General features: G+C 71.5%; 56 protein-coding genes and 3 tRNA genes (2 of these 59 running past the window's edge). 23 read left to right on the top strand and 36 right to left on the bottom strand.

The annotated features are described in order from the left end of the window. The 5 genes from pdhA to FM112_RS04120 all read right to left on the bottom strand — a co-directional run. A protein-coding gene (gene pdhA, locus FM112_RS04140; RefSeq protein ID WP_087003879.1) for a pyruvate dehydrogenase (acetyl-transferring) E1 component subunit alpha crosses the window boundary here: on the bottom strand, positions 1–145 show its 5' portion. Its footprint begins 1,103 nt before the window's first position; 145 of the gene's 1,248 nt are visible here — the first part of the coding sequence; it begins with the start codon at positions 143–145; its stop codon lies beyond the left edge, outside the window. A 197-nt stretch (positions 146–342) separates the two neighbouring features. After that, positions 343–693, bottom strand: a complete 351-nt coding sequence (locus tag FM112_RS04135) for a DUF6176 family protein (RefSeq protein WP_087003876.1) — start codon at positions 691–693, stop codon at positions 343–345. A 33-nt stretch (positions 694–726) separates the two neighbouring features. Further along, on the bottom strand, positions 727–1,758 hold the full coding sequence (locus FM112_RS04130) for a GTP-binding protein (RefSeq protein ID WP_087003873.1): 1,032 nt from the start codon (positions 1,756–1,758) through the stop codon (positions 727–729). After that, positions 1,755–2,228 (bottom strand): Lrp/AsnC family transcriptional regulator, encoded by a 474-nt coding sequence (locus FM112_RS04125; protein ID WP_087003870.1) that lies wholly within the window; start codon positions 2,226–2,228, stop codon positions 1,755–1,757. The genes FM112_RS04130 and FM112_RS04125 overlap by 4 nt, the downstream gene beginning before the upstream one ends. A 231-nt stretch (positions 2,229–2,459) precedes the next feature. Further along, a complete protein-coding gene (locus FM112_RS04120) occupies positions 2,460–3,728 on the bottom strand; it encodes a hypothetical protein (protein WP_176386657.1) in 1,269 nt (422 codons plus the stop codon). Between the two features lie 382 nt (positions 3,729–4,110). Between FM112_RS04120 and FM112_RS04115 the strand changes: the two genes are divergently transcribed. The 3 genes from FM112_RS04115 (at position 4,111) to FM112_RS17500 (ending at position 7,285) form a co-directional block, all read left to right on the top strand. Further along, a complete protein-coding gene (locus FM112_RS04115) occupies positions 4,111–4,344 on the top strand; it encodes a type II toxin-antitoxin system ParD family antitoxin (protein ID WP_087003864.1) in 234 nt (77 codons plus the stop codon). After that, a complete protein-coding gene (locus tag FM112_RS04110; protein WP_087003861.1) occupies positions 4,341–4,631 on the top strand; it encodes a type II toxin-antitoxin system RelE/ParE family toxin in 291 nt (96 codons plus the stop codon). Before FM112_RS04115 ends, FM112_RS04110 begins: the two co-directional genes overlap by 4 nt. Positions 4,632–5,071: 440 nt before the next feature. Continuing rightward, positions 5,072–7,285: an HNH endonuclease gene (locus FM112_RS17500; RefSeq protein WP_254910367.1), complete on the top strand. Its 2,214-nt coding sequence runs from the start codon at positions 5,072–5,074 to the stop codon at positions 7,283–7,285. A 285-nt stretch (positions 7,286–7,570) separates the two neighbouring features. Here the strand turns inward: FM112_RS17500 and FM112_RS04100 are convergent, their stop codons facing one another. The 4 genes from FM112_RS04100 to FM112_RS04085 form a co-directional block, all read right to left on the bottom strand. Beyond that, positions 7,571–7,840, bottom strand: coding sequence for a glutaredoxin family protein (locus FM112_RS04100; RefSeq protein ID WP_087003856.1), 270 nt, complete (start codon positions 7,838–7,840; stop codon positions 7,571–7,573). Then, entirely contained in the window at positions 7,837–9,078 is a 1,242-nt protein-coding gene (gene nhaA, locus FM112_RS04095) for a Na+/H+ antiporter NhaA (RefSeq protein WP_087003853.1), read from the bottom strand. Before nhaA ends, FM112_RS04100 begins: the two co-directional genes overlap by 4 nt. Before the next feature lie 192 nt (positions 9,079–9,270). Continuing rightward, positions 9,271–9,369, bottom strand: a complete 99-nt coding sequence (locus FM112_RS04090) for an AURKAIP1/COX24 domain-containing protein (RefSeq protein WP_019174583.1) — start codon at positions 9,367–9,369, stop codon at positions 9,271–9,273. Positions 9,370–9,517: 148 nt separating this feature from the next. After that, positions 9,518–9,721 (bottom strand): helix-turn-helix domain-containing protein, encoded by a 204-nt coding sequence (locus tag FM112_RS04085; protein ID WP_087003850.1) that lies wholly within the window; start codon positions 9,719–9,721, stop codon positions 9,518–9,520. Positions 9,722–9,956: 235 nt separating this feature from the next. On the opposite strand from FM112_RS04085, the gene FM112_RS04080 reads away from it, so the two are divergent. The 4 genes from FM112_RS04080 to FM112_RS04065 all read left to right on the top strand — a co-directional run bounded on the left by FM112_RS04080 (position 9,957) and on the right by FM112_RS04065 (position 13,541). Next, a complete protein-coding gene (locus FM112_RS04080; protein WP_087003847.1) occupies positions 9,957–11,396 on the top strand; it encodes a TrkH family potassium uptake protein in 1,440 nt (479 codons plus the stop codon). Further along, positions 11,389–12,057 carry a TrkA family potassium uptake protein gene (locus tag FM112_RS04075; RefSeq protein ID WP_087003844.1) on the top strand — a complete coding sequence of 223 codons (669 nt, stop codon included), beginning with the start codon at positions 11,389–11,391 and terminating at the stop codon, positions 12,055–12,057. Before FM112_RS04080 ends, FM112_RS04075 begins: the two co-directional genes overlap by 8 nt. A 93-nt stretch (positions 12,058–12,150) precedes the next feature. Then, complete coding sequence (locus tag FM112_RS04070; RefSeq protein ID WP_254910366.1) at positions 12,151–12,618, top strand: S-ribosylhomocysteine lyase; 468 nt, start codon at positions 12,151–12,153, stop codon at positions 12,616–12,618. After that, positions 12,615–13,541 carry a 5'-methylthioadenosine/S-adenosylhomocysteine nucleosidase gene (locus FM112_RS04065; RefSeq protein WP_217874415.1) on the top strand — a complete coding sequence of 309 codons (927 nt, stop codon included), beginning with the start codon at positions 12,615–12,617 and terminating at the stop codon, positions 13,539–13,541. The genes FM112_RS04070 and FM112_RS04065 overlap by 4 nt, the downstream gene beginning before the upstream one ends. Positions 13,542–13,684: 143 nt before the next feature. Here FM112_RS04065 and FM112_RS04060 read toward each other — a convergent pair whose 3' ends face one another. The 3 genes from FM112_RS04060 to FM112_RS04050 all read right to left on the bottom strand — a co-directional run bounded on the left by FM112_RS04060 (position 13,685) and on the right by FM112_RS04050 (position 17,063). Further along, positions 13,685–14,737 (bottom strand): alcohol dehydrogenase catalytic domain-containing protein, encoded by a 1,053-nt coding sequence (locus FM112_RS04060; RefSeq protein WP_087003838.1) that lies wholly within the window; start codon positions 14,735–14,737, stop codon positions 13,685–13,687. Between the two features lie 126 nt (positions 14,738–14,863). Beyond that, positions 14,864–16,192 (bottom strand): MFS transporter, encoded by a 1,329-nt coding sequence (locus tag FM112_RS04055; protein WP_087003835.1) that lies wholly within the window; start codon positions 16,190–16,192, stop codon positions 14,864–14,866. A 73-nt stretch (positions 16,193–16,265) separates the two neighbouring features. Next, positions 16,266–17,063 (bottom strand): SDR family oxidoreductase, encoded by a 798-nt coding sequence (locus tag FM112_RS04050; RefSeq protein WP_087003832.1) that lies wholly within the window; start codon positions 17,061–17,063, stop codon positions 16,266–16,268. A gap of 163 nt (positions 17,064–17,226) precedes the next feature. Between FM112_RS04050 and FM112_RS04045 the strand changes: the two genes are divergently transcribed. Both FM112_RS04045 and FM112_RS04040 read left to right on the top strand, forming a co-directional pair. Next, positions 17,227–18,360, top strand: coding sequence for a mandelate racemase/muconate lactonizing enzyme family protein (locus tag FM112_RS04045; protein WP_087003829.1), 1,134 nt, complete (start codon positions 17,227–17,229; stop codon positions 18,358–18,360). Beyond that, entirely contained in the window at positions 18,357–18,671 is a 315-nt protein-coding gene (locus FM112_RS04040) for a putative quinol monooxygenase (protein WP_087003826.1), read from the top strand. Before FM112_RS04045 ends, FM112_RS04040 begins: the two co-directional genes overlap by 4 nt. On the opposite strand, the gene FM112_RS04035 is transcribed toward FM112_RS04040, so the two are convergent. Further along, positions 18,668–19,450 (bottom strand): SDR family NAD(P)-dependent oxidoreductase, encoded by a 783-nt coding sequence (locus FM112_RS04035; RefSeq protein WP_254910365.1) that lies wholly within the window; start codon positions 19,448–19,450, stop codon positions 18,668–18,670. The two genes, FM112_RS04040 and FM112_RS04035, sit on opposite strands and share 4 nt — an antisense overlap. Before the next feature lie 144 nt (positions 19,451–19,594). Between FM112_RS04035 and FM112_RS04030 the strand changes: the two genes are divergently transcribed. Continuing rightward, a complete protein-coding gene (locus tag FM112_RS04030) occupies positions 19,595–20,392 on the top strand; it encodes an IclR family transcriptional regulator (protein WP_087003823.1) in 798 nt (265 codons plus the stop codon). After that, complete coding sequence (locus tag FM112_RS04025) at positions 20,385–21,128, top strand: IclR family transcriptional regulator (protein WP_087003820.1); 744 nt, start codon at positions 20,385–20,387, stop codon at positions 21,126–21,128. Before FM112_RS04030 ends, FM112_RS04025 begins: the two co-directional genes overlap by 8 nt. A 16-nt stretch (positions 21,129–21,144) precedes the next feature. Here FM112_RS04025 and FM112_RS04020 read toward each other — a convergent pair whose 3' ends face one another. Together FM112_RS04020 and proC are read right to left on the bottom strand one after the other, a co-directional pair. Continuing rightward, on the bottom strand, positions 21,145–22,656 hold the full coding sequence (locus tag FM112_RS04020) for a DnaJ domain-containing protein (protein ID WP_087003817.1): 1,512 nt from the start codon (positions 22,654–22,656) through the stop codon (positions 21,145–21,147). Next, complete coding sequence (gene proC / locus FM112_RS04015; RefSeq protein WP_254910364.1) at positions 22,653–23,531, bottom strand: pyrroline-5-carboxylate reductase; 879 nt, start codon at positions 23,529–23,531, stop codon at positions 22,653–22,655. Before proC ends, FM112_RS04020 begins: the two co-directional genes overlap by 4 nt. 156 nt (positions 23,532–23,687) lie before the next feature. Between proC and FM112_RS04010 the strand changes: the two genes are divergently transcribed. Then, positions 23,688–24,002, top strand: a complete 315-nt coding sequence (locus tag FM112_RS04010) for a hypothetical protein (protein ID WP_087003814.1) — start codon at positions 23,688–23,690, stop codon at positions 24,000–24,002. An 18-nt stretch (positions 24,003–24,020) separates the two neighbouring features. Here FM112_RS04010 and FM112_RS04005 read toward each other — a convergent pair whose 3' ends face one another. Then, positions 24,021–24,482 carry a nucleoside deaminase gene (locus FM112_RS04005; protein WP_087004117.1) on the bottom strand — a complete coding sequence of 154 codons (462 nt, stop codon included), beginning with the start codon at positions 24,480–24,482 and terminating at the stop codon, positions 24,021–24,023. 81 nt (positions 24,483–24,563) lie between these two features. Here FM112_RS04005 and upp point away from each other — a divergent pair, with 81 nt between their 5' ends. From upp to FM112_RS03975, 6 genes are all read left to right on the top strand, one after another. Beyond that, a complete protein-coding gene (gene upp, locus FM112_RS04000) occupies positions 24,564–25,199 on the top strand; it encodes a uracil phosphoribosyltransferase (protein ID WP_087003811.1) in 636 nt (211 codons plus the stop codon). Positions 25,200–25,566: 367 nt separating this feature from the next. Continuing rightward, positions 25,567–26,364, top strand: a complete 798-nt coding sequence (locus tag FM112_RS03995) for a winged helix-turn-helix domain-containing protein (protein ID WP_087003808.1) — start codon at positions 25,567–25,569, stop codon at positions 26,362–26,364. A 66-nt stretch (positions 26,365–26,430) separates the two neighbouring features. Continuing rightward, positions 26,431–26,934: a MarR family winged helix-turn-helix transcriptional regulator gene (locus FM112_RS03990; protein ID WP_087004114.1), complete on the top strand. Its 504-nt coding sequence runs from the start codon at positions 26,431–26,433 to the stop codon at positions 26,932–26,934. Further along, a complete protein-coding gene (locus FM112_RS03985; RefSeq protein ID WP_087003805.1) occupies positions 26,931–27,326 on the top strand; it encodes a helix-turn-helix transcriptional regulator in 396 nt (131 codons plus the stop codon). The genes FM112_RS03990 and FM112_RS03985 overlap by 4 nt, the downstream gene beginning before the upstream one ends. Positions 27,327–27,500: 174 nt before the next feature. Beyond that, a complete protein-coding gene (locus tag FM112_RS03980; protein WP_087003803.1) occupies positions 27,501–28,262 on the top strand; it encodes a GntR family transcriptional regulator in 762 nt (253 codons plus the stop codon). A 190-nt stretch (positions 28,263–28,452) separates the two neighbouring features. Beyond that, positions 28,453–29,457: a sugar phosphate isomerase/epimerase gene (locus FM112_RS03975; protein WP_087003800.1), complete on the top strand. Its 1,005-nt coding sequence runs from the start codon at positions 28,453–28,455 to the stop codon at positions 29,455–29,457. Between the two features lie 92 nt (positions 29,458–29,549). On the opposite strand, the gene FM112_RS03970 is transcribed toward FM112_RS03975, so the two are convergent. From FM112_RS03970 to FM112_RS03930, 9 genes are all read right to left on the bottom strand, one after another. Then, positions 29,550–30,431 carry a sugar phosphate isomerase/epimerase gene (locus tag FM112_RS03970; protein WP_087003797.1) on the bottom strand — a complete coding sequence of 294 codons (882 nt, stop codon included), beginning with the start codon at positions 30,429–30,431 and terminating at the stop codon, positions 29,550–29,552. Positions 30,432–30,466: 35 nt separating this feature from the next. Next, positions 30,467–31,486 carry a Gfo/Idh/MocA family protein gene (locus FM112_RS03965; protein WP_087004111.1) on the bottom strand — a complete coding sequence of 340 codons (1,020 nt, stop codon included), beginning with the start codon at positions 31,484–31,486 and terminating at the stop codon, positions 30,467–30,469. Positions 31,487–31,659: 173 nt separating this feature from the next. Continuing rightward, positions 31,660–32,574, bottom strand: coding sequence for a sugar phosphate isomerase/epimerase (locus FM112_RS03960; RefSeq protein WP_087003794.1), 915 nt, complete (start codon positions 32,572–32,574; stop codon positions 31,660–31,662). A 174-nt stretch (positions 32,575–32,748) separates the two neighbouring features. Then, positions 32,749–33,657, bottom strand: a complete 909-nt coding sequence (gene iolB, locus FM112_RS03955; RefSeq protein WP_087003791.1) for a 5-deoxy-glucuronate isomerase — start codon at positions 33,655–33,657, stop codon at positions 32,749–32,751. A gap of 112 nt (positions 33,658–33,769) precedes the next feature. Beyond that, positions 33,770–34,678 (bottom strand): class I fructose-bisphosphate aldolase, encoded by a 909-nt coding sequence (locus FM112_RS03950; protein WP_087003788.1) that lies wholly within the window; start codon positions 34,676–34,678, stop codon positions 33,770–33,772. Continuing rightward, positions 34,678–35,628, bottom strand: coding sequence for a 5-dehydro-2-deoxygluconokinase (gene iolC, locus FM112_RS03945; RefSeq protein ID WP_254910363.1), 951 nt, complete (start codon positions 35,626–35,628; stop codon positions 34,678–34,680). Before iolC ends, FM112_RS03950 begins: the two co-directional genes overlap by 1 nt. A 210-nt stretch (positions 35,629–35,838) precedes the next feature. Continuing rightward, entirely contained in the window at positions 35,839–36,843 is a 1,005-nt protein-coding gene (gene gap, locus FM112_RS03940; protein ID WP_087003783.1) for a type I glyceraldehyde-3-phosphate dehydrogenase, read from the bottom strand. Between the two features lie 65 nt (positions 36,844–36,908). Continuing rightward, entirely contained in the window at positions 36,909–37,943 is a 1,035-nt protein-coding gene (locus FM112_RS03935; protein WP_087003781.1) for a Gfo/Idh/MocA family oxidoreductase, read from the bottom strand. A 171-nt stretch (positions 37,944–38,114) separates the two neighbouring features. Next, positions 38,115–39,464 (bottom strand): aspartate aminotransferase family protein, encoded by a 1,350-nt coding sequence (locus FM112_RS03930; protein WP_254910362.1) that lies wholly within the window; start codon positions 39,462–39,464, stop codon positions 38,115–38,117. Between the two features lie 149 nt (positions 39,465–39,613). Between FM112_RS03930 and FM112_RS03925 the strand changes: the two genes are divergently transcribed. After that, entirely contained in the window at positions 39,614–40,627 is a 1,014-nt protein-coding gene (locus FM112_RS03925) for a phosphotransferase (RefSeq protein ID WP_087003778.1), read from the top strand. A 27-nt stretch (positions 40,628–40,654) separates the two neighbouring features. Here FM112_RS03925 and FM112_RS03920 read toward each other — a convergent pair whose 3' ends face one another. Further along, a complete protein-coding gene (locus tag FM112_RS03920; protein ID WP_087003775.1) occupies positions 40,655–41,074 on the bottom strand; it encodes a hypothetical protein in 420 nt (139 codons plus the stop codon). A gap of 116 nt (positions 41,075–41,190) precedes the next feature. Here FM112_RS03920 and FM112_RS03915 point away from each other — a divergent pair, with 116 nt between their 5' ends. After that, on the top strand, positions 41,191–42,261 hold the full coding sequence (locus FM112_RS03915) for a hypothetical protein (RefSeq protein ID WP_087003771.1): 1,071 nt from the start codon (positions 41,191–41,193) through the stop codon (positions 42,259–42,261). A gap of 58 nt (positions 42,262–42,319) precedes the next feature. Here FM112_RS03915 and FM112_RS03910 read toward each other — a convergent pair whose 3' ends face one another. Together FM112_RS03910 and FM112_RS03905 are read right to left on the bottom strand one after the other, a co-directional pair. Then, positions 42,320–42,979 carry a uridine kinase gene (locus FM112_RS03910; RefSeq protein WP_217874412.1) on the bottom strand — a complete coding sequence of 220 codons (660 nt, stop codon included), beginning with the start codon at positions 42,977–42,979 and terminating at the stop codon, positions 42,320–42,322. A gap of 97 nt (positions 42,980–43,076) precedes the next feature. Beyond that, positions 43,077–43,149, bottom strand: a tRNA-Arg gene (locus FM112_RS03905). 118 nt (positions 43,150–43,267) lie between these two features. Between FM112_RS03905 and FM112_RS03900 the strand changes: the two genes are divergently transcribed. Continuing rightward, positions 43,268–44,518: an MFS transporter gene (locus FM112_RS03900; protein ID WP_254910361.1), complete on the top strand. Its 1,251-nt coding sequence runs from the start codon at positions 43,268–43,270 to the stop codon at positions 44,516–44,518. 82 nt (positions 44,519–44,600) lie between these two features. Here the strand turns inward: FM112_RS03900 and FM112_RS03895 are convergent. The 5 genes from FM112_RS03895 to serS all read right to left on the bottom strand — a co-directional run bounded on the left by FM112_RS03895 (position 44,601) and on the right by serS (position 48,454). Beyond that, positions 44,601–44,694 (bottom strand) — tRNA-Ser (locus FM112_RS03895). A gap of 75 nt (positions 44,695–44,769) precedes the next feature. Next, positions 44,770–46,080: an LCP family protein gene (locus FM112_RS03890; RefSeq protein ID WP_140400566.1), complete on the bottom strand. Its 1,311-nt coding sequence runs from the start codon at positions 46,078–46,080 to the stop codon at positions 44,770–44,772. A gap of 46 nt (positions 46,081–46,126) precedes the next feature. After that, positions 46,127–46,214: transfer RNA gene (locus tag FM112_RS03885), tRNA-Ser, on the bottom strand. Positions 46,215–46,362: 148 nt separating this feature from the next. Beyond that, positions 46,363–47,163, bottom strand: coding sequence for an HAD family hydrolase (locus FM112_RS03880; RefSeq protein ID WP_087003762.1), 801 nt, complete (start codon positions 47,161–47,163; stop codon positions 46,363–46,365). 28 nt (positions 47,164–47,191) lie between these two features. Further along, positions 47,192–48,454 (bottom strand): serine--tRNA ligase, encoded by a 1,263-nt coding sequence (serS, locus tag FM112_RS03875; RefSeq protein WP_087003759.1) that lies wholly within the window; start codon positions 48,452–48,454, stop codon positions 47,192–47,194. Positions 48,455–48,508: 54 nt separating this feature from the next. Between serS and FM112_RS03870 the strand changes: the two genes are divergently transcribed. After that, complete coding sequence (locus tag FM112_RS03870) at positions 48,509–49,477, top strand: diacylglycerol kinase family protein (protein WP_087003756.1); 969 nt, start codon at positions 48,509–48,511, stop codon at positions 49,475–49,477. A gap of 100 nt (positions 49,478–49,577) precedes the next feature. Here the strand turns inward: FM112_RS03870 and FM112_RS03865 are convergent, their stop codons facing one another. Both FM112_RS03865 and pheA read right to left on the bottom strand, forming a co-directional pair. Further along, positions 49,578–50,489, bottom strand: a complete 912-nt coding sequence (locus tag FM112_RS03865; protein ID WP_140400565.1) for a hypothetical protein — start codon at positions 50,487–50,489, stop codon at positions 49,578–49,580. A 612-nt stretch (positions 50,490–51,101) separates the two neighbouring features. Beyond that, on the bottom strand, positions 51,102–52,067 hold the full coding sequence (pheA, locus tag FM112_RS03860) for a prephenate dehydratase (RefSeq protein WP_087003749.1): 966 nt from the start codon (positions 52,065–52,067) through the stop codon (positions 51,102–51,104). 97 nt (positions 52,068–52,164) lie between these two features. On the opposite strand from pheA, the gene pgm reads away from it, so the two are divergent. Then, positions 52,165–53,796: a phosphoglucomutase (alpha-D-glucose-1,6-bisphosphate-dependent) gene (pgm, locus tag FM112_RS03855; protein WP_087003746.1), complete on the top strand. Its 1,632-nt coding sequence runs from the start codon at positions 52,165–52,167 to the stop codon at positions 53,794–53,796. A 112-nt stretch (positions 53,797–53,908) separates the two neighbouring features. Here the strand turns inward: pgm and FM112_RS03850 are convergent, their stop codons facing one another. Then, positions 53,909–54,672, bottom strand: the end of a protein-coding gene (locus FM112_RS03850) for a zinc ribbon domain-containing protein (protein ID WP_176386656.1). The gene runs 1,996 nt beyond the window's last position; only the last 764 of its 2,760 coding nucleotides appear in the window; the start codon falls outside the window, past its right edge; its stop codon occupies positions 53,909–53,911.

Here is a 54,672-nt window from a genome sequence, read left to right as displayed (position 1 = left end):
CGTGCTCGACCGCCTCGCCCTCCCGGTCGATCAGTCGCACGGGGGTCGGCCCGGGCAGCTGGTCGAGCAGGGCGGCGTGCCGGGATTCTGGGTCGTGGAGCGCCGGTCCACGTAGCTCGTTCGGCGCGACATCGTCGTCTCGCATGACCCCAGGATGCGCCGCGGCGGGCCCGAAGAACAGGGCTGCGGGGCAAGTTCGGTCAACCGGTCAGAGTGTCGGGCCGAAGCGGCCGTACGTCCCGTCTTCTCGCGGATATCGGACTGTTCGTCCGGCACTTCTGGACGCCTCTTCAGGCGGCCGGGGAGTCTCGCTACTGTTCGCGCCCGCCTGTGGGGCGGCGCTCATTCGGGCCGCATCGAGTCCTCGACCCGTCGGGGCGCGACGTGCATGCGGGGCGCGAGGTCCTCGCCCGGGTACTCGTCGTCGATGCACTCGCGCCAGAAGTCGATGTGCGCCCGGTCGAGCCAGTGCTCGGAGGCCTCGACCGGCGCGCCGTCCTCGCCCTGCACGCTGTACCAGTACAGGTAGTCCACGCCGTCGACCGTCTCCGAGAAGATCGTCTCGACGTACATCCGCTCGGGCTCCAGCGTCTCGCGCACGGCGTCCCGGTTCGCCGCGAGGAAGGCCATCCACTCGTCGACGCGCGCCCGCGCCCCTGCCCTGACCCGGAACCGGGTGAGTTCGATCCGCATGCCCCGATTCTCGCAGAGCCGAGGCGCGGCCCGTCAGCCGCTGAGCCCCTCGAGGCGCTGCAGGCGCAGGAGCCCCTGCGGGTCCGGCGCGGCCGGCGCCGAATCCGCGAGCTCGCGCAGGCGCCGCTCGGCATCCCCGACGTCCAGGTCCATGCCGATGGCCACCAGCTCGCCGGGCTCGGGCGACTGCCGGAGCCGGGCGACGTGCACCATCGAGCCGACCACGTGCACGACGTACGCCTGCTCGGAGCGCGGGCCGCGCACCCGGACGCGGCCCTTCATCCGGTAGGCGCCGGCGGGAGGGTCCTTGAGCAGCGCCGCGAGCGCGCCCGGCGCGACGGCGTCGGGGAGCTCGACGGCGGCGGATGCGGCGTGGCGGTGCTCGTGCGCGCCCGCGGCCTCGCGCAGCAGCTCGGCGATGGGCAGCTCGTCGACGGGATCCTCCTCGGCGCTCGCGTCGAAGGCCAGCCGCGGGTCGATCCCGCCCCGGTCCGCGACGACGATCTGCGCGCGCGGATTGCGCATCCGCACCCGCTCGCGGATGCGCGCCGTGACCTCCTCGCGCTCGCCCTCGGGCAGGAGGTCGGTCTTGCCGATGACGACGAGCGTCGCGGCCGCGTAGCGCGAGGGCGGCTCCTCCTCGACGTCGACGGTGCTGAAGTGCTCGACCGCATCCACGACCTCGATCAGGCCGCCGTGGCGGACGCCCGGCACGTCGCAGAACCGGATGATGCGGGTCAGCGCGATGGGGTCCGCGGCCCCGCTCGCCTCGACGAGGATCGCATCCATCCGCAGCCTCGGCTGCGAGAGCTGCTCGAGCGCGTCGTCGAGGCCGCCGGAGTCGGGCAGGCAGCAGAGGCATCCGCCCGAGATCGTCGCGGCCTCGTCCACCTGCCCCGTGACGAGGCCGGCGTCGACGTTGATCGCGCCGAAGTCGTTGATCACCACGCCGAGCCGGGCGCCCGGCTCGCGGAGGAGGTGGTTGAGGAGGCTGGTCTTGCCCGCGCCGAGATGGCCGCTGATGACGATGACCGGGACCGTGCCCGCCTGCGCTCGGGTGCTCATGCGGCGGGATCCTCCGGGTCGCGTGCGGGCGGCTGCAGCGGGTCGCCGACGGATTCGCCGATGATGAGGTGCGTGCGGACGGAGACGACGCCCGGGAGTCGGAGCACCCGGCGCAGCACGATGGCGCTCAGCGCGTCGTGGTTCGGCGCGGCGATCTCGACGACGAAGTCGACATCGCCCGCGATGGTCTGCACGCGCACGACGTAGGGCACCTCGCCGAGGCGCTCGACGAGATCCGCGCCCTCGGGCGTCGCGCCCGTGTCGACCACGAGCAGCGCGCGCACGGGCAGCCCGGCCGCGGCGAGATCCACGCGGGCCGAGTACCCCGTGATGACGCCGCGCTCGGTCAGGTGCCGCACCCGCTCGTGCGCCGTCGACCGCGAGACGTGCACCTCCTCGGCGAGCGCCCGGATCGACAGCCGGGCGTCGCGCCGCAGCGCGCGGACGATGGCTCGGTCGATCTCGTCCATCGGGCTCCTCTCCGGCTCGTGCCACCATCTTCGCAGCCCCGGCTCCGTCTTCGCCCGGTCTTCGCCCCCGTCTCCGCTCGGCCATCGCCCGCCGCCGATCCGTCCCGATCCATCCGTGCCGGGGATGCACCGGGGCCGCGAGGCGGCGGCGCGGATCGGTTCGGTCCCGGTGCGAGCCCCTCCGGGCGCGAGCGCGGGCCCGCCGCGCTATGCCGTGCGGTTTCTCGCGCGCTATCCCATGCCCGGCGGCAGGTGGATCGTCGCGCCATCCGAATCGATGCTGACGATCATGCCGCCCATGGTCCGCCACTCGAGCAGCCCGCCTTCGTGCCGCACCGAGCCGATCTGGCTCCCATCCGCCGTGACCAGGGTCCCGTTGCCCCCGGCGTCGTCGCTCTCGGTCTGGAAGAGCAGGACCCCGCCGTCGGCCGAGGAGGCGACGAAGAGGCCGAGCGGCAGGTCGGTCTCCTCGTAGCTCTCGCCGGACTCCGCGAACCGGAGGGCGCTCTCGTCGTCCCAGTAGAGGAGCACCTCGCCCTCCGCGTCGGAGGCGAGGATGTCGGTGCGCAGCAGGTCCTCGACCGGGTAGAGCACGAGCTGGGTCTGGAGCGGCGCGGTGCCGATGCGCTCGCCCTCGACCTCGCCCACGAGCGCCCCGTCGAGCCCGTATCCGCGGGTCACCTCGTCTTCGAGGAAGTCGGGGCGCCCTGCCACGACATACCCGTCGACGGCCCACTCGATCTTCGGGAACTTGATGCCGCCCCCGTCGACCGGCACCTGCGACGCCTCTCCCGATGCGGCGTCGACGAGGGTCGCGTCCGTCGAATCGCGATTCGTGCAGGCGACCAGCGCCGCCGCGGTCTCGCAGTCGACGTGGAAGTCGAGGTCGACCTGCCAGGCGAGCGCGCCGTCGCGATACCCCAGGAGCTCGTGGCGCCAGCGGTCCTCGCCGGTCTGATCGGCGCCGTCCTCCTTCTCCACCGAGGCGAGGTAGACGAGCGTGTCGCCCGCGAAGCCGACGACCTCGCCGCTGTAGCCGAGGTCGTCCAGGGTGTAGTCGGTCTCCCCCGTCGCGATGTCGACGCTGTGCACGAGGTTCCCGCCGCCCTCGGCAGGGCGCTCGAACAGCGCGACCGCTCCGTCCTTCGCGTGATCCCGACCGCAGTCGACGTCCTGCACGGACCACAGCTCGGACTCGTCCTCGAGGCGGATCGCGGTCACCCGGTCCTCGCCGTCGGGCGCGTCCTCCCAGGAGATCGAGACCACCGCGACGCCGTCGTCGATGGCGCAGAGCTCGCCCTGCAGCTCGCGCGTTTCGAGCGTGCCGCCGTCGGCGTCCGCGTAGTCGGGGGCGAGCCACACGCCGGGGTCCGCGGGGACGGGGCTGGTCGGCTCGGGAACGGCGTGCGAGGCGCAGCCCGTCAGCAGCAGCAGTGAGATTGCCGACCCCGAGACGGGCCCGAGCATCGACCGTCCGCGTCGTGTCCTCGATGTTCGCATGCCTGCCGCCCTCCGATCGCCGTATCCGCCTGCAAGAAGAGTATGACGCGGAGGTTGCCCGCAGGTTGCCGACGGCAGGCCGCGGTGCGCACCGCGTCGAGCGGCCCCGCCCCGCCCGTATCGGCTTCGCCCCGCAGAAGCCTCGTCGGGGAATACGTGATTCCGCGCGCTTCCCGGGTCGTCTGCGGTGTGTGCGATCGACGGCTGGCGCCGCCGCATCCCGCGATTCGACCCGCTCCCCGGGGCTTCTGCGTCGAGGCGCTCGTGCGGGTTTCGCGGATGCGCTCCTCGTTCGCAGTTCCGATGGGCTCGTCCGGTCCTCGCCGGTACGCGGGAACCGGATGGGCATGAGCGGCTTACCAACTTTTGGTATCGTCTGAACATGGCGCAGAACACCTCGATCAGTCTCGACGATCACTTCGCGGACTTCCTCGCCCGGGAGGTTTCCTCCGGACGCTATCGATCGGCCAGCGAGGTCGTCCGCGCCGGGCTCCGCCTGCTCGAGGATCAGGAGACGCGCCTGGCCGCCCTCCGCGCCGCTCTCGTCGAGGGGGAGGAGAGCGGCCGCCCCGAGCCCTTCGACTTCGACGCGTTCATCGCCGCGAAGAAGGCATGAGCCGCTATCGGCTCACTCCGGCCGCGCAACGCGACCTCTCCTCGATCTGGGATTTCACCGAAGAGCGCTGGAGCGCCCGCCAGGCCGAGATGTACATCGGCGAGATCAGGGCGGCCATCGAGCGGATCGCCGACGACCCCCGTCGGGGCCGCTCCTGCGATGAGATCCGCGAAGGGTACCGGCGGTACGGCATCGGCAGGCATCTGCTCTTCTACACCGCCGATGCCGAGAACGTCGACGTGATTCGAATTCTGCATCAGCGCATGGATCCGGCTCGCCATCTCTAGGCCGGAGCACCGCCTCGGGCAGCCCCGCCGACCGCTCGGCCTTCTCGATGCACCCGCTACATCGGGCCGGGGCAGGCACGGCCGTCTCCCCGACGCAGGCATGGCACTCTCCATCACGGCCACGATGCGGGCGCGCGTTGACCGGCGCCGTCCGCACTATCCGCGAACCGGGACCGTCCGCACCATCTACTGCTCCTGCCTGCGGGCGGACGGCGTTCCCCGCGAACCTGCGGCCGGGACCGTGCCTCCACGCCGCACCCGAAGGCCCGGACCGCGCACTGAGCACGATCACCGCTCGCGTTGTCTGATCGCATGGTCGTTCTTCGAACAGGTGACGCATCTCTGTTCGAACATGATCGATGAATAGTTATCCACAGATCTAGATATTCCATTCGATATCTGCTTGAATCGTAGGCGAAGGGCGAGGGAGGTGTTCGACGATGACGGCGACCGCACGCGAGGAGTCGACGGAGATGCACGGCGACCTCGCACGCCTCCGCTCCTCGTTCGACAGCCTCCTCGACTCCTGGCGATCGATGGCCCCGTTCGGCACCGGCGAATCCGCCGCGGATGAGCTCGAGGCCGCCGAGGACGCCGACGTGCTCGACCTCCTGCAGGCCATCGCCCTGCACCAGCACCGGCTCGAGGCGCTCGCCGCAGCGGCCGCGCGAGAGGTGGATCGACGCTCCGATCCGGTTCGGGGCGAGGCGGCGCTGGCGCGGCGCCACGGCTGCCGCAACGGCCGAGACCTGGTCGCCGAGGTCATGCACGTCGCGAGCGGCGAGGCCGGAGCGCTCGCCCGGGTGGGAGCCGCGATCGTGGGCGACCGCGGGCTGTCGGGCGAGCGCGTGCCGGCTTCGGACGAGCACGTCGCCGATGCGCTCCGCCGCGGCGAGATCGGGCTCGCCCACTCGAACGAGATCGTGATGATGACGAAGCGGCTCGCGCCTCGGGTCGATTCCGAGGCGCTGCGCGAGGGCGAGCGGGAACTCGTCGGCGTGGCGCGCACGGGGATGCGGCTCGCGGATTTCCGCAAGGTGTGCCGCCGACTCGAGGCGCATCTCGACCCCGACGGGCTCGAGCCCGAGCTCGACCGGCAGCGCCGCCATCGGGGACTCACCTTCCGTACGAGCGCGCAGACGGGCATGCTGCACGTCAACGGCAGGTTCGACACCGAATCGGGCGCATATATCGTGCATGCGCTGCAGTCCTACACGACCTCGCAGCTGCGCACCGCCCGCGGCAGGAACCGCCCCGGCGATCCGGACGCGCCCGAGACCGGCGAGCGGACGATGCGGGGCTCTATGCCGGACAACACCGATGCAGGCCCGCGAGCCGATGCCCGTCCCGATGCCCATTCCGATGCTCGCCCCGACGCAGACGCCCGCGCCGGCGCCCCGACCTCGAACGTGCACTTCGCCCCGACCGCGCCCGAGCGAACCGGCGAGGTCGCCGCGGACACCCGCAGCCTCGCGCAGCTGCAGGCGGATGCGCTGGTCGAGTTCTGCAAGCACGGGCTCGCCTGCGATCACTCGGAGGTGCCCGGCCCGTCCACCGCAGTCGTGGTACGCGTGGATGCGCGAGACCTCGAACGGGCCGAGGCCAGTGCCCGCGCGGACCGGCGTCTCGACGACGAGGCCGCCGAGGTCGCTGCCGCGACGGGCGTTCCCTCGGTCGTGGCCCGCATGAAGAACGGCCGGCCCGCTCGCGATGCCGTCGTCCGAGCCGTGCCCGCCGATGCGGCGCAGCCCCTCGACGCGCCGCAACCAGGCCGAGCGGCACGATCCGCCGGCGCGGCGCAGCCCCTCGACGCGCCGCAACCAGGCCGAGCGGCACGATCCGCCGGCGCAGCTCGCGTCGACAGCCCGATCGGCGCCGAGGATACGGCAGCGCCCGTCGGGGCCACCTCCGCCGTCGGCGCCGCCGACACAGCAGCAGTCGACGAGACCGCCCGTGCAGACAGCGCTGTCGGCCCCCACAACAGGGTGGGAAGCGCCGGAGCAGCAGAACTACGAGGCTTCGCCGACATCGACGGCGGCACGGTCATCGACGCCGGGGCCGCGCGGCGGCTCGCCGCGCACGCCGACCTCATCCCCGTCGTCCTCGGCACCGACAGCGAGGTACTCGACCTCGGGCGCGCGCATCGGCACTTCACCCGGGCCCAGCGGATCGCGCTCGCCGAGCGCGACGGCGGCTGCGCGTTCTGCGGACTGCCGCCCGGCATGACCGAGGCGCACCACATCGACTGGTGGTACGCGGATCACGGCAAGACCGACCTCGACAACGGCGTGCTGCTCTGCACCTCGTGCCATCACCGGATCCACGAGGGCTGGCAGGTGCGCGTCGTACATCCGCCCGAGCTGCCATCGGCCAGCGCACCGCCAGGCGGGCGATCGAAGACTGCGCGACCGGATGCTGCTCGGCCGGATGCTGCTCGGCCGGATGCTGCGCCGCCCGACGCTGTGCCACCGGACTCGCGAACGGACCGGACGCTGTCCGGCGAACCGCCCAAGCGCCGCGGCGGCGGTACCGTGTGGTTCATCCCGCCATCCGATATCGACTGGCGGCGGACGCCCCGGCTCGGCGGCCGGAAGCGCTTCGACGTCGCCTACCGCCGCGCCCATCCGCCGACGCCGATCCCCGGATTCGAATAGCGGGCCGGTCTGGGGCAAGAGCGATCTCACCGTGCGATGCGCAGCAGCCCATGCCCCGTCAGGCTCCTGGCGCAGTGACCCGCCTGCCACCGCGGTCACGTCGACACGGCCGCCGCTTCACCGCTACAACCGTTGCAGCCGTTGCAGCCGTTGCAGCCGCGCTACCCAAAACGCATCCTCCGCCTTCAGGAGCACCGAGAGCGGCCCGGCATCGCACCGGACGCGAATCGACCCCATCGACGTTGACTCGCGCAGTCCCGACTCTGTTCCGGCCCTGGTGCGGCGCTACCGCAGCGCGCGGCGGAGCCGCTCCCGCTGCACGTGCCACGTGGCGTGCTGCTCGCCGTCGATGACGACCACCGGGATCAGCTCGCCGTAGCGGCGCTGCAGCTCCCGATCCTCGAGGATGTCGTGCCGCCGCAGCTCGGCGCCCGCAGCCGCGGCCTCCTGCTCGACCACCGCGAGCGCGTCCTCGCACAGGTGGCAGCCCGGCTTCTCGTAAAAGTCGACGACGCGCGCACGCGCCCCGCCGCGCAGCCGGCCGAAGAGGCTCACGGCAGCTGCACCTTGCCCTCCGGCAGCTCGCGGTCGCGATGCGCCCGCTCCCGGAGCCGCAGCGTGAAGATCGCCACCGCGGCGGCCGCGAGCGACCCGAGGATCACCCCGAGATGCGCGTACTCGAGATACGTCTCATCCCCGCGGAAGGCCAGCTCGCCGATGAGCAGCGACACGGTGAAGCCGATGCCCGCCAGGCCCCCGAGCGCGGCGATGTCCTTGAGGTTCAGCAGACTGTCCAGCCGGAACATCGGCAGCCGGTGCAGCACCGCCACCGTCAGGAAGATCCCGAGCGGCTTGCCGATGAACAGGCCGAGGAACACGCCCAGGAACACCGGGTTCGAGAGGGCGTCCCCGAACGAGCCGTCGCCCGCCGCGAACGGCACCCCGGCCGCGAAGAACGCGAAGACCGGCAGGGCCACGCCCTGGGAGAGCGCGTTCCAGTCGTGCTCCATGTCCTCCGCCAGCGAGATCTCGTCGCCCCGGCGCGGCAGGGCCGGCACCGTGAGGCCGAGCAGCACGCCCGCGATCGTCGCGTGCACGCCCGAGCGCAGCATGAAGTACCACGCCAGCACGCCCAGGGGGATGAGCAGCCAGCGCGGGTTCCAGCCCCGGTTCACGCAGAAGGCGTACAGCGCGATCACGAGGATCGACGCGGCCAGCCACAGCAGCGACAGCGACTCCGTGTAGAAGATCGCGATCACGATGATGCCGAGCAGGTCGTCCATGACCGCGAGCGTCAGCAGGAACACACGGAACGGCGAGGGCAGGCCCTTGCCGAACACCGCGAGCAGGCCCAGCGCGAAGGCGATATCCGTCGCCACCGGCACCGCCCAGCCCTCGAGCGCATCCGAGCCCATGGCCGTCGCCACTATCGCGTAGGTCGCCGCCGGCACGATCATGCCGCCCACCGCGGCCGCGATCGGCAGCGAGGCCTTGCGCGGATCCCGCAGCGAACCCGTCACGAACTCGCGCTTGAGCTCGATGCCGACCACGAAGAAGAAGATCGCGAGCACCCCGTCGCTCGCCCAGTGCGCCACCGTCATGTGATCGATGCCGATCGCGGGGATCGACAGGTCGAAGTCCTTGACCACCGTGTACCAGGGCGCGAGCGGCGTATTCGCGATGATCATCGCGATCACCGCGGCGATGAGCAGGAGCGTGCCGCCGACCTTCCTGGAGTTCAGCCGCTCGACGAGGGTGAATGTGTCGTCGGGACGCTTCGCGTTCGCTGCCATGGATGGAGAGCCCCCTCGCTGCTTCGGAATCGCCGGGACGGCGCGGGCCGGCGGCCCGGCACGATGCGAGTCATCCTACGCTCGCCCCGCTCGACGCCTCAAAACGGCGGCGACGGAAGTGGCTCGTCCGCTCCACGACGGCGGAAGGCGCCGACCAGAACGGTCGGCGCCTCCCGCCGAAGAGCCCGAAGACTACTTCTTGTTGCGACGCTGGTGACGAGTCTTGCGAAGCAGCTTGCGGTGCTTCTTCTTCGACATGCGCTTGCGGCGCTTCTTAACGACAGAACCCATAGTGTTTCCCTCAGATTGGTATAGACGGTGCGGTCGAAGGCGGATGTGGCGGACCCGCGGCAGCAGACCGTCAGCACCTTCGAAAATCGCGCTCGGATCAGTTTACACCGGCCGCGCGAATCCGCCGCGCGACGGCCGCCCGATACGCTCAGGCGCTGCGCTGATCGCCTTCGGTGGCGGCGCGGATGGCATCCTTGACCGCCGATTCGGGCACCCGGTAGGAACGGCCGAACTTCACCGCGGGAAGCTCCCCCGCGTGCACCATGCGATAGATCGTCATCTTGGAGACGCGCATTAGCTCGGCCACCTCCGCGACCGTCAAGAAGCGGACATCAGACAGGTCATTCGACATCGGCCTTGGTCCCCTTGCTCGATCAACGGTCGTGATGCGACTCGAGCCGCGCGAAGTGGCGAGAGTCAACTGAAGTGCTTTCACAAGAGTAGAGTGTCGCGCCTGGATTTGCCACACCTCGCGGGTACACTGCCCCGCCCGCGCGCGGATGCCCCGTTGCCGTCGCACCGAATGGGAGTAGCATCGCTCCGTACCGCGCCCCGCGCATCCCCTTCCACCCGACCAGGAGCCCGCCATGCCGAGTCGCTATCGGCCTGCGCAGCACAAGCCTTCGATATGGCGACGCATCCGCGGCTGGGGTGCCCACTTCAGCACCCGCTCCCCCAGCCGCTTCGCCGTCATGGTGTTCACCGGCATCATCGCGCTCTGGACGTTCCTGTTCATGCTCCCCGCCTCCTCCGCGAGCGGCGAGCCCACCCCCTTCGCGGACGCGCTCTTCACGGCGGTCTCGACGATCTGCGTGACGGGGCTCGCGACCGTCGACATGGCGACGCACTGGTCGCCCTTCGGCAACGTGCTCGTCTTCCTCGGCGTGCAGGTCGGCGCCGTGGGCGTGCTCACCCTCGCCTCCCTGCTCGGCCGCGTGGTCACCCGCCGTCTCGGGCTCCGCCAGAAGCTCATCGCGGCATCCGACAGCAATCCGCTGCGCACGCACGGCGGCCCCGTCGCCGAGCAGCAGGCCGTCCGGCTCGACGAGGTCGGCGGCATCCTCGCCACGGCCGCGGTCTCGCTCGTCCTCATCCAGTCGATCGCGGCGCTGTTCCTCCTGCCGGTTCTGCTCGCCACCCCGGAGATCGGCCCGTGGTGGGTGGCCTTCGGCGACGCCTACTACTACGCGGCCAGCGCCTTCACGAACACCGGCTTCACCCCCAACCCCGACGGCATCGCCCCCTTCGCGAACAACGCCTGGTTCCTCGGCTGCATCGCCGTGACGGTCTTCATCGGCTCGCTCGGCTTCCCCGTGCTGTTCGCCCTCGTCCGCCGCGTCCGCACCGGGCAGCGCATCGGGGTGCACGTGCGCCTCACCATCTGGACCACCCTCATCCTGCTCGTCGCGGGCTGGCTGCTCATCTACCTCCTCGAGTTCGACAACCCCGACACCCTCGGCAAGGAGGACGCCTGGTTCGCCCCGCTCAACGCGGGGTTCATGTCGACGATGACGCGCTCGGGAGGCTTCTCGACGGTGGACATCGCCGAGATGAGCGACTCCACCCTGCTGGTCATGAACATGCTCATGTTCGTCGGCGGCGGCTCCGCCTCCACCGCGGGAGGCATCAAGGTGACCACCCTCGCGATCCTCTTCCTCGCCGCCGTGGCCGAGGCCAAGGGCTCCGCCGACATCCAGGTGTTCGAGCGCCGCATCCCCATCGACGTGCTGCGCCTCGCCGTGGCCGTGGTCCTGTGGGGCGCGACGATCATCGCGGTGAGCTCCATCACCGTCATGCACCTCTCCGGGGCCGAGTTCAAATACGCCCTGTTCGACACGATCTCGGCCTTCGCCACCTGCGGGCTCTCGACCGGCCTCACGGCCGAGCTGCCCGAATCCGCAACCTACGTGCTCACCGCCACCATGTGGCTCGGCCGCGTCGGCACCGTCACCTTCGCGGCCGCACTCGCCTCCCGCCAGAAACGGCAGCTCTACACGCTGCCCGAGGAAAGGATCATCGTTGGCTGACCCCATCCCGCCCAACGCCCCCGCGCTCGTCATCGGACTGGGCCGCTTCGGCGCGGCCGTCGCCGGGCAGCTCGACCGCCTCGGCCGCGAGGTGCTCGCGATCGACGTCGACGCCGCGCTCGTCCAGAAGTGGTCGGAGCGCGTCACGCACAGCGCCCAGCTCGACGCGCGCAACATCGACGCACTCAAGCAGATCGGCGCGAAGGAGTTCTCCATCGCCGTGGTCGCCGTCGGCACCTCGCTCGAGGCGAGCGTGCTCATCACCGCGAACCTCTCGGACCTCAAGATCCCGCAGATCTGGGCGAAGGCGATGTCGAGCACCCATGGCCGCATCCTCAAGCGCATCGGCGCGAACCACGTCATCTACCCCGAGGCCGAGGCAGGCGAGCGCGCCGCGCACCTCCTCAACGGCCGGATGCTCGACTTCATCGCCTTCGACAACGACTTCGTGCTCGCGAAGATGTACCCGCCCAAGCCCGTGCGCAACCTGTCGCTGCGGGAGGCGGAGATCCGCTCCCGCTACAACGTCAGCGTCATGGGCGTGAAGTCGCCGGGCTCGGAGTTCAAGACCGCGACGCCGGACACGGTGATCTCGAACCTCGACCTCATCATCGTCGCGGGCAACGGCGAGCAGATCGAGCGGTTCAGCGCGCTGCGCTGACGCACGGGATGCCCGCCCTGCGCCGCCGCGGCGGGGCCTCTCGGCGACGTCACGGGGCGTCGCGATCCGCCCGCGCTTCGATAGGCTCGACGCATGCGCATGAATGTGGAGTCCTTCAACCTTGACCACCGCGAGGTCGCGGCGCCGTACGTGCGCGTCGCCGACCGCAAGGAGCTGCCCGGGGGCGACGTGCTCGTGAAGTACGACGTGCGCTTCGCCCAGCCCAACGAGGAGCACCTCGAGATGCCGGTCGTGCACTCCATCGAGCACATGACCGCCGAGCTCATGCGCAACCACACCGACAGGCTCATCGACTTCTCCCCCATGGGCTGCCAGACCGGCTTCTACGCGCTCACCCTCGGCGTCGAGCCCGAAGCCTTCCTCGAGCTGCTCGAGACCACCTTCCGCGACCTGCTCGACGCCGAGGCGGTGCCCGCGGCGAACGAGGTGCAGTGCGGATGGGCCGAGAGCCACACGCTGAGCGGCGCGAAGGACGCCGTCGCCAAGTTCCTCGTCGCCCGCGACGGCTGGTCGCAGGTGGAGCGCGAGGCCGCGCAGTGACCTCCGCGCCCGTCTCCGGGCCGGTGCTGATCGCCTGCGCGATGGACGAGGAGGCCGCGGCCTTCGCGCTCGAGGACGCGCAGGAGCTCGAGCCGCCACTGGCCGGCGTCGCCGCCCGGCGCGGGCGGCTGCAGAGTCTCGACGAGCGCGCCCCGGGGGCCGAGGTCGTCCTCCTTACGACGGGGATCGGCCTGGTCGCCGCCGCGGGCGCCGCGACGTGGGCCATCGGCGCCTTCGCGCCACGCGCCGTGATCTCGGCCGGCACGGGCGGCGGGCTGCCCGCCGACATCGCGGTGGGCGACGTCGCCGTCGCCGAGTCCTGCACCTACGGCACGGCGGATGCGACCGAGTTCGGCTACGAGCGCGGCCAGGTGCCGCGGCAGCCCGTGCGCTTCGCCGCGGCCGAGCCGCTCGTCGAGGCCGCCCTCGCCGGAGCCCCGGCCGCGCTCAAGGACCATCTCGAGCGCGCTGGCTCGGGGCAGGCGGACGCAGGGCAGAGCTGTTCCGAACAGGATGCTCCGGAGCAGGACGGTGCCGAGCGGGACGACTCGGGGCAGGACGGCTCGGGGCAGGACGACTCAGGGCGGGACAACTCGGAGCAGACCGCCGCCGCGCACCCGACGACGCCGGGGCCCGTCCCGCACGCCGCCGTCCGCCTGGGCCGCATCCTCTCGGGCGACACCTTCGTGACCGCCCGCAACGTCGCCGACATGCGCGAGGCCTTCCCCGACGCGGTGGCCGCCGACATGGAGTCCTGCGCGATCGCCCAGACCGCGGCGGCCTTCGGCGTGCCCTTCATCTCGGTCCGCGGCATCTCGGACCTGTGCGGCCCCGTCGCCGGCCAGGACTTCCACATGGCCCTCGACGAGGCCGCCGCCCGCAGCGCGGCGGCCGTCCGCGGGCTGCTCGCCGCGCTGGGCTGAGCCCGGGGACGACGGACGTCGGCCACGGAGACCGGCCACGGGCGCCGGCCCCGACGACGCCGGCCCCGGCGGTGCCAGTCCCCGCAGCTCCGGGCCGGCGGCGCCCAGCCGATCCCGCCGGACCGGCGCCCGGCGGCCCCGGGTCAGCGCTCCCCGGGATCCTCGGCGAACTGCAGCAGCACCTTCGAGGAGCGCGAGGAGTCCGCGGCCACGGCGAAGGCCTCCTCGGCGTCCGCCGCGGGGTAGACGTCGCTCACGATGGCGTCGAACCGGTCGTCCCGCGCGAGCAGGCGGATCGCCTCGTCGAGCTCCACGTCGAACCGCTGCGAGCCGCGCAGGGTCACCTCCTTGCTCACCATCGGGGCGAGCGGCAGCGTCAGCGGCCCGGCCGGCAGCAGCCCGAGCTGCACGATCGTGCCCCCGCGGCGCACCCAGTCCAGGGCCGAGGCGAGCGAGCGGATGCTGCCGGAGGACTCGATGACGAGGTCGAAGGACTCGGCCCCGGGGAGCTCGTCCTCGCCGAGCAGCACCGTCCGCGCGGCGCCGACCGCCCGCGCCGCGCCGAGCGCCCTCGGCACGAGATCGGTCGCCGTGATGTCGGTCGCACCGCGCTCCGCGAGCGCCGCGATCGCGAGGCATCCGATGGGCCCGGCCCCGGCTACGAGCACGCGGCCATCGACGCGGCCGCCGGCGAGCGCGACGCCGGCCTGGCCGATGCCGTGCAGCGCCACGGCGAGCGGCTCGGCGAGCGCCGCGCGGCGCAGCGGCAGCCCCTCGGGCAGCGGGCGCAGCTGCGCGAGTCCGACCGTCGCGTACTCCGCGAATCCGCCCTGGGTGTGGGGCGAGGTGGAGGCGCTGCCGAGGTACGTCCCCCCGTGCGCGAGGTGGAGCCCTCGGCCCTCCTCCCCGCCCGGCGGCGGGGTCGGCGTGGCGGGATGCACCGCGACGCGGTCGCCGACGGCCGCGCCCGTCGCGCCCGGCCCGAGCTCGTCGACGATGCCGACGATCTCGTGCCCCAGCACGAGGGGCTCCTCGATGGCGTAGATCCCGTTCCTGCCGGACTGCGCGTAGTGCAGGTCGCTGCCGCAGATCCCTCCGTAGACGACCCTGATCCGGACCTGCCCCGGTCCCGGCGGGAGCGCGTCGCGCTCCCGCAGCTCGAGGCCTCCGCCGGGGTTGGCGATGACGGCGTGCATGGTTCTCCTCTTCGATCTCGATGGATGCGGCCCGCGGCGGGCCGCCGGGATGGTCCCGACGCCGAAGGCGGCACCGGTGCCCGCGGCGGGGCGCCGATACCGCCTTCGACTCGGCCTGGAGGATCGCTACATGGCGTCCTCGTCGACCGTGAGGTTGCGCCCCTTGACCTCGGGGCTCAGGATCGCGGAGATCAGGCCGATCGCGGCGAGCAGCGCGATGTAGGCGCCGATGACCCACCAGTGGCCGATGGCGGCGAGCAGCGCGGCGATGACGAGCGGCGCGATGCCGGCGCCGGCCAGGCCTCCGAGCTCCTTCGATGCGGTGACGCCGGTGAGGCGGTGGCGGAGGCCGAACATCTCGACCATGTACGCCGACTCGGTGGCGTACATGCCCTGCACGCAGACGCCGGAGGCGATGAGGAAGGCCGCGATGATCGCGAAGGTGTTGCCGCTCTCGATCATCATCACGCCGGGGAAGGCGAAGATCAGCTGGATGGCGGCGAGCACGATGAACACGCGGCGGCGGCCGACCTTGTCGGTGAGGATGCCGATGAGCGGGATCGCCACGATGCCGAAGAGCGAGGAGATGAGCAGCGCGGTGGCGCCCATCGACTGGGTCTGGTTCGGCAGTGTCGCGATGTAGCCCACGAGGAAGACCTGGTAGAGCGCGCTCGTGCCGCCCTCGCCGATGCGCAGGCCGAAGCAGACGAGGAAGGAGCGCCAGCCCGACTTGAAGAAGTTCTTGTAGACCTCGGACATCTTCACGGTGCGCTGCCGCTCGGCCACGGACTCGAAGACGTGGCTCTCCTTGACGCCCTTGCGGATCCACAGGCCCAGGATGGTGAGGAAGATCGAGCCGAGGAAGGGCAGGCGCCAGCCCCAGCTCATGAGCTGCTCCTCGGGGAGCATCGAGATGAGCAGCCACACGAGGGTGGCGAGCAGGTTGCCCGAGTTGGTGCCGAAGGAGACGAAGGAGCCGACGAAGCCGCGGTGCTCGCGGGGCGCCGACTCGACCATGAGCGAGGAGGCGCTGGCGAGCTCGGCGCCGGTGGCGAAGCCCTGCGTCATGCGGCAGACGATGAGCAGCAGCGGCGCGAGCACGCCGACCTGCTCGTAGGTGGGCAGCAGGCCGATCGCGAAGGTCGCGATGCCCATGAGCACGATCGTGAGCACCATGATGACCTTGCGGCCGATCCGGTCGCCGATGGCGCCGAGGATGAGCCCGCCGATCGGGCGCACGATGAAGCCGACCGCGTAGGTCGCGAAGCCGGCGATGAAGCCGACCGCGGGAGGCAGATCGGAGTAGAAGAGCTGGTTGAAGATGAGCGCGGTCGCGAGACCGTAGATGACGTAGTCGTAGTACTCGAGCGTCGTGCCGAGCGTGCCGGCGACCGTCGCCCGCATGATCTGAGGCCGCGTCGGTGCGGCGATGTTCTCGGTGGATGTATCGACCATGGAACCTCTCCTTTGAGGTCGTAGAGAGTGCTCGGCCCCGGTCTCCCCGGGGCCGAGCGGTTGGATGGGGTGGTTACTCGAGCCCCTCGGGGAGCACGGGCGTGGCCTGCTGCGTGTTGCCGATCGACTGCAGGCGGGTGGCGGTGAGGGTGATCTCCGAGACGGTCGTGCGTCCGGGGATCGTGATCGCGGCGAGCGTCGCCTGGGCGACGTCCTCGGGCTGGATGAACCAGCGGCGCATCTCCTGCGGCGGCGGGGTCGGGCGGCGGTCGAGGATCGGGGTGTTCACGACGCCCGGCAGGATGCTCGTGATGCGCACGCCCTGGGCGTGCTCGTCGCGGGCCGCACCGCGGGCGAGGCCGATCATGCCCGCTTTCGACGCCTGGTAGGCGGCGCCGGAGTGGTCGGGCCAGAGCGCCGCGACGCTCGAGATGAGCACCGCGTCGCCCGCGTTCTCGCGCAGCTGCGGCAGCGCGCCGCGGAGGAAGTAGAAGGCGCCGTTGAGGTTGACGTCGATGAGGTCGTCCCAGGCGTCGAACTCCACGTCCCCGAAGGTGCGCGGGTTGATGTTGCGCCCGGCGGCGATCACGAGCGTGTCGATGGGGTCGTTCTCGGCGAGCTCGTCGAGCAGCGCCTGCACGGCGTCGCGGTCGGACACGTCGAGGGAGTGGGGCACGAACCGTCCCGACTCGACGTACTCGCCGCCCACCGCCCTGAGCTCCTCCTCGCGGCGCGCCACCGCGTGCACGCGGGCGCCCTTTTGCACGAGCGTCTGCGCGATCGCCGCGCCCATCCCGCTCGATGCGCCCGTGACGAGCGCCGTGCGCCCCTCGACGTTGCCGAGTTCGCGCTGATGCGAATCCAGTTTCATGTCTGCCTCCTTTGGCGTAGGCCGTATCGGTGTCGGGTTCCGGGTACCGATCCGAAATCTGCGGCCCTCGTCTGCGACATGGAGATATTGGCACAGGATGGACGATGTGCGCAATAGGTGATAATTTCAAAGTCCAGTGCAGCATCACACAAGGGAGTGCCCGATGGCGAAGATCGCCGAAATGACGACCTGGTGGAGCCGGGTCCCGCTCGACAACCCCATCCGCTTCAAGTGGAATACGATCACGCACCGCGACTGCGTCGTGGTGCGGCTCACGACCGACGAGGGCGTCATCGGCAACGCGATCGGTCTCAACCGCGGCGCGCCGCTCGACGTGGTCGCGCAGGACATGCTGTCGCAGAGCGTCCTCGGCTTCGACGCCATGGACGTCGAGGGGTTCCAGTCGCGCTCCCGCGGCGCGCACGCCTTCCTCGACCAGACCGGCATGCTCGCGCAGGCCCGCTCGCTGGTCGACCTGGCACTGTGGGACATCCGCGGCAAGATGCTCGGCGCCCCGCTCTGGCAGGTGCTCGGCGGCGGCCCCGAGGAGGCGCCCGTGCTGCTCGTCGAGGGGTACGAGATCCCCGGCGAGAGCGATCGCGAGTTCGCGGACCGCCTGCTCGCGCGCGCGGCCGAGGGCTACGGCGCCATCAAGCTCGAGGCGGCCGGCTACAAGGACCCGTCCCAGCTCTTCGAGCGCCTCCGCCTCATCCGCGAGGGCCAGCGGGGCGAGCTCGAGCTGGTCGTGGACGTGAACGGCTCGTGGCACGACCTGCGCAACGCGCAGTGGATGGCCGAGCGCCTCGCCGAGTTCGGCATCGCGTGGCTCGAGGACCCCTTCCCCCACCACCGGCTCGACCTGCTGCGCCCGCTCACCGAGTCCTCGCCGGTGCCGATCGGCTCGGGCGACGACGTCACCGACCCGCAGGCGCTCATCGAGCTCGTGCAGCAGCGCGCCGTCGACGTGCTCCGCGTGGACGCCACCACGCTCGGCGGCATCCAGCCCACGCAGGATGTGATCGGCGCCGCGCGCCAGATGGGCATCCCCGTCTCGGGCCACGCCCACCCCTACGTGCACCAGCACTTCAGCTACGCCTCCGACGCGATGCCCTACGTCGAGGCTTTCCCCGAGGACCGCCCGTTCGAGACCTCGTTCAAGCTCACGACCGGCTCGGTCTTCCGCGACGTCGAGCGGGGCGTGCTCGCGCGCCCGACCGCGCCCGGGCTCTCGTTCGACCTCGACCTCGAGCGCGTCGAGGGCTGGTCGGCGCGCACGGAGACGAGGCGCGCCGAATGACCGTGACCACCCTCGCCACCTACGAATGCGCCCCGGGCGACCGGGGCGCCGTCCTCGAGCTGCTCGAGCCCGCGCGCCTCGCGACGATCGCCGAGGAGGGCTGCGAGTACTTCATCGTGCTGCAGCCGCAGGAGCGCCCCGATCAGATCGTGCTCATCGAGGGCTGGCGGTCCCCCGAGCACCTCGCGGCGCATCGGGAGACCGCCCATTTCCGGGAGATCATCCTCGGGCGGATCGCCGAGCGGGTGGCGAGGCGCTCGGTGGCGATCTGCGACGAGGTCGCGATGACCTTCGCCCAGCCCGCGATCTAGGCCGGCTGCCGCTCGGCCTTCGGCAGCGGGAAGTGGATGGTCATGCCGCCGTCCACCGTGACCGACTGCCCCGTCACGTAGGAGGAGGCGGGCGAGAGCAGGAACGCTATCACCTGCCCGATCTCCTCCGGGTCGGCGAACCGGCCGAGCGGCGTCCGCGACTCCACCGGCTCCGGGTCGAGGAACCCGGAGTCGATGAGGCCCGCGATCGCCGGCGTCTTCACCCAGGCCGGCGCCACCGCGTTGACCCGGATGCCCGCGGGCACCCACTCGACCGCGAGCGTGCGGACCATGCCCTCGACGCCGGTCTTCGCCACGTTGTAGCCGAGCCGCTCCGCGACGCCGAGCCGGGCGCCCATCGAGGAGAGGCACACGATCGAGCCGCCGCCGGACTCGCTCAGGAGCGGGTACGCGCCCCTCGCCATGCGGATGGCGCCCATGAGGTGGATGTCGATGAGCCGCTGCAGGCTCTGGTCGGTGACCGTCGCGGAGGGCGAGGGGTCGACGATGCCCGCGGCCGCGACGATCCCGTCGAGGCGGCCGTGGCGCGCGCGGATCGCGTCGAATGCGGCGGTCACGGACTCGGTGGAGGTCACGTCCGTCGCGACGCCGAGGTGCCCCTCGCCCGGGAGCGACGCCGCGGCCGCCTCGCTCTTGCCGCCGTCGAGGTCGAGCACCGCGATGCGGTTGCCCTCCTCGGCGAGCAGCCGGGCCGTGGCCAGGCCGATCCCGCTGGCGCCGCCGGAGATCGCGATCACTGAGTCAGTTGGAGTACGCATGCATCATCCTCGATTCTCGTCGTACTGCGCCCCGCACGTCCGTCGTGCGAAGCGGCGGCCGTGAATTGCCGCTCAGTAGACACCCTGTCTATTGGGTGACAATAGAAACGTAACACCGCGCCGCACCGCGTGCAATGATTTGGTATGGCCACTCCCGACCCCCGTCAGCGTCTCGAGATCCTCGACAAGGCGAACGCGGTCGTCACCGCACTCGAGGGCGGGGAGCTGACGGCGAGCGAGATCGCCGAGCGCCTGGACGAGCCCGTGAGCTCCGTCTACCGCCTCATCCGCACCCTGCTGCAGCTCGACTGGGTCATGCACGGCAGCACCCGGGGCGCCTACCGCCTGGGGCTGCGGATGCTCGCGGCCGGCTCCGCGTTCTTCGACACCCTCGACATGCGCGCGCTGTTCTCGCCCATCCTCATGGGCATGCGGGACCGCACGATGCTCACCGTCTACCTCTGCCTCCCCTCCGGGCTCAACGCCACCTGCATCGAGCGACTAGCCGGGCACGGCGTGCGCTCGCTCGACATGACGCTCGGCAGCTCCATGCCGCTCGTCTCCGGCGGCGCCCCCGTCGCGATCCTCGCGGCCATGCCCGATCGGGAGACCTCCGAGGTCCTCCGCCGGCTGGATCCGCCGCCCGAGCACCGGCGGCTCGTGGAGTCGAAGATCGCCGCCTACCGCGAGCGCGGCTTCGTCACCACCGACGGCGACGTCACCCGCGGCGTGGGCGGCGTGGCCGTGCCCATCTTCGACCACCACGGCCGCGTGGTCGCCGGGCTCAGCGTCGGCGGGCTCCGCGACGACGTGATCGGGCGCGAGGACCTCGTCGAGATGGTGATCGGCGCGGGGCGCGAGTGCAGCGAGCTGCTGGGCTGGGCGCCCGAGCCCGACGGCGTCCCGGCGCACGAGGCGCAGAGGGGGTCCGCGCGTGGCTAAGCCCATCAAGCTGCTCGACAACGCGAACCAGATCATCGCGCTGCTCTCCGAGATCGGCACCGCCAGCTACTCGCTCATCGCCTCGGAGATCAACACCCCGAGGTCGAGCGTGTACCGGCTCATCGACGGCCTCGCCGCGATCGGCCTCGTGCGCGTCGACCGCGACACCGGCCTCGTGCGGCTCTCGGAGCGGTGGCTGCACCTGGCGGACGCCACCACCGGCTCGTTCCCGGAGTGGCAGCGCCTGATCGACCGGCTGCCGGACATCGCCGAGCGGACGGGGCACACGACCTTCCTCTCCATCCCGACCGCGACGGGCGGGGCGTGCATCGCCTGGGCGCCGGCCTCGAACCTCGTCGTCCTCTCGCTCCGGCCCGGCCGGCACTTCGCGTTCAACATCGGCGCGGCGGGCCGGCTGCTCTTCGCGCTCTCGCCGAAGGGCGCGGTCGAGGAGCGCCTCGCCGCGTGCGAGTTCGAGACGCCGACCGAGCGCACGATCGCGACGCCCGAGGCGCTGCTCGCCGACGCCGAGCGCACGCGGGAGCGCGGCTGGGTCTTCTCGGATCAGGACGTGAACCGGGGCATCTCCGCGGTCGGGGTGGCCGCGACGGCCTCGACCGGCGCCACCGGCTGCCTCTCGCTCGCGGGGCTCTCGCAGGACGTGAGCCCCCATGCCGAGGCGCTGGCCCTCCTCCTCGAGGAGGAGGCGGCCTCGGCGCCGCCCGCCGGCGCCTGATCGCCTACGGGCGGCGTCACGCCTCGACGCGCAGCTCGAGCAGGTCGCGCAGCAGCAGCCGATCCACCTCGGCGCCGTCCGCGGCGAGCCAGTCCCCCACCTCGCGCAGCAGCGACTCCACCGATGCGGGGCGCACCCGCCGCCACGTGCGGGCGAAGTCGATCGAGAACTCGCCGGAGCGCTCGGGCACGATCGCGAGCCAGCCGCGGACCTCGGCGACATCGCCGAAGTACTCGTGCATCCGCTCCACCCGGTGCGGGAACTCCTGCGCCGAGGCCGGCAGCGGCTTGCCGTCGCAGGCGATGTGGCCGCGGCCGTCGATCCCGTAGGTCCCCGTGCGCCCCAGCACGGCGTCGATGAGCGCGAGCCGGTGCCCGGCGAGCACGGCGTGCGACACCGTCGCCACGCCCCGGTCGCCCCCGGGCAGCCGCAGCCCGTGGATCACGCGCACGCCCGGCATCCGTTCGAGCAGCGCGAGCCGCTCGCCGACCAGCCGCTCCGCGCACATGCGCCGCACGGCGTTGACCCCCGGGGCCGAATGCGACATCGCGGTGGCGCCGGGCTCGCCCCAGACGCGCTGATCCGAGTGCACCGGCGGGGCCGACTCGTTCGCGAGCGAGGTGAGCATGCCCTCGAACTCCATCCGGCGGGTACGCGGGCCGAGGCCCCACCACGCGAGCGAGGCGAGGCCCACGCCCGCGAGCGAGACCACGGCGCGGATCGCGAGCATGAGCACGCCCTCGCCGGTGTCGAAGAAGCGCATCATCGCCAGGACGAAGAGCGCGGCGGCCCCCAGCGCGATGCCCGCGAGGCTCGCCCAGTAGAGCACCCGAGCGATGTTGAAGAAGCGGCCCGCGGCGCGCAGCAGGATCCAGAGCGCGGCGAGCAGGTACAGCACGACCGTGACCGGCCACCAGCTCGTGGCGAAGGGCGAGCTCGGCACGATCTGCGCGACGATGAGCACGACGCCGAGCACCAGGAAGGGCAGCACCGTCAGGCCCTCGCGGGCGGTGGGCTCGGGCGGCGTCGGCCGCTCGGCCGGCCAGACGTCGGGGTGCTCGGGCCAGCCGCGCCGATACCAGCCCATCTTCCGCGCGTCCGCGGGCGGCTTGGGGATGCGATCGAAGGCGGGCGCGTCCGAGCCGGCCGTCGTGCGCCCGGCGGCCGCGCGGGAGGCGGCCTCGCTCGAGCCCGGCGCCCCGGACGGGGAGCGCGGCGCCCGCGCCTGCCCCGGCCGCGAGCGCGCCGAGTGCTGCTGCTTGCGCAGCCGCACGCCGTCGGGTCGGGGCGGGGTGACCACGCCGCGCTCGGTCGCGAGCCACGCGTCGTGCTGCGCCCGGTGCTGCGGGTTCGAGAGCACCTCGACCGCGAGGCGCACCCGCGTGAACTCCCCCGCATCGCCCCCGAGGTCGGGGTGCGTCTCCCGCTGCCGGCGGCGCGCGGCGCGACGGATCTCCTCGTCGGTCGCCGCGGGCGGGACGCCGAGGACCTCGTAGAGGTTCTCGGGGAAGCTCTGCAGGGGGCTCATCGGTGTTCGGCGGCGAGCTCTTCGCTGCGCGCGATGTTCGCGCGCAGCGCCGCCTCGAAGCGGTCCTCGAGGCCGGACTCCACGAGCACGCGCACCGACTGCTCCGTGGTGCCGTTCGGGCTCGTCACGCGCCGGCGCAGCTCGGCCGGCTCGAGCTCGGGGTGCCGGGCGACCATCTCGACGGCGCCGCGGAAGGTCTGCACGACGAGCGCGCGGGCGTCCTCCTCCGACAGCCCGATGCGCTCGGAGGCCTCGATCATCCGCTCGATGAGGAGGTACACGTGCGCGGGGCCCGAGCCGGAGACGGCGCCGACCAGGGCGATGCCCGACTCGGGCACCTCGACCACGGCGCCCACGGACTCGAAGATGGCCCGCGCGAGCGCCATGGCCTCGGCGTCGGCGTGACGGCCCGCGGCGATGCCGGTGGCGCCCAGGCCGATGGTGGCGGGGGTGTTCGGCATCGCGCGCACAATCTTCGCGCCCTCGGGGAGGTGCGCCTCCATCGTCGCGAGCTCGACGCCGGCGGCGACCGAGATGATCACGGCGCCGGGGTCGAGCGCCGGGGCGATCTCCTCGAGCGCGTCGACGATCGCGTACGGCTTGACGCCGAGGATGACGGCGCCGGCGCCGCGCACCGCCTCGCGGTTCGCCTCGGGGTCGTCCTCGGCCGCGCGGGCCAGGACCGCGTCGTCGTCCGCGAACTGCTCGGCGCTCTTCGTCGAGCGCGTCGTGACGCGGATGGGCTCGGCCCCGTCGCCGCGCCCCGCCGTCAGGCCGGCGAGGATGGCGCCGTTCATGTTGCCGGTGCCGATCATCGCGATCACGGGGAATTCGAAGTCCGAGGCGTTGGTGGAAGCTGCTGCAGAAGAAGTCACCCTTCGAGTCTAGGGGCCGCCGTCCGCGGTCAGGGGCGCGGCGCGGCCCCGCGTCGCATCCGCCGGGGGCCGCGGCGCCGGCCCGCGCGTCGGGGCCGCTCCCGGGCTGGCGTCGTATGCTTTGCACCAGTTCGTTCGTTTTACATGGGGAGCCAAATGTCACAGTCCAGCCCTGCCGCGGAAATCCGCACCGCCCTCCTCACGAGCGCATACGTCGGCGAGGTGCTCCAGGTGCAGGTCGAGCAGCTGCGCGGCGCCCAGGACGAGATCACCATCTCCTCCGTCGGCGTTCGCGCCTCGATCGTCAACGTGTCGGACCTCAACGCCGTGCCGCCGCTGCTCGCCGAGCTGCGCAGCCTCGTGCGCGGCGTGGCGGGCGCCGACACCCCCGTCTTCGTCGAGCCCGACTTCACCGAGCCCAGCCGCGAGGACGTCCCGACCGAGTCCATCGTCATCCGCTCCTGGGACTGACCCCGCCCCGGGGCGCCGCTAGGGCGAGTCGCGGAAGAACGCCCTCAGCGGCGCGGCGCACTCCTCCTCGAGGACTCCGCCCACCACCTCCGCGGCGAGCGGGAGCCGCCGATCGCGCAGCAGGTCGTAGCGCGAGCCGGCGGCTCCCGCCTTGTCGTCCCAGGCGCCGAAGACGACGCGCCCGATGCGGGCCGTGAGCGCCGCCCCCGCGCACATCGCGCAGGGCTCGAGCGTCGTGACGAGCGTCATCCCGTCGAGCCGCGAGGAGCCGAGCGCGGCGCTCGCCTCCCGGATCGCGAGGATCTCGGCGTGCGCCGTGGGGTCCGCGTCCGCCTCGCGCCGGTTGCGGCCGCGGCCGAGGATGCGGCCACCCGCGTCGACCACGAGCGCGCCGATGGGGAGGTCCCCCGTCTCGGGGGCCAGCTCAGCCTCGCCCAGCGCCTCGCGCATGAGCGCCTCGAGCGCTTCCGGGACGCGCATGCCGCTCCTCTCCATCCCGCCGCCGCGCGACGGGTCCTCCGGCCCCGCGGGGCTCACATCGATGGTCAGTACGCTAGCGGCATGCAGCTGCACGTCGCGAACCATCCGCTGATCGATCACAAGATGACGAAGCTTCGTGATGAGCGGACGGAGTCGCCGCTCTTCCGCGAACTCGTCGCGGAGCTCGTCAACCTGCTCACCTACGAGGCGACCCGGGACCTCCGCGTCGAGCCCGTCGAGGTGACCACGCCCGTCCGCACGGCCGTCGGCTCGCACGTCGCCGAGCCCATGCCGCTGGCCGTGCCCATCATCCGCGCCGGGCTCGGCATGCTGGACGGCTTCCTCAAGCTCATGCCCTACTGCGAGGTCGGCTTCGTGGGCATCCGCCGCAACGAGCAGACCTTCGAGCCCGAGACCTACGCGAAGCGGCTCCCCGACGACCTCGCCGACCGGCAGTGCTTCGCCCTCGACCCGATGCTCGCGACCGGCGGCTCCCTCGCCGCCACCGTGCAGTTCCTGCTGGACGCGGGCGCCACCGAGGTGACCGCGATCTGCCTCGTCGCGGCGCCCGAGGGCGTGCGGCTCATGGAGGAGCGCTTCCCCGGCGGGAACGTGCGCGTGCACGTGGCCGCGCTGGACGAGGGCCTGAACGAGCACGGCTACATCGTCCCCGGCCTCGGCGACGCTGGCGACCGCCTCTACGGGATCGCCGACTGAGCGCGACGCGGGGCCGTATTTCGCCCGGCTCCGCTTCTTGACATTCTGTGACGAGTCCAGCAAGCTGATTCCCATGACTGCTGCAATCGCCCGCCCTGTGTCCGCCCTTGAGGTGGCAGGTCGCTCCGGCATGATGATGACCGGCGCGATGGCGTGCTGTCGAATGTGTCGCTGACGCGATCTCCAGCACCGGCCCAGTCCCTCCGGCCATGCGCGTGAACGCCCCCGGCGCCCGCGCATCGGCATCCCCGCCCGCTCTCCCCTGAGCCGGCCCCGCGCCCCGCTCGGCAGCCGCCCGCGTCGACCAGACGCCGCCGAACCGCCAGAGCCCGCGACGAACATCATCATCACGAGGATTCTCCGCATCATGTCGATCTCGAACATCGCCCCCCTCCCCTGCAACGCCGCCGCCGAGCCCGCCCGGGAGCCCCGGCAGGCCCGCCCCAACCTCGCCGCCGTGCCCTCCGCGGCCCCGTACCCCGCCGCCGAGCGCGGCGCATCCGCGGGCCGCATGAAGCCCGCCGTGACCACCGCCCCCGGCGACGCGACCGCGCCCGAGGCCCGCGGCTTCGCCCTCTACGTCGGCATCGACCCGGAGGCCGCCGCGGCCGACGGCATCTCGCTGACGGACCTGGTAACCGCGCTGCGCGAGGTCATCGCCGATCGCGCCCCGCACGCCCAGAGCTATGCCTCGGTGGCCTTCGCCCCGACGGACGCCCGCGGCGAGAACATCGACCTCGTGCGCCTCGCCCTCCAGGAGCCCGGCGCCGTGCGCGAGCGCCGCAGCGCCCGCCAGGAGGAGGTGCGCGCCGAGGAGGCCAAGCGCGCCGCGGCCAAGGTCACGATCGACACCTCGCGCAAGCGGGTCGAGGTCAAGGGCGAGAACGCGGAGTTCACCTACAAGGAGTTCGAGCTGCTCCAGGCGCTCGTGCTCCGCGAGGGCCGCACCGTGAGCCGCGAGGAGATCATCGACGTGCTCTGGCGCGACAGCGCCGAGGAGCGTCCGCACGAGCGGACGATCGACGTGCACGTGCGCCGCCTCCGCCAGCGCCTCGGCGAGTACGCCGACATCGTCCGCACCGTGCGCGGAGCGGGCTACCGCTTCGACCGCCACGCGGACGTGCGCATCGTCCACGCCGCGGCGCCCTCGCCCGACCGCTTCTAGCGGATCGGGCGGCCTCCGCCCGGCGAGGTCGGCCGCGGTCCGCCGCGGCTGGCCTAAGCTGTGTGGATGGATACACGACCGCTGCGCCCGAGCGACGCCTGGGAGGCGCTCTTCCGCGCCCAGGTCTCGATCATGCGCGAGCTGCGCGCGGACTTCGTGGGCGTCGGCATCTCGATGAACGAGTACGACGTGCTCTTCAACGTGTTCCGCGCCCACGGCCATTCGCTGCGCCTGCGCGACCTCAACCGCAACGTGCTCATCACGCAGTCCTCGGTCTCGCGCCTCGTGGACCGCCTCGTCGCGCGCGGGCTCATGACCAAGTGCGAGGACCCCTTCGACGCGCGCGGCGCCGTCGTCTCGCTCACGGACGAGGGCCTCGCGGAGTTCTACCGCGCCGCGCGGGTGCATACCCGCAGCATCGACGAGCGCATCGGGCGCGCACTCTCCCCGCGGGAGCAGGCGAAGCTCCACGAGCTGTGCCTGCGCCTGCTCGACGCGCAGGACGAGGACGACGCGGCGGAGGCCCCCGACCGGGACGCCGCCGGACGGGGCGAGCGGGACGCCCGATGACGAGGGCGAGGCCGTCCCGGGACCGCTCGGCCGAGCTCGCGGGCTTCGACCGCGCCTGGCTCGAGGGCGTGGGCTACGCCTGGCCGGGCTCCCCGGGCGGCGAGGCCATCTCGATCGGCGACGCGGAGCTGCTCGCCGAGCTCATCCAGGCGCTCGGGGACCCGACGCGGCTGCGCATCCTCTCGCTCATCGCGGCGAAGGACCCGATGCCGCTCACCGTGAGCCACCTCGTCGAGACCCTCGGGTTCTCGCAGTCCACCGTCTCCCATCATGTGAAGCTGCTCGCGGACGCCGGTTATCTCACGATGGAGCGGCACGGCAACTGGCGGATGTACCGGGCCCGCCCGCAGACCCTCGCGCAGCTCGGGGAGCTGCTCGCGCCCCGGAGCTGAGCCGCGGGCGCGGCCCGTCCGGATGACTCCCCGCCGGGCTCCGAGAGGATCCGCCACCCTCTCGACCCCGAATCCGGCGCGGAGGAGGCTGCGGTTCGCTACTCTTGTCATGACAAACAGGCAAAGGGACACCCTTGTAACCCCGACCTCCATCCCACCGACAGGAGCACGATCATGCCGCAACCGGAGAAGACGCTGCCGGTCGAGCTGTTCCTCGACCTCGACCGCTCGGGCCCCATCCCCCTGTACCACCAGGTATCCCAGCGGCTCGAGCAGGCCATCTTCGACGATCTGCTGCCCGCCGGCTCGCGGCTCGAGAACGAGGTCTCCCTCGGCCAGCGCCTCGGCATCTCGCGCCCGACCATCCGGCGCGCCATCCAGGAGCTCGTGGACAAGGGGCTGCTCGTGCGCCGCCGCGGCGTGGGCACGCAGGTCGTGCACGGCAAGGTGACGCGCAACGTCGAGCTCACGAGCCTCTACGAGGATCTCCAGCGCACCGGGCAGAGGCCCGAGACGGAGCTGCTCTCCGCCGCGGTCGAGAAGGCGGATGCGCGCATCGCCGAGCTCCTCGGCGTGGAGCTCGGCAGCCCCGTGCTGCATCTCACCCGCCTGCGCCGGGCCGACGGCGCCCCCATCGCGATCCTCGACAACATCCTGCCCGAGGAGTTCATCGACCTCGACACCGAGTCGCTGCGCAGCCACGCGCTCTACCAGCTGCTGCGGGCCCGCGGCGTGACGATGCGCATCGCGAAGCAGAGGATCGGCGCCCGCGAGGCCACCGCGGCGGAGGGCGAGCTGCTCGACATCCGCAAGGGCGGCGCCCTGCTGACGATGAACCGCACCGCGTTCGACAACTCCGGCCGCGCGATCGAGGTCGGCAGCCACGTGTACCGGCCCGATCTCTACACCTTCGAGATCACGCTCGTGGACCGCTAGCGCGCCCCGGGATCCCCGTTTTCCTAGCCGCCCGGACTGTCGCGGCGCGGGAGCGCGGTGATACGCTTTCCCCGGTTTGTGCTAACAACCCGACTTATTGCGCTCCGGGCGCGATTCCCCGTCGTACCACTGTCTGGAACCAATCCCTGTTCGGAACCGTCGTCTGGGTTCCCAGTCTCGAAGGAGAGCCATGCAACTCGGTGTCTACAACGCCATCCTCCACGACCGCAGCCTCCCCGAGGCCATCGAGGTCGTCGCCGACCTCGGCCTCACGGGCATCGAGCTCAACACGGGCGGCTTCCTGCCGCCCGTGCACGTGCCGAATATCGACGAGATCCTCGAGAGCGACGCCGCGCGCGACGACTTCCTCGGCCAGTTCGAGGGCACGGGCGTGCAGATCGCCGGCCTCAACTGCAACGGCAACCCGCTCAACCCCAAGCGCGAGATCGGCGAGCGGCACGCCGAGGACATCCGCCGCTCGATCCGCCTCGCCGAGCGCCTCGGCCAGCACCGCGTCGTGACGATGTCGGGCCTGCCCGGCGGCGACCCGGACTCGAAGACCATCAACTGGGCCGTGAACGCCTGGAACTCGGGCATCCTCGACATCATCGACTACCAGATGGGCGTGGCCGCCGATTTCTGGCGCGAGACCGACCGGCTCGCCCGCGACCACGACGTCAAGGTGGCCCTCGAGCTGCACCCGCACAACGTGGCCTTCAACCCCGCCAACTTCCGCGAGCTCATCGAGCGCGCGGGTGCCACCAACGTCGGCGTCGAGCTCGACGCCTCGCACCTGTTCTGGCAGCAGATGGACCCGGTGGCCGTGGTGCGCGAGCTCGGCGAGCTCGTGGTCCACGCCGCGGCCAAGGACGTGCGCGTCAACAAGGAGCACGCGGCGATCTACGGCGTGCTCGACAACCGCTTCCGCCGCCTCGGCGCGGACGAGCCGCGCACCGGCCTCGGCGGCGACGAGTACGCGAACGAGTGGCCCAAGGAGTCGGCCTGGGACTTCGTCGCGCTCGGCCGCGGCCACGACGTCGAGTACTGGACCGAGTTCCTGCGCGCCCTCCACGAGGTCGACTCGGACATGCTCGTGAACATCGAGCACGAGGACGTCTCGCTGGGCCGCATCGAGGGGCTCGAGATCGCGGCCGACGTGCTCAAGCGCGCCGACGCGAACCTCCAGGCGGGCTAGCCCCTCCCCCCGCACACAGAATTCTGGCCACGTGCGGTGGTTCTCAGGACTGGGAACGACCGCACGTGGCCAGAATTCGGTAGGGGGGTGGGTCAGCTGCGCGCGGCGGCCTCGATGAGCTGCAGGATCCGCTCGCGCTGCGAGGGCGCGACCTCGTCGGCGCTCTCGTTCTCGCCGAACACGTTCGACACGATCACGGCGTCCTCGCGGTCGAGGTAGCCGGTGCGGCCGAGCGCATCGAAGAGCTCCTGCCAGTCGACGTCGCCGTTGCCGATCGCGTTGTGCTGGTGCACGCGCGCCGGGTTCCCCGGAGGGTTGGTGATGTAGCGCAGGCCGTTCGAGCGGTGGTGGTCGTAGGTGTCGGCCACGAACACCGCGCCGAGCCGGTCGCCCACCTCGGGGATGAGCGTGGCGGCCCGGTCGCCCATGTGGAAGGTGTGCGAGCCCACGTACACGAAGCCGACCTGCTTCGAGTTGAGGCCGCGGATCACGCGCCACGCCTCGAGGCCGTCCTCGACGAAGTCGTCGGGGTGCGGGTCGATGTTGATGCGCACGCCCGCCTTCTCGGCCTTGGGGATGAGCTCCTCCATCGAGCGGTAGAAGCCCGCCTCGGAGTCCTCGCCGCGCTCGGGGCGGCCGCTGAACTCGGTGTTGATGGTGTCCACGCCGAGCCGCTCGCAGATCTCGATCACGCGCGAGAAGTTGCGGACCGCGGCCTCGCGCTGCGGCTCCTCGGGCCACGAGATGCGCTGCACGGGCTGCAGCGCCACGATCTTCACGCCGGCGTCGGCCGCGCGCTTGCGCAGGGCGTCGACGAGGTCGTCGTCGGCCTTGGGCCGGCGGTGGAAGGGGCCGAACTCGGGGTGCGGCGTGAGCTGCAGGTACTCGTAGCCCAGGCGCGCCACGATGTCGGGCAGCTCGAGCACGCCGTGGTCGAAGTGATAGGGCGTCGGGTCGTATGCGATGCGTACCATGATTGGGGGTCCTCCTGGCTTGCGGGTGCGGTGGGCTACGCGTAGAACGCGGGGCGCTCGGGGCTGGTGACCTCGACCGGGCCGGCCTGCTCGAGGGCGGTGACGCCGGCCTCGCACGCGAGGGCGACGAGGTAGCCGTCCCAGGCGTTGGGGCCGTCGATGAGCTGGCCCGAGCGGACGGCGTTCACCCAGCGCTGCACCTGCTCGTCGTAGGCGGAGGCGAAGCGGGTGACGAAGCTCGTGTGCTCGGCGCGGCTGTAGCGCGCGTCGTGCCACAGCTCGAGGCCGCTCGGCTGGCCGATGCGGGCGATGCCCTCGGCGAAGACGGCCTCGGTGGAGACCTGGTAGCCGAACTGCACGCTCACGTTCATCTCGAGGTCGACGAGCACGCCGTTCTCGAGCTCCATGATCACGAGGATGGGCTCGCGCATGTGCTCGGGCGAGACCGGGTTGCGGCGCGGGTACTTCACCTCGACGGTCTTGACGGGCGAGCCCGCGAGCCAGGGCAGCACGTCGAACTCGTGCACGACCGAGTCGGTGATGAGCATCTTCTGCGTGTACGCCGCGCCGGGGATCGAGGGATTGCGGTGCGCGGCGCGGATCATGATGAGCTCGCCCGCGTCCTCGGCGGTGACGAGCTCGCGCAGCTGCTGGTACTCGGCGTCGAAGCGGCGCATGAAGCCGAGCTGGATGTGCGGCCTGTCGAGCTGCTGCTCGGCCTCGAGCACGCGCTGCGAGGACTCGGAGTCGGGGGTGAGCGGCTTCTCGCAGAGGATCGGCAGCTTCGCCTCGAGCGCGGGCATGAGCACGGGCTCGTGGAACTGGCCGGGGGTGGCGATGAGCACGGCGTCGACGGCGCCGGCCTCGATCGCGTCCTCGACGCGGGTGAAGGCCTGCGAACCCGGCGCGTTCTCGGCGGCCGCCGCGGCGCGACCCGCGTCGGGCTCGATGATCGCGGACACGTAGGCGCCCTTGATGCGCTCGGTGATGCGCTTGACGTGGTCGGCCCCCATCATGCCGGCGCCGACGACGCCGACCCGGAGGTCCTTGGGGATTGCGTTTTCGTTGGTCATGGTGACTCCTCGTAGGTGCGCCCGTCGGCTGTGACGGGTGCTCGGCGATTGCGCACGCACCGGTCGGGTGCGGCGCGGGGATGGGGTGTGCGGCCGGATGGTTCGGGAGGGCGGGCGGCGGCGCGGCCGTGCGCCGCCGCCCGCCCGGGGGGGGGCTAGTCGGCGCGGGCGGCGCGGGTGCAGCTGAAGATGTGCTTGCGGGTGCGCTGCGCGATCGGGAAGGGGCGGTCGACCGAGCAGCCGTACATGTCGTGCTCGACGATGCCGAAGATGTTCGGGTCGATCTGCGCCACGCGCTCGATGATCGGGGCGAGCTCGGGGATGCCGTGCGGCGGCTCGACCATGATGTCGCGCGAGACGGCCTCGGCGAAGGACATGTCGTTCTTGAGCACGTCGAAGAGGAAGTCCGGGTCGACCTGCTTGAGGTGCAGGTAGCCGATGCGCTCGGGGTACTCCTCGATGAGGCGCAGGTTGTCGCCCCCGTAGTACGAGTAGTGGCCGGTGTCGAGGCACAGGTTGGTGTAGCGCCCGTCGGTCTCGGCGAGCAGGCGCTCGACCTCGCTGCGGGTGCCGACGTGACTGTCCGCGTGCGAGTGGAACTGCTGCTTGACGCCGAACTCCTCGAGCAGGGCCTTGCCGAGGCGGTCGTGGCCCGCCGCGAGCTTCTGCCACTGCTCGTCGTCGAGCGTGCGGGATTCGAGCGCCTCGCCGGTGCGGTCGCTGCGCCACATGTCGGGGATCACCACGAGGTGCTCGGCGCCGAGCTTCGCGGCGAGACCCGCCACGTCGAGGGCCTGGTCCCATGCGCGCTGCCACTGGTCGTCGCCCTTGTGGAAGCCGGTGAACACGGTGCCCGCCGAGAGCTTGAGGCCGCGCTTGCCGAGCTCGTCCTCGAGCTGGTGCGGGTCGGTGGGCAGGTAGCCGTAGGGGCCGAGCTCGATCCAGGTGTAGCCGGCCTCGACGACCTCGTCGAGGAAGCGCTCCCAGGGGACCTGGTTGGGGTCGTCGGGGAACCAGACGCCCCACGAGTCGGGTGCGGTGCCGATGCGGAGCGATGGCGTGTCGGTCATGTGGGGGTCTCCTTCTTGCCTGCCCGAGGCTGCGTTGAGGTGCTGGCTGCGTTGGGATGTTGGATGTCGGTTCGCGGAGGGGCGGAGGGATCAGCACGGCCCGAGGCGACGACGCGCGGAATCGCGCGTCGTCGCCTCGGGCCCCGCCTGCATCGTCATTCGACGGGCTGCAGACTACTCGTCTCCGTAGGGGAGGCGGGAGTCGAGCTCCTGCCCCTCCCACGTCTCGCGGATCCAGCCGTGCGCGGGGTCGTCGGTGACGATCCACTTGCGCTCCTCGGCGGGTCCGGCCATGACGTTGAGGTAGTAGAGGTCGTAGCCCGGGGCCGCGGCCGCGGGGCCGTGGTAGCCGTAGGGCACGAGCGCCACGTCGCCCGTGCGGACGATCGCGTTGATGTGGATGTCGCCCGCCTGCGAGGGGTAGGTCGCGAACAGCGCGAAGGGGTCGGCGTTCTCGGGGGCGAGCTCCTCGGCGCCCTTCGTGACGGCGGTCTCGAAGTAGTAGATCTCCTCGAGGGGCATCTCGGTGCCGGGGACGAGCTCGTCGTGCTTGTGCGCGGGGAACGAGGACCAGTTCTCGGCGGGGGTGATGACCTCGCACACGATGAACTTCGAGGCCTCGAGCGCGGCGGGGGTGCCGAAGTTGTGCACCTGGCGGCTCGCGCGGCCGGTGCCGCGGAGCTCGACCGGCACGTCCTCCTTGGCGATGTAGCAGGCGGGGAACCGCTGCGTCGTGGGCGCCTCGGCCACCGCGACGCGGCCGGTGCCGCTCAGCACGGCGGAGCCGCCGGCGCCGAGGTAGAAGACGTCGGTCGGGCCGTCGAAGACGCCGGGGCGGCCGTCGAGCCGCTGCGTCTGGCCCTGGTCGTCCGCATCCGACCATTCGACCTGGAAGGGGCCGCCGGCGAGCGGGATGATGATGCGCTCGACGTCGCCCGCGGCCAGCTCGAGGCGCTCCGCCCCCGTGAGCTCGGCCACGCGCAGACCGGTGTGCTGCCACCCGTCGCGCTCGCCGTCGACGACCGACTGCCAGTCGCCCTGCGCGAGTTCACCGCGCTTGAAGAACCATTCGTTCTGCGTCATTGCACTTCCCCAGTTTCTGTTCTCGGTGGTGTTCGTCTCGTGACGTCCGTGTGGCGACGTCCGTGTGGTGATGCGACCGGCCCGGCCGTTTTGGACCGTTCCAGTCACGCGGTCAGTCTAGACCGTGCACCATGGCCGCGGCAGTGTCCACCGCCTTGGCGACGTCGTCGTCCTGCGGGTAGATGAGCGTCCGCCCCACGACGAGGCCGCGCACGCCGGGCAGCGAGAGGGTCTTCTGCCAGCTCGCGTAGACCTCCTCGGCCGGCCCCGTGGGCTCGCCGCCCAGCAGCAGCGTGGGCAGCGTGGTCGAGGCCATCACGGCCTCCATGTCGTCCGCCACCGGGAGCTTCATCCAGGTGTAGGCCGAGCTGTTGCCGAGGCCCGAGGCGATCGCGACCGACTTGATCACGGCCTCGGTGCTGAGGTTGTTCACGACCTTGCCGTCGCGCCACTCGCTCAGGAAGGGCTCGAGCATGATCGGCACGCCGGCGGCGGCCGCGGCGTCCACGGCGCGGGCGTTGGCCTCGATGGTGGCGAGCGAGTCGGCGTCCTCGAGGTTGATCCGGATGAGGGTCTTCGCGAAGTCGAGGCGGTCGCGCACGATGCCGTCGATGTCGTAGCCCGTGAAGCGGTCGTCCATCTCGAAGGCGGCGCCGCGCAGCCCGCCGCGGTTCATCGAGCCGACGACGATCTTGTCCTCGAGCAGCCCCATGAGGGCGAGGTCGTCGATGATGTCGGGGGTGCCCAGCACGCCGTCCACGCCGGGGCGCTGCAGCGCGATCGCGAGGCGCGCGAGCAGCTCGTAGCGGTCGGCCATCGCGGAGGGGTTGTCGCGCACGCCGAGGGCGCCGCGGGCCGGGTGGTCGGCGGCCACGATGAAGAGCCTGCCGTCGCCCTGGATGAGCGGGCGGCGGCGACGGCTGTCGAGGATCTCGGCGATCGCGTCGGGGCGCTCGGCGCGCAGGCGGCGCAGCTCCTCGAACTTCGGAGCGAGCTCGGCTTTGGCTTCGGCGATCGACATCACTGTCCCCCATCCCGCGCGGCCTCGGCCGCGGCGTCAAGTACGGTCTGAATTTCCTCGGTCGACGGCATCGCGGTCGAGCACTCGCGGCGCGAGGCCGCGAGTGCCCCGGCGACGTTGGCGAAGCGGAGGACGCGCTCGAGGTCCCAGCCCTCGAGCAGGCCGTGGCAGAGCGCGCCGCCGAAGCTGTCGCCGGCGCCGAGGCCGTTGACGACATCCACCGTATAGGGCGGCACCTCGACGGTCTCCTCGCGCGTCTTCGCGAGCACGCCCTTGGGCCCCTGCTTCACGATCGCGAGCTCGACGCCGCGCTCGAGCAGGGCGTCCGCCGCCCGCATGGGCTCGGTCTCGCCCACGGCGACCTCGCACTCCTCGCGGTTGCCCACCGCGACGGTGACGTGCTCGAGGGCCTTGCCGACCTCGCCGGTCGCCTCGGACGGGTCCGCCCAGAACATCGGTCGGTAGTCGAGGTCGAGGATGGTGTGGGCGCGGCGGTCGCGGGCGGCGTAGGCCACGTGGTGGGCCGCGCGGCTGGGCTCCTCGCTGAGGCCGGTCACGGTGGTCCAGAAGATCCTGGAGCGCTTGACCGCCTCGAGGTCGACGTCCTCGGCGGCGACGGCGAGATCCGGGGCCTTGGGCTTGCGGTAGAAGTAGAGGGGGAAGTCGTCCGGCGGGAAGATCTCGCAGAAGGTGACCGGGGTCTGCAGCTCCGGGATCGTGACGACGTACTCGGAGGAGACGCCGAGCCGCTCCATCTCGCGCTTGACGTAGCGCCCGAAGGGGTCGTCGCCCGTGCCCGAGATGAGGGCGGCGCTGCGGCCGTGCCGGGCCGCCGCGACGGCGACGTTGCCGGCGCTGCCGCCGAGGTACTTGCCGAAGGTCTCGACGTCCTCGAGTCCGACGCCGTCCTGCAGCGGATAGATATCGACGCCAACGCGCCCGAAGGTCAACACGTCAAACTGGGCTGCTGTGGGAGGGGTCAAGAGTCTCTCTACAACTTTCTGTATGAGCGGTTCACTACGACAACGGCCAGCATACACTCATTGTCCTAACAACTGAACATAGTGTCCGGGAACTGGTAGGTCGCCGTCCCCGTACCGCGCGGGTACGCGGAAGGCCGCACCGGAGCGGTTCGCGCTCTCGATGCGGCCTTCGCGGGTTCAGCGGCCGAGGACCATGAGGCTCAGCTCGACGAGCCGGTTCGAGAAGCCCCACTCGTTGTCGTACCAGCCGAACACCTTCACCTGGCGGCCGGTCGCCCGGGTCAGGCCCGAGTCGAAGATCGTGGAGTGCGGGTTGCCGGTGATGTCCACCGAGACCAGCGGGTCCTCCGAGTACTCGAGGTAGCGGCCGTAGCGCTCCGAGGCGGCGGCCCGCTCGAAGGCCTCGTTCACCTCCTCCGCGGTGACCTCGCGCTCGAGGTCCGCGGTGAGGTCGGTGACCGAGCCGACGGGGACCGGCACGCGCAGCGCGAGGCCGGTGAGCTTGCCCTCGAGCTCCGGCACGACGAGGCCGATGGCCTTCGCGGCGCCCGAGCTGGTGGGGATGATCGACAGGGCGGCGGCGCGGGCGCGGCGGGCGTCGCCGTGCGGCGCGTCCTGCAGGCGCTGGTCGCCCGTGTAGGCGTGCACCGTGGTCATGAGGCCGGTCTCGACGCCGAACTCCTCGTGCAGCACCTTGCCGAGGAAGGCGAGCGAGTTGGTGGTGCAGGAGCCGTTGGAGACGATGTCGTGCTCGGCCGCGTCGTAGGTGTCGTCGTTGATGCCGAGCACGATGGTCTTCACGTCGCCGCTGCCCGGCGCCGAGATGATGACCTTCTTCGCGCCGGCGTCGAGGTGCGCGCGCGCCGCGTCGGCGCTCGTGAAGCGGCCCGTCGACTCGATCACGACGTCGACGCCGAGCTCGCCCCACGGCAGGTCGGCGGGGTTGCGCTCGGCGAGCACCTTGATCGGGCGGCCGTCGATGACGAGCTCGCCGTCGCCGACCTCCACGGTGGCGTCGAGGCGGCCGAGCAGGGAGTCCCACTCGGTGAGGTTCGCGAGCACCTGGGCGTCCGTGAGGTCGTTCACGGCCACGATCTCGATGTCCGCGCCCTGGCTCAGGACGGCCCGCAGGTAGTTGCGGCCGATGCGTCCGAATCCGTTGATTCCGACTCGTACTGTCATGGTGAGATTTCCTTCTGTTGGAGAACGCGCCGGGGACGGCGCAAGTATGCGATGCCGCGCGGGCGCTACTGCTGCTCGGAGAGCCGGACGGTGCGGCCCTCCGCGTCGCTCAGGCGCGCGGCGTCGAGGACGGCGAGCATGTCCGCCGCCTCGATCAGCGGCACGGGCTGCGCTTCGCCGCGCTCGACGGCGGCGGCGAAGCGCTCGTAGTAGTCGGTGTAGTCGCCCTTCGCGGAGGGGACGCGGCGGGTGCCCGCCGCGGTGCTGAGGACGCCCCAGCGCTCGGGGTCCTCGTAGCCCCAGCCCTCGCGGTCGTCGGCGGGCCGTCGGCCTGCGAGCACGGCCTGGGCCTGCACGTCCTGCTGCGAAGAGCGGTACGAGCCGCCCGATCCGAGCGCCAGCAGTTCGCGCGATACGAGGTGGTTCACCTTCGTGGCGGAGACGTGCGAGTGCACGCCGCCGCGGTGCACGATGTTCAGGAAGAAGCCCGAGTCCGTGCGCCCTTCGGGCAGGTCGACCCAGTCGAGGTAGGCGGTCACCGATTCGGCGGGGCCGAAGAGGTGCAGCGCCTGGTCGACTAGGTGGCTGCCGAGGTCGCGGAGGAGGCCCCCCGTGGGGCCGGCCTCGAGCGTGTCGGGCTCGTCGAGGTTGAAGGCGGAGTCGAAGCGCCGGATCTCGCCGAGCTCGCCGCCCGCGAGCACCTCCTTGAGCGTCGCCAGGTCGGTGTCCCAGCGGCGGTTGTGGAATGCGCTGAGCAGCACGCCCGCGTCCTCCGCCGCCGCGACGAGCTCGCGCGCCGCGGCCGCGCCGGGCGCGACCGGCTTGTCGGCGATCACGTGCACGCCGCGGCCGATCGCCTCGAGCGCGAGCTCGCGGCGGGTCTCGGGCGGGGTCGTGATGGTGACGGCGTCCACGCCCGCGTCGAGGAGCGCGGTGAGCGACTCGTAGACCGGGACGCCGGGGAGCTCCTCGCGGATCTGCGCGATGCGGGCCTCCGAGCGCGCGACCACGCCCGCGAGTTCGACGCCGCGCGCCGCCTGGATGTAGGGCGCGTGGTAGTAGCGCCCTCCCGTGCCGTAGCCGACCAGTCCGAGTCTCATGTGCCTCCCTCGAAGCATCGTGTCCGCGTGAACGGCCCCCGGAACGCTCGGCGCCGGGGACCGCAATTGTCCTGACAATTTAGCACTGGCGGGAAACGCGTCGATGCGGAACCGCCGGCGGCGGATTTCGGCACCGGGTCGGTGGTGCCGGAGGCACCGCTCTCGACCGCGTCAGCGGCGCGCCTCCTCGGCGAGCACGTCGTCCAGCGTCTCGAGCAGGCGCTCGGCGTCGCCGCGCGAGAACGGCAGGGGCGGCCGGATCTTCAGGGCCGCCGCGGCCGGCCCCGAGGCGCTGATGAGGATGCCCGCCCGCCGCATCCCGTCCACGACGCGCGCGGCGAGGTCGGCGTCCGGGGTGCGCCGCGCATCCTCCGCGCCGAACTCCATGGCGAGGAAGAGCCCGGCCCCGCGCACGTGGGCGACGCGGTCGTGGCGCGCGCCGAGCTCGCGCAGGCCGTCGAGCAGGAAGGCGCCCACGGCGTCCGCGTGAGCGACCAGGCCGTCCTGCTCGATGACGTCGAGCACCGCTCCCGCCGCCGCGATGCTGACCGGGTTGCCGCCGAAGGTGTTGAAATAGCGCACCGAGGCGCCGAAGCGCTCCTGCACCGCCGCGGATCCCACGAGCGCGGAGATCGGCATGCCGTTGCCCATGGGTTTGCCGAGCACGACGAGGTCGGGCACCAGGCCGTGCCGCTCGAAGCCCCACCAGGCGCCCGTGCGGCCGAAGCCCGGCTGCACCTCGTCGGCGAGGTAGAGGCCGCCCGCGCGGCGCACCGCGTCCGCCGCCGGGGCGAGGAAGCCCGCCGGGTCCGGCTGCACCCCGTCGCTCGAGAGGATGGAGTCGAACAGCACCGCGGCCACGCCCTCGCCGCGCGCCTCGAGCTCGCGGATGGCCGCCTCGACCGAGGCGAGCAGCCGGGGGCCGATCTCCTCGGGCGGCGTGCGCGCCGCGTCCACCGAGGGGACGGTGACGACGTGCTCGCCGAGGGGGTTGTTCGGCCCGAGCGAGGGCGAGAGGCCCGCGGCCGCGACGGTGGTGCCGTGATAGGCGTGCTCGGAGATGATGACGCCCTGCCGGCCCGTGGCCGCCCGGGCGGTGCGGATCGCGAGGTCGATGGCCTCGCTGCCGGTACAGGCGTAGGTGACGCGGTCGAGCGGGTCGGGGAACTTCGCCAGCAGCCGCTCGGAGTAGTCGATGATCGGCTCGGTGAGATAGCGGGTGTGCGTGTTCAGCGTGGCGAGCTGCGCGGAGACCGCCGCCGTGACCGCCGGATGGCTGTGGCCGATCGCCGGCACGTTGTTGTACGCGTCGAGGTACTCGCGGCCGTCGGCGCCGAGGAGCCGGACGCCCTCGCCCCGCTCGATCGCCACCGGCTCGCGGTAGAAGAGCCGGTAGGACGGGCCGAGCACCCGGTCGCGGCGGCGCAGCAGCGCCGCCGCCGCGGGGTCGAGCTCGGCGCCGGCCGAGGGGTCGAAGCCGTTGGCCATGTGCACGCCGCCGCGGTGCTGGGAATCGTTCACTGCGCATCCTCCTCGCCGGGCCGCGTCGGGTACCCGAGACGCCGCATGCGCCGAGCGGGCGCGACCGCGCTCGACAATGTAGCAGCACGCCCGGCGCGCGTTGGCGCTAGCATGCGACGAGCCCGACCGCCCCGTGAGGAGGATGCGCAGTGACCGATTCCGTCGCGCCCGAGACGCTCTCGCTGCCGGAGCGCGCCGTGCGCGCGCTGCTCCTGGAGCACTACGGGCTGCGCGCGCACGCGCTGCAGCCGCTCGAGAGCGAGCTGTCGACCGTGTTCCGGGTCGCGACGGCGGAGGGCCGGGCGTTCGCGTGCAAGGCGAGCGCGTACTCCGAGCGGGCGCTGCGGATCGTGCGCTGGCAGGTCGGGGCGATGGAGCGCCTGCAGCGGCTCGGCATCCCGGCGGGCGAGACGCTGCCCGACCGCGCGGGCGCGTCGGTGCGCGTCGCCGAGTGGGACGGGCGGCCCGTCATCCTCCACGTCGGCGGCTGGCTCGAGGGGATCCCGCTCTCGGAGGCGGACCCGTCCCCGGCGCTCATGCGCGCGGTGGGGCGCACCGCGGCGGCGGTCTCGGCCGCGCTGGCGGAGTGGCCGGCGCCGCCCGCGCCCGTCTCGCATCCGTGGGAGCTCGTGCGCACGCTCCGCTCGATCGACGACTCGCTCGCGCGGATGCCCGTCTCCGGGGCCCGGGCGCTCGTCGAGGCCGCCCGGGGCCGGTTCCTCGACGTGGCGGGCCGTCTCGACGCGCTGCCGCGGCAGACGGTGCACCACGACCTGCACGACTCGAACCTGCTCGTGGACGGCGCGGAGTCCATCGGCGGGGTGCTCGACTTCGGCGACATGGTGCGCGGGCCGCGCATCGCGGAGCTCGCGGTCGCCGCGGCGTACGCCGGGCGCGCGGCCGAGTCGCCGGTGGCGGCGTTCCTGCAGGTGGTGGAGGGCTGGGGCCGCGCGGTGCCGCTGCTGCCGGAGGAGGCGGATGCGCTGCTCGACGCCGCGATCGGCCGCCTGGGCGTGAACCTCGCCGTCTGGACCGCGCGCGGCGGGGGCGACCGGGACGCCTACGCGCGCAACCGGTCGGCCCGCACCGCGCGCGTGCTCCGAGAGTTCCTCGACGCCGACCCGGAGGCGGTGCGGCGGCGGATCCGGTCGCTGGTGCGCTGAGGCGGGGCCGCGGGAGCCCGAGCCGCGCTAGGCCAGGTCCTCGAAGCCGTCCTCGCCCGGCCGCCAGCACATCCAGCTGCGGTCGGCGAAGCCGCTCAGCGTGGCGATCTCGTATCCCCACCGCTCCTCGCGGGAGGGGTGGATGACGAGCCGGCCCGACGCGAAGCGCACGACCAGCCCGGTGCCAGTCTTCTCCACCGTGCCGGTCACCTCCTCCGGGATCAGCCGCCGGAGCGCATCGGCGTATCCGGCGTCGCGCTCGCGCCGGCGGACGCCCCGGTACTCCACCTCCGGCGGGTAGTCGCAGTGGAGCGTGACGTTGCCCGAGCCGCGCTCGTCGCCGTCGAACCAGAGCATCACGACGTCCATGGAGAACACCACGGCGTTCAGGCGCCGCCCGACGAGCCGTCCGAGCAGCTCGCCCGGCACGTATCCCCGGCCGCTCATCGGCGTCTCCGGGCCGCGAGGACTGCGCCGACCGTCATGCCCCCATCGTCGCACAGTCGGGGCGGCGGCCCCCGGTTCGCGCACTAGGATGCGGGCAGAGCGAACGGGAAGGCGGCATGACGGACCAATCGAACACCCCGGAGCCGGTTCCGGCCGGGCGGCCCCTCGACGTGCTCGACCCCGCGGACCCGCCCTCCTGGTCGCTGCGCATCTCGCCGGATCGGCGCCGGTTCGACCTCGTCTTCCTCGCGGGCAGCACGACGCCCATCCGGGAGGCGGTGTGGGAGTCGGACGGCGAGCGGCTGCGCTGCCGACGGGTCGTCGACCTCTACTACCCGGACGGGGACCCGCGCGGCCGTGTGCCCGTCGAGGAGGTCGTGTCGGTGGCCCAGCGGGTGCTCGCGGACGGCGCGGTCGAAGCCCAGGTCGCGCTCCCCGGCGGGGAGGTCGCGCTCCGCGAGGTGGTGAACGCGTCGCCGGAGCACTATCGCGTCGCCGCTCCCGCGCTCGGCGACTGGGAGCCGCTGCTGCGGCTCGCGGCGCCCGACCCGGATGCGCGGTTCGGCGCCGCCGCTGCCGAGACGGCGTTCTCCTTCTGCGCGCAGCACGTCCCGCGCGTCTTCACCGGCAATACCCACGAGGCGATGATCTCGGGGCCGCGGGGCCTGTCGATCCTCAGGGCGCTCGACGATGCCGGGCCGGCGGTCGGCGATGCGCGCCGCTGGGCGGATGCGGGCGAGCCGGTGATCGACCGGGGCGCCTCCGCCGTCTTCCCGCTCTGCGTCGCCCGCGTCGACGTGCCGGGCGCGGTGGCCCGCGTGCGCGAGCTGCGCGGCGAGCTGCAGACCGCGGCGATCCATTTCTACGGCGGCGACTTCTTCCACGCGGAGACGAGTCTCGACGCCGATGAGGGCTACGGGCGGAGCATCGCCCGCGCCGGCGTCGAAGCCATCGGGTCGATGTACGCGTGGCGCATCCAGGGCAGGGCGGCGGTGCTCGTCCACGGCGTCGACCGCGACTCCGCGGTGGAGAGCCTGGCCCTGCACGTCATCCCGGCCGACTGGGTCTGGCAGCGTCCGGGCGGGGCGAGCACCAAGCGCGCGCAGTCCCGGCTGCGCCGCAGCATGCGGGAGCGGGACGCCGCCGATGCGAGCTGGACCTGGCCGGAGCGGCAGCCGGACGCCTGAGCCGCGGCGACCTGGTGCGGCCGGAGAACGGCGTGCGCGGCGAGGCTCCGGGCCGATTTCAGCGTCGACGCAGGCTCGCCGATATCGACGCGTCGCCTGCACCGCCCGTCGCCGTTCCGGAGACGATCGCCGTCGCCCGGCGCCACGGCGCATCCGCTTCGAGAAACGGCTCCTCCTCGGCGAGCCAGTGGTCCCAGAACGCCTCGACGGCGTCGCGGTCCGTGCCGTTGACCCCCAGTTCGAGGTCCCTCGCGATCCCCCGCTCGCGGGCGACCGCGGGGTCCGGCTGTACCCAGATCGTCGCGTCCAACCAGTCGGCGAGCGACTTGCGCGAGGCCCCGACCCCTTCGACGAGCAGCAGCTCGGCCGTTGCCGGGACCGTTATCGCGCCCTCCCGCCCGTGCGGGCCCCATCCAGGCGGTCGATACGAGACGGCCCGCCCCTTCCGGAACGGCAGGAGGACGCCCTCCCGCAGCTCCCCGTCCCAGTCGAGGATCGAATGGTTCCAGGCCACGTCATCGGTATGGACCACCTCGGCGCACTCGTGAGCGGCGGCGAGGGCCGCGGCCAGGCTCGTCTTGCCGTTCGCTCCCCGTCCGTCGACGGCGACGACCGCCCGGGTGCCCGCTCGAACGCCGAGCGCTCGCAGCAGGCCCTGCGGGCTCATCGGCATCCAGTCGGATACGACCGGTTCGGTCGTGTCGGGAAACACATCCATCGTCAACACCTCCGGGTGGAACGCCCGCATCGCCCGACGGCTTCGCGACGGACCGCCGGGATGCGAAAAAGCCCGGCCGGAGCCGGGCTTTGTCTCGCGCGCCTGAAGGGACTCGAACCCCTAACCTTCTGATCCGTAGTCAGATGCTCTATCCATTGAGCTACAGGCGCGGGCCGCCGTGCTGGCGACTGAGCAAGCATAGCGTGAATGGAAATCCCGTGCAAATCAGCTCTCCCGCCGGTCGGATCGTCACCAGCGGGGCGCCGCGACCGGGCCTATCGTAGAACCGTGACGATCCACGATCCCGGCTTCTCAGACACAGGCACCACCTGGATCGGGCACCGCCGCGGATCGACCCCGTACCTGCGCATCCAGATCACGATGATGCTCGCGGGGATCGCGACGTTCGCGCAGCTCTACGCGCCGCAGGCGATCCTGCCGCAGATCTCCGAGGCCTTCGGCGTGACCACCGCCGAGTCCTCGCTGATGATCTCGATGTCCACCGGCGGCCTCGCCCTCGCCGTCGTGCCCTGGTCGCTCGTCGCCGATCGCATCGGCCGCAAGCGCACGATCTCGATCGCGGTGCTGAGCGCCACCATCCTCGGCATCCTCACGACCCTCATGCCCACCTTCGAGCTGGCGCTGGCGCTGCGGTTCCTCGAGGGCATCGCGCTCGGCGGCGTGCCCGCCGTGGCGATGGCGTACATCAACGAGGAGATCCACAAGCTCGACGCCGCCGCAGCGGTCGGCACCTTCATCGCCGGCAACACGATCGGCGGGCTCACCGGCCGGCTCATCAGCGGCCCGGTCGCCGAGTTCTCGGGCTCCTGGCACTTCGGCTTCCTCGCGGTCTCCGCGCTCTCGGCCGTAGCCTCCGTGCTCTTCATCGTGCTGTCACCGAGGCCGCAGGGGTTCACGCCGATGGGCTCGGACAACTCCATCGGCGCCTCGATGCGCATGACGCTGCGCAACGCGTGGGCGCATCTGCGCAACCCGGCGCTCGTCGCGCTCTACGTCCAGCCGTTCCTGCTCATGGGCGGCTTCGTCGCCGTCTACAACTACCTCGGCTACCACCTGACGGACGCGCCGTTCCTCCTGCCGGTGTGGGTCTCCTCGCTCGTGTTCCTCGCCTATCTCGCCGGCACGGTCTCCTCCCCCGCCGCCGGACGGCTCGCGGGCCGGTACGGCCGCAAGCGGGTCAAGCTCGTGTTCGATGCGATCACGGCCGTGGGGCTGCTCATCATGGCGGTGCCGAACCTCATCGCGATCGTGGCGGGCCTGATCGTGTTCACCGCGGCCTTCTTCGGCTCGCACTCGGTGGCCTCGGGATGGGCCGCGGCGCTCCCCGAGTTCGGCCGCGCGCAGTCCACCGCGCTCTACAACCTCTGGTACTACATCGGCTCGAGCGTCATCGGCTTCGTCGGCGGGCTCTTCTACCAGCAGGCCGGCTGGCTCGCGCTGCTGGGGCTCGTCGGCGGCCTCTACGCCGTGGCCTACCTCGTCGCGATCATCGCGCTGCCGGGGCGGCGCAAGGCATGAGCCGCCGCCTCTCCTCCGACGCCGCGCCACCATCACGACCGGGAAAACCAAGAAGCCCCGAGGCGTTCCTCGGGGCTTCGTCTGGCGGACACGGAGGGATTTGAACCCTCGGTCCCCCTAACGAGGGACTCCACCTTAGCAGGGTGGTGCACTCGGCCTGACTATGCGACGTGTCCAGACCTGACGAGTGTACACGGTCGGGCGACTCGCTGTCAGCCCAGCGGGGGCGGCCGAGCCGGCAGGCCTGCCGATCAGAAGAAGCCGGTGCCGGCCGAGCAGGATTCCTCGTCCGCGCGCTGCCCGTCGAGGTTCGGGGCGGGCGTCGGTGTCTCCGTCGGCTGCGCCTCCTCGGCGCCCGCGGAGTCATCGGGAACACCCGTATCGGTCCCGGTATCCCCCTCCACGCCGGTCTCGCCCTCGACGCCGGTATCGCCGGACTCGTCGGGGGCCTCGGTCGCCTCGCCCTCGGACTCCTCGGCGGTGCCGTCCTCCCCGACGTTGAGCGGCTGGTCGCTGTCGATCAGCTGCCACATCTCATCGGCGGCAGGATAGGCGGGCTCGACCCGACCCGGCTGCCACTGCGAGTCCACCACCGGCAGGCGCACGAACGAGAACTGGTCGAGCGGCACCTTCGCGAGGGCATTCGCCAGGCTCACGAGCGTGTCCACGCTGTTGAGGTTGCTCGACAGCACCATGTTCTGCGTCGCCGCCCGGGCGAGGCCGTAGACCTTGGTCGGGTTCGTGAGGGTGTCGTTCTCCTTCACCTTCCGCAGGAGCGCCGAGAGGAAGATCTGCTGGTTGTTGATGCGCGCGAGGTCGGAGCCGTCGCCGACGCCGTGGCGGGTGCGGAGGAACTTGAGCGCCTCCTCGCCCTGGAGCGAGTGCATGCCCGCGTCGAGGTAGAGGTCGGAGTACGAGTCCTCGATGGGGTTCTCGACGCAGACGTCCACGCCGCCCACGGCGTTCGACATCTCGATCACGCCGTTGAAGCCGATCATCGCGGCGTACTGGATGTCGATGCCGCTCATGCCCTCGACGGTGCTGACGATGCAGTTCACGCCGCCGTTGTCGAGGATCGAGTTGATCTGGACGCTGTCCTGCGCGCCCATCTCCTCGCCCTCGTCAGAGGTGCACTGCGGGCGGTTCACGATGGTGTCTCGCGGGATCGAGACCACGGTGGCGCTCGAGTGGTCCTCCGCCAGATGGAAGATCATGTTCACGTCGTTGAGCGTGCCCTCGGACTGCCCCGGCTTGATGTTGCCCTCCTCGTCGGCGCGCGAGTCGCTGCCCACGAGCAGGATGTTCACGCCGCCCTCGAAGATGTCGCCCGTCTCGGTCTCGGGGGAGTTGTCGGCGAGGTCGAAGGTCTCGACGCCGCTCTGGAGGTTGCTCCACACGATGCCGCCGAACGCCACCACCGACACGAGCAGCACGCCGAGCGACATGGCGATGCCCTTGCCGATCGAGCGCGCGGCGCTCGTCGTCCGCAGCCGGCCGTGCCGCGCGACGGTCCCACCGGGCCGCGCTCGGCCGTTCAGTTGCTGTGCGGAGCGACGGGGCACGTAGGGTCCTCAAGGTCGGTGAATAGGGCCATTGCTCTGGGCAACGTGGCGGAGGGCGTGGGATTCGAACCCACGGGACATTGCTGCCCACTGGTTTTCAAGACCAGCTCCATCGGCCGCTCGGACAGCCCTCCCCGCCGAGCAACGATTCGATAACGAACCTACCCGGCTGCGGACAATCGTAGCGGACGACCCCCTGCACGTCGAACAAGCAACATTCCCGAATTGTGCCCGAGGATGCAGGGAAGTTGCAGGGAGATCCCTGAGCCGACCGGGCCGGAATCAGCCCCGGATCTGCGCGAGCGCCCCGGCCAGGCCGTCGTGGTAGAAGTCGTCCGCGAGCTCGGTCCCCGCGTCGATGACCTCCTGCGGCGCATTGCCCATCACGACCCCTCGGCCGCCGCCCGCGCCGGCCCATTCGAGCATCTCGATGTCGTTCCGTCCGTCGCCCGCCACCACCACGCGCTCCCGGGGGATGTCGAGGGCCGCGCGCACGCGTTCGAGCGCGGTGCCCTTGTTGACGCCCTGGGGCGCGATGTCGAGCCAGTTCGTCCATCCCACCGAGTAGCTCACCTGGTGGAGGCCCGACTTCTCGACGTTGAGGAGGAACTCCTCGGTGCTCTGGTCGGGCGACACCACGACCAGTCGTGTGACGGGCGTCGCGGCGAGCTCGTCGAAGGGGACCTCGATGCCCTGCGCCTCGAACGTGCCGTCCGGGAACTGCCCCGAGAAGCGGTAGACGCCGTCCGATCCCTCCACCGCGAAATGCGCGCCCTCGAGCACGCCGCGGAGCCGCTGCAGCGTCTCGGAGGGGTCGAAGGTCTCGACCCACTTCGCCGCATAGTCGCCGCTGCCGTTGCGCTCGAGCGTCATCGCCCCGTTGGCCGAGACGACGAAGCGCGGGTCGATGCCCAGGCGCTCGCGCACCGGGAGCGTGTGGCGGGCCGATCGGCCCGTGGCGAGCATGACGACGTGCCCGGCGTCCTCGAGGCGGCGCACCTCGCGGTGCGTGGCCTCGGGGATCTCGCCGTCCACGTCGAGGATCGTGCCGTCGATGTCGAGGGCGATGAGCGTCCGGTCCATGGACAAGGCGAATCCGTCTCCTGACTGTCTAGTGCTCGGGCCGCAGCACTTCGCGGCCGCCGAGGTAGGGGCGCAGCGCCTCGGGCACCACCACCGAGCCGTCGGCCTGCTGATGCGTCTCGAGCACCGCGACGAGCCAGCGCGTGGTCGCGATGGTGCCGTTGAGCGTCGCCACCGGGGCGGGCTTGCCGCCCTCGCGGCGGGCGCGGACGGCGAGTCGGCGCGCCTGAAAGGTCGTGCAGTTCGAGGTCGATGTGAGCTCGCGGTAGGTGCCCTGGGTGGGGATCCACGCCTCGATGTCGTACTTGCGGGCCGCCGAGGAGCCGAGGTCGCCGGCCGCGGTGTCGATCACCCGGTAGTGCAGCCCGAGCGCCCGCATCATCTCCTCCTGCCAGCCGAGGAGCCGCTCGTGCTCGGCCTCGGCCTCGGCCGGGTCGGTGTAGACGAACATCTCGACCTTGTTGAACTGGTGCGTGCGGATGATGCCGCGGGTGTCCTTGCCCGCCGAACCGGCTTCGCGGCGGTAGCAGGTGGACCAGCCGACGTAGCGGAGCGGCTCGGCCACGTCCACGATCTCGTCGGAGTGGTAGCCCGCGAGCGCCACCTCGCTCGTGCCCGTGAGGTAGAGGTCGTCGGCGGGCAGGTTGTAGACCTCGTCGGCGTGCTCGCCGAGGAAGCCGGTGCCGCGCATCACCTCCGGCTTGACCAGGGTCGGCGGGGTGAGCATGACGAACCCGTTCGACAGCGCCTTCTGCAGGCCGAGCTGCATGACGGCGAGCTCGAGCTGGGCGCCGATGCCGCGGAGGAAGCTGAAGCGGGTGCCCGAGACCTTCGCGCCGCGAGCCATGTCGATCGCGCCGAGCAGCTCGCCGAGCTCCAGGTGGTCGCGCACCTCGAAGTCGAACTCGGGCTTCTCGCCCTCGTGGCGCAGCACGACGAAGTCGTCCTCGCCGCCGGCGGGAACGCCCTCGAGCACGATGTTCTCGATCTTCATGACGGCGGCGGCGAACGCCTCCTCGGCATCGCCGGCGGCGGCCTGCGCCTCCTTCACCTGCGCCGCGAGCTCCTGCACCGAGGCGAGCAGCGCCGGGCGCTCCTCCTTGGAGGCCTTGCCGATCTCCTTCGACTTGGCGTTCTGCTCGGCGCGCAGCGTCTCGAAGCGCTGCAGCGCCTCGCGCCTCGCGGCGTCGGCGGCGACCGCCGCGTCGACGGTCGCGGGATCGTTGCCGCGCGCCTCCTGCGAACGCTTGACGAGGTCGGGCTGGTCACGGAGAAGCTGAACGTCGATCACACCGCCATGGTAGCGGCCGGATACGACACAGGCGCCCCGCACTAGGCTGCGGGTATGACGCCGCGCGCTGCCATCATCGCCAATCCGACGAGGATCGACCTCGACGAGGTGCGCAGGGTGCTCCCGATCGTGGAGCGGCGGCACGGCTGGGAGCCGACGCTGGTCCTCGAGACCACGGTCGAGGACGCCGGCGCGGGGCAGACCCGCGAGGCGCTCGAGCGGGGCGCCGAGCTGGTGATCGCCGCCGGGGGCGACGGCACGGTCCGACTCGTCGCCGAGCAGCTCGTGGAAGCCGAGGCGGACGTCCCGTTCGCGGTCGTGCCCGCCGGCACCGGCAATCTGCTCGCCCGCAACCTCGGCATCGCCGAGTACGGCGCACGGGATGCGCTGAGCATCGCCTTCGGGGGCCGGGACCGCCGCATCGACCTCGCCCGGGCCGACGTGGAGCGCGAGGACGGCGGGCGCGATTCCTTCGTGTTCGCGGTGATCGCGGGGTTCGGCATCGACGCGGGGATGATCGAGCACACCGACGACACCCTCAAGGAGCGGATCGGGTGGCCGGCGTACATCGGCGGCATCGCGAAGTGGCTGCTCGCGGGCGATGCGTTCCGCGGCCGCTACCGGGTGGGCTCGGGGCGCTCGTGGGGTACCCGCGCGGCCACGCTCATGGTCGGCAACTGCGGGCTGCTGCAGGGCGGGATGCGGCTGCTGCCGGAGGCGCGCATCGACGACGGCCGGCTCGACATGATCATCATGCGGCCGCACGGCCCGATCGGCTGGTCGATGGTCGGCGCGGGCATCGTGGCCCGCGGCATCGCCAAGCAGTTCCGCGTCTCACGGCTGCGCTCGCGCGACGCGGTGGAGGGGCGGCGCCGCATCCTGAACTACTACCAGGACGCGGAATTCACCTTCCGCCTGGACACCGGCCCGCAGGCCTTCGAGGTCGACGGCGACACCGCGGGCGCGATCACCGCCGCGCACTTCTCGGCGATCCCCGAGGCGCTCACGGTGCGGGTGGCGTGACTGCTCCGCGCCCGACGAGGATGTCGCCCGCTACCGCGAGGACTCGCGGCGGTCGGCACCCTCGCCGGGCCGTCTCCTGGTCACGGGAATGGGATCGGCGTCAGTTCGCCGTCCAGTTTCCCTCCGCGTCGCGAGAGTAGTCGGCGATCTCGCCGGACACCCCGATCGTGCCCGACTGCATGACGGTGATCTCCACGGTGGCGAAAGGGGATCCCGCGACCATCTCCGGATTGTCGGCGTCGGACTCGCGGAATTCGAATTCGAAAGCTGCATCTTGACCCTCGGATGATTCCGCGCAGCTCGTGACTACGGTAATCAAGGACAGGTCATCCGACACGTAATACCCATTTTGCGGGTCTGATTCACTGAACTCGTCCTGAGTCTTGGCCATCTCGTAGTTCCCGTTAAGCAAATTATAGACGACAGCCGTATAGCCAGACTCAAGCTCAAACGTCATTTCGTTAGCCAGCTCCCAAAGACCAGCTCGATCCCAGTCGGTCATCAAACTATGGAACTGGTCCTTCTGCTCTTCGGTCATGCGGTCAGCCCCTTCTTCAAGCGCCGTGAGCCACGTTCTCTCCATATCCCATTCCAAATCGCTCATCAATTCGTCCAGCCATTGAAGGTCATCGAAGATTTTGTCGTTCTCATCAATATATCCGGCTTGGAGCGTCTCGAGCCCACCCTCGGCATAGTCCATTTCCAGATCAGCAGCGCAGAGTTCGAAGCCATCGATGTCATGCGGAGTGACACGCACGCTATTGATCAGCAGGGCATCCGCTTCGCCGCCTATCGCCTCGCGGAGGTCGTCGGGGATCGCGATGGTCACGTCGTCGCTCGGCGCGACTTCGCCACTGGGGAATTCCCACGCCGTCGTGGTGGCCGCGTCAGGCTGCTCCCCGGTCGCGTTCGCAGTGTCGGGAGACTCCTGCGCACCGCAGCCGGCAAGGAGGCCGACGCCGCCCATCGAGAGGGCGAGCACGGCGGCGAGTCTAGAACGGGTGGTGGTCATGAAAAGGGCCTTTCTCTGCTGTGTGCTGGTCTGTTCGAGGGATGTCAGATGGTGAGTCCGCGCGGTGGTCCGCATTGCGGCACTGCTACTGCTCCAGCGCGAAGATCGCGTCACCCAGACGGCTTCGTCCACGGCTGACGACGCCGGGCAACCGAAAGAGCGGAAGATTCCTCGAAACCGAGCCCGACGAGCTGCTCGAAGGCGTCACGCCCGAGATGTTCCCCGCGCCCTCGGCGCCGCCCAAGACCAGGTAGCGCCCCGCGACGGGACCCCTCGTCGGATCGTCCCCGCCGGGCGCTGCACGGTGCTCGGCGCGTACGACCGTCCCCGGGCATCACCCCCTTTGCACCCGGGAACCGCTCGTCGAGCCGCCTGTCCATCATCATGCGGCAATGTCATCAAGCATGCTGCGTGCACGCATTACCCCGTGGTGCAGTCCGGCCCGCTTCTCCTGGACCACGGTCTAAGGACCGGACAACACGAGACGCGCGCCGAGCGCGCGGTCGATCGACGACGCAGCGGTCGCGTCTCGGGCGGATGCCCTTCACCGCCCTACCGCGGAGCGCCGACCGGGCACCGGCCGCCCGGCTCTCCTGCCTACCGCACGGGCGGCTACTGCACGAGGCCGTCGAGCCAGGCCCGCGCCTGCTCGTAGTTCTCGTCGGAATAAGCCGGGTCGATCGGCACCGAGGTGGCCACCGCGCGCGGGTACGAGCCGAGGAACTTCACGGCCGGGCAGTAGCGGCGCAGGCCGAGCAGCGCATCCGTCACCCGCGCATCCTCGAGATGCCCGTCGATGTCGATGACGAAGCGGTACTGCCCCGGCTGCTCCGGGATCGGCCGCGAGGTGATCATCGAGAGGTTGATGCCGCGGGCCGCGAACTGCTCGAGCATCGACAGCAGCGCGCCCGGCCGGTCCTCCGGCAGCGCCACGATCACCGAGGTCTTGTCCCGGCCGGTGCGCGGCGGCAGGTCCGTGCGCGTGGTCACGAGCACGAAGCGCGTGCGCGCGATCATGCTGTCCTGGATGTCCTCCGCCGCGATCTCCACATCCACGTGGTCGCGGATCGTCGGCGGCGTGATCGCCGCCTCCGCTTCCGGCTGCTCCTCGAGCAGCATCTGCGCGCTCGCCACGTTCGACGCCGCGGGGACGTGCTCGTGCCGCGGCAGCTCGCGGTGCAGCCAGCGGCGGCACTGGCCGTAGGCGACCGGATGCGCCGCCACCCGCCGCACCTGCGCCAGCTCCACCCCGGGCCGCACGGCCAGCATGAACCGGATCGGCACGACGTACTCGCCGATGATCCGCAGCCGGTCCATAGTCGACAGCGCATCCTGCGAGGCCGTCACCCCGCCCTCCACCGAGTTCTCCACCGCGATCATCGCGGCGTAGGAGCGCCCGGTCTGCACGTCCATCAGCGCCTCGAGCACGTTGGTGACGGGCTTCCAGAGCTTCCCCTCCGCCTCGGGCGCGAGCTTGAGCGCGGACTCCGTGAAGGTACCGGCCGGCCCCAGGAACGAGATGGTGCGCGCCGCCTCGGTCGCGTCGACGTGCTGGTCCTGCTGCTCGGGAAGGCTCATGGCGCCAAGTCTATTGCGCATCCGCGCCGCTCCCGCCCGCTCGCCGGCGCCGCCCGCCCACCAGCCAGCACTCAACGAACCTTGGCAAAATCCTGTTATGCACGAGAGAGCAGGCACTGTCGCCGTCCCGAATGACCTGATCGATGTCGACCAACTCGTCGGCGCGTACTACCGAAATATCCCGGATGTCTCGGACCCTGCTCAGCGGGTTGCCTTCGGCACCTCCGGCCACCGCGGCTCGAGCTTCAAGAGCTCGTTCAACGAGGCGCACATCGTGGCCATCACGCAGGCCGTCTGCGAGTACCGCGCGGGCCAGGGCATCCGCGGCCCCCTCTTCATCGGCCGCGATACGCACGCCCTGAGCGACCCCGCCGAGAAGAGCGCCTTCGACGTGCTCGCCGGCAACGGCGTCAAGGTGCTCGCCGACTCGCGCGGCTCCTGGGTACCCACGCCCGCCCTCTCGCGGGCGATCATCGCGTACAACCGCAATCGCGACAACGTCGAGCTCGCCGACGGCATCATCATCACACCGAGCCACAACCCTCCCGAGGACGGCGGCATCAAGTACAACCCGCCGCACGGCGGCCCCGCCGACACTGACGCGACCAGCTGGATCGAGAACCGCGCGAACGAGCTCATCGCCGCCGGCCTCGAGGGCGTCAAGCAGGTCAACTCCGACGGGCGCATCGGCTTCTACGACTTCCGCGAGAAGTACGTGCAGGACCTCGCGAAGGTGATCGACTTCGAGGCGATCCAGCGCGCGGGCGTGCGCATCGGCGCCGACCCCCTCGGCGGCTCGAGCGCCGAGTACTGGCAGCTCATTGCCGACACCTACGGCATCGACCTCACCGTCGTGAACCCGAAGGTCGACCCGCGCTGGCCCTTCATGACCCTCGACTGGGACGGCCGCATCCGCATGGACCCCTCCTCCCCCGCCGCGATGGCCTCGGTGCTCGAGCGCAAGGACGACTACGACGTCCTCACGGGCAACGACGCCGACGCCGACCGGCACGGCATCGTGACGCCCAGCGGGGGCCTCATGAATCCGAACCACTACCTGGCGGTGGCGATCGACTACCTCGCGACGCACCGCCCCGAGTGGTCGAAGGGCGCCGGCATCGGCAAGACCCTCGTCTCGAGCTCGATGATCGACCGCGTGGTCGACTCGCTCGGCCGCACTCTCGCCGAGGTGCCGGTGGGCTTCAAGTGGTTCGTGCCCGGCCTTACCGACGGCTCCATCCTGTTCGGCGGCGAGGAGTCCGCGGGGGCGTCCTTCCAGCAGTTCGACGGCACCACGTGGACCACCGACAAGGACGGCATCCTGCTCGCCCTGCTCGCGGCGGAGATCATCGCAGTCACCGGCAAGTCGCCCGCGCGCCGCTACCAGGAGCTCACCGAGCGGTTCGGCAACCCCGCCTACCAGCGCGTGGACGCGCCGGCCACCCCCGCGCAGAAGGCCGTGCTCAAGAAGCTCTCGGGCGAGCGCATCGCCGCCACGGAGCTCGCTGGCGAGCCGATCATCGCCAAGCTCTCGGAGGCCCCCGGCAACCGCGCCGCGATCGGCGGCGTCAAGGTCGTCAGCGAGAACGCCTGGTTCGCCGCCCGCCCCTCCGGCACCGAGGACGTTTACAAGATCTACGCCGAGTCGTTCAACGGCCCGGACCACCTCGCGCTCGTGCAGGCCGAGGCGAAGGCGATCGTGGACGCGGCCCTGGCCGACGCGACGTGATGCGCCGATAGCCCGCGCAGTGCGGCGAAGGGGCGGCCCGTTCTCGGAACGGGCCGCCCCTTCGTCGTGCGCTCGCCGCGGCCTTGCGCCGGCGCGGGCGGGCCCTCCGCGGTCAGCCGATCGGCGACACCTCGGGCTGCGATTCGCCCGCGGTCTCCCCGGTCGTGGCGACGCCGCTGTTGAACTCGAGGGAGAACTCGTCGCCCTTGCCGTTCTCGCAGGTCACGCCGGTGGTGTAGTTGATCGAGCAGGTGTAGTCGCCCGCGGTGATCGGCACGTCGTACTCGACCACCTCGCCGCCCGGCAGGTCGCCCGTCAGGCACGGCCACGTGATGCCCTCCTGGCCGACGCCCACGGTCGTCCCCCGAGCCGCGCCGGATTCGCACTGCTCGGCCGGCGGCGTGAAGTTGACGGTCACGAGCTGGCACACCGCCCCGTTCTCGGGGTCGATCTGGCAGCGCAGATTGCCCGAGCCGGACTGGAACGCGACCGGGTCGAACTGCTCCGGCGCGTCCTCGGTCGGCTCCGGCGTCTCCTCGCCGGAGTCCGTCTCGCCGCCGTCCGGATCCCCCTGCTGGCCCTGCTCCTCCGTCTGCTCGGTGGTCGGCTCCGACGCCTCGTCCGCGCCGCCGCCGAAGAGCGGTCGAAGCGCGAAGGCCCCGATGACGATCACGATCGCGGCGATCGCGGCGATGAGGATGAGCTTCACGCCGTTGCGCTTGGTCGAGGCCTCATCCGAGGACCCGCCTCCGCCTCCGCCGGCGCCCGTCCCCGAGCCGCCGCCGAAGCCGCCGGCACCACCGCCACCGACACTGCCACCGCCGCCGACGGCCCCGGTGCCCGCACCGAACAGCGCGTCGACATCGTCCTGGGGCT

Origin of the sequence: Gulosibacter sp. 10 (genome assembly GCF_900163695.1) — a bacterium.
In the GTDB taxonomy this organism is placed as follows: Bacteria; Actinomycetota; Actinomycetes; order Actinomycetales; family Microbacteriaceae; genus Gulosibacter.
The sequence above is the reverse complement of the archived record's forward strand: the minus strand, read 5'-3'. Positions and strand labels throughout refer to the sequence as shown.

Coding starts and splice junctions, on each gene's coding strand:
- iolB (WP_087003791.1), bottom strand. CDS start 33,657: ATGACGCAGAACGAATGGTTCTTCAAGCGCGGTGAACTCGCGCAGGGC.
- FM112_RS04055 (WP_087003835.1), bottom strand. CDS start 16,192: ATGGTCGATACATCCACCGAGAACATCGCCGCACCGACGCGGCCTCAG.
- FM112_RS03870 (WP_087003756.1), top strand. CDS start 48,509: ATGACGCCGCGCGCTGCCATCATCGCCAATCCGACGAGGATCGACCTC.
- FM112_RS04110 (WP_087003861.1), top strand. CDS start 4,341: ATGAGCCGCTATCGGCTCACTCCGGCCGCGCAACGCGACCTCTCCTCG.
- FM112_RS03990 (WP_087004114.1), top strand. CDS start 26,431: ATGGATACACGACCGCTGCGCCCGAGCGACGCCTGGGAGGCGCTCTTC.
- FM112_RS04005 (WP_087004117.1), bottom strand. CDS start 24,482: ATGCGCGTCCCGGAAGCGCTCGAGGCGCTCATGCGCGAGGCGCTGGGC.
- pgm (WP_087003746.1), top strand. CDS start 52,165: ATGCACGAGAGAGCAGGCACTGTCGCCGTCCCGAATGACCTGATCGAT.
- FM112_RS04125 (WP_087003870.1), bottom strand. CDS start 2,228: ATGGACGAGATCGACCGAGCCATCGTCCGCGCGCTGCGGCGCGACGCC.
- FM112_RS03880 (WP_087003762.1), bottom strand. CDS start 47,163: ATGGACCGGACGCTCATCGCCCTCGACATCGACGGCACGATCCTCGAC.
- FM112_RS03995 (WP_087003808.1), top strand. CDS start 25,567: ATGTCGATCTCGAACATCGCCCCCCTCCCCTGCAACGCCGCCGCCGAG.
- FM112_RS04090 (WP_019174583.1), bottom strand. CDS start 9,369: ATGGGTTCTGTCGTTAAGAAGCGCCGCAAGCGCATGTCGAAGAAGAAG.
- FM112_RS04080 (WP_087003847.1), top strand. CDS start 9,957: ATGCCGAGTCGCTATCGGCCTGCGCAGCACAAGCCTTCGATATGGCGA.
- FM112_RS04085 (WP_087003850.1), bottom strand. CDS start 9,721: ATGTCGAATGACCTGTCTGATGTCCGCTTCTTGACGGTCGCGGAGGTG.
- FM112_RS04045 (WP_087003829.1), top strand. CDS start 17,227: ATGGCGAAGATCGCCGAAATGACGACCTGGTGGAGCCGGGTCCCGCTC.
- FM112_RS04115 (WP_087003864.1), top strand. CDS start 4,111: ATGGCGCAGAACACCTCGATCAGTCTCGACGATCACTTCGCGGACTTC.
- FM112_RS04060 (WP_087003838.1), bottom strand. CDS start 14,737: ATGCACGCCGTCATCGCCAACCCCGGCGGAGGCCTCGAGCTGCGGGAG.
- upp (WP_087003811.1), top strand. CDS start 24,564: ATGCAGCTGCACGTCGCGAACCATCCGCTGATCGATCACAAGATGACG.
- FM112_RS03910 (WP_217874412.1), bottom strand. CDS start 42,979: ATGGATGTGTTTCCCGACACGACCGAACCGGTCGTATCCGACTGGATG.
- FM112_RS04050 (WP_087003832.1), bottom strand. CDS start 17,063: ATGAAACTGGATTCGCATCAGCGCGAACTCGGCAACGTCGAGGGGCGC.
- gap (WP_087003783.1), bottom strand. CDS start 36,843: ATGACAGTACGAGTCGGAATCAACGGATTCGGACGCATCGGCCGCAAC.
- FM112_RS03985 (WP_087003805.1), top strand. CDS start 26,931: ATGACGAGGGCGAGGCCGTCCCGGGACCGCTCGGCCGAGCTCGCGGGC.
- FM112_RS17500 (WP_254910367.1), top strand. CDS start 5,072: ATGACGGCGACCGCACGCGAGGAGTCGACGGAGATGCACGGCGACCTC.
- FM112_RS03980 (WP_087003803.1), top strand. CDS start 27,501: ATGCCGCAACCGGAGAAGACGCTGCCGGTCGAGCTGTTCCTCGACCTC.
- FM112_RS04130 (WP_087003873.1), bottom strand. CDS start 1,758: ATGAGCACCCGAGCGCAGGCGGGCACGGTCCCGGTCATCGTCATCAGC.
- pheA (WP_087003749.1), bottom strand. CDS start 52,067: ATGAGCCTTCCCGAGCAGCAGGACCAGCACGTCGACGCGACCGAGGCG.
- FM112_RS04035 (WP_254910365.1), bottom strand. CDS start 19,450: ATGCGTACTCCAACTGACTCAGTGATCGCGATCTCCGGCGGCGCCAGC.
- FM112_RS03920 (WP_087003775.1), bottom strand. CDS start 41,074: ATGAGCGGCCGGGGATACGTGCCGGGCGAGCTGCTCGGACGGCTCGTC.
- FM112_RS03975 (WP_087003800.1), top strand. CDS start 28,453: ATGCAACTCGGTGTCTACAACGCCATCCTCCACGACCGCAGCCTCCCC.
- FM112_RS03865 (WP_140400565.1), bottom strand. CDS start 50,489: ATGACCACCACCCGTTCTAGACTCGCCGCCGTGCTCGCCCTCTCGATG.
- FM112_RS04030 (WP_087003823.1), top strand. CDS start 19,595: ATGGCCACTCCCGACCCCCGTCAGCGTCTCGAGATCCTCGACAAGGCG.
- FM112_RS04120 (WP_176386657.1), bottom strand. CDS start 3,728: ATGCGAACATCGAGGACACGACGCGGACGGTCGATGCTCGGGCCCGTC.
- FM112_RS03960 (WP_087003794.1), bottom strand. CDS start 32,574: ATGACCGACACGCCATCGCTCCGCATCGGCACCGCACCCGACTCGTGG.
- FM112_RS04040 (WP_087003826.1), top strand. CDS start 18,357: ATGACCGTGACCACCCTCGCCACCTACGAATGCGCCCCGGGCGACCGG.
- FM112_RS04070 (WP_254910366.1), top strand. CDS start 12,151: ATGCGCATGAATGTGGAGTCCTTCAACCTTGACCACCGCGAGGTCGCG.
- FM112_RS03915 (WP_087003771.1), top strand. CDS start 41,191: ATGACGGACCAATCGAACACCCCGGAGCCGGTTCCGGCCGGGCGGCCC.
- FM112_RS03935 (WP_087003781.1), bottom strand. CDS start 37,943: ATGAGACTCGGACTGGTCGGCTACGGCACGGGAGGGCGCTACTACCAC.
- nhaA (WP_087003853.1), bottom strand. CDS start 9,078: ATGGCAGCGAACGCGAAGCGTCCCGACGACACATTCACCCTCGTCGAG.
- FM112_RS04135 (WP_087003876.1), bottom strand. CDS start 693: ATGCGGATCGAACTCACCCGGTTCCGGGTCAGGGCAGGGGCGCGGGCG.
- FM112_RS03970 (WP_087003797.1), bottom strand. CDS start 30,431: ATGGTACGCATCGCATACGACCCGACGCCCTATCACTTCGACCACGGC.
- FM112_RS03950 (WP_087003788.1), bottom strand. CDS start 34,678: ATGTCGATCGCCGAAGCCAAAGCCGAGCTCGCTCCGAAGTTCGAGGAG.
- FM112_RS04020 (WP_087003817.1), bottom strand. CDS start 22,656: ATGAGCCCCCTGCAGAGCTTCCCCGAGAACCTCTACGAGGTCCTCGGC.
- FM112_RS04010 (WP_087003814.1), top strand. CDS start 23,688: ATGTCACAGTCCAGCCCTGCCGCGGAAATCCGCACCGCCCTCCTCACG.